General features: G+C 69.5%; 55 protein-coding genes and 3 pseudogenes (1 of these 58 cut by a window edge). 30 read left to right on the plus strand and 28 right to left on the minus strand.

Annotated elements, in window-relative coordinates; translation table 11 throughout:
* On the minus strand, positions 1-4,763 hold a 4,763-nt coding region (locus QMK34_RS23265; protein ID WP_326416357.1), incomplete at its 3' end, for a non-ribosomal peptide synthetase.
* Between the two features lie 28 nt (positions 4,764-4,791).
* Complete coding sequence (locus QMK34_RS23270; RefSeq protein ID WP_326416439.1) at positions 4,792-5,586, minus strand: DUF5829 family protein; 795 nt, start codon at positions 5,584-5,586, stop codon at positions 4,792-4,794.
* 480 nt (positions 5,587-6,066) lie between these two features.
* Here QMK34_RS23270 and QMK34_RS23275 point away from each other — a divergent pair, with 480 nt between their 5' ends.
* A complete protein-coding gene (locus tag QMK34_RS23275; RefSeq protein ID WP_326416358.1) occupies positions 6,067-6,882 on the plus strand; it encodes an AfsR/SARP family transcriptional regulator in 816 nt (271 codons plus the stop codon).
* Here QMK34_RS23275 and QMK34_RS23280 read toward each other — a convergent pair.
* Complete coding sequence (locus QMK34_RS23280; protein WP_326416359.1) at positions 6,841-7,353, minus strand: MaoC family dehydratase; 513 nt, start codon at positions 7,351-7,353, stop codon at positions 6,841-6,843. The two genes, QMK34_RS23275 and QMK34_RS23280, sit on opposite strands and share 42 nt — an antisense overlap.
* A 203-nt stretch (positions 7,354-7,556) precedes the next feature.
* Between QMK34_RS23280 and QMK34_RS23285 the strand changes: the two genes are divergently transcribed.
* Genes QMK34_RS23285 through QMK34_RS23305 form a run of 5 tightly spaced genes read left to right on the plus strand, consistent with a single transcriptional unit; the run spans position 7,557 to position 12,910 of the window.
* Complete coding sequence (locus QMK34_RS23285) at positions 7,557-8,582, plus strand: beta-ketoacyl-ACP synthase III (protein WP_326416360.1); 1,026 nt, start codon at positions 7,557-7,559, stop codon at positions 8,580-8,582.
* 55 nt (positions 8,583-8,637) lie between these two features.
* A complete protein-coding gene (locus tag QMK34_RS23290) occupies positions 8,638-8,889 on the plus strand; it encodes an acyl carrier protein (RefSeq protein ID WP_326416361.1) in 252 nt (83 codons plus the stop codon).
* On the plus strand, positions 8,886-10,106 hold the full coding sequence (locus QMK34_RS23295) for a beta-ketoacyl-[acyl-carrier-protein] synthase family protein (RefSeq protein WP_326416363.1): 1,221 nt from the start codon (positions 8,886-8,888) through the stop codon (positions 10,104-10,106). The genes QMK34_RS23290 and QMK34_RS23295 overlap by 4 nt, the downstream gene beginning before the upstream one ends.
* A gap of 30 nt (positions 10,107-10,136) precedes the next feature.
* Positions 10,137-11,660: a GMC family oxidoreductase gene (locus QMK34_RS23300; protein WP_326416364.1), complete on the plus strand. Its 1,524-nt coding sequence runs from the start codon at positions 10,137-10,139 to the stop codon at positions 11,658-11,660.
* Positions 11,657-12,910, plus strand: a complete 1,254-nt coding sequence (locus QMK34_RS23305; RefSeq protein WP_326416366.1) for an MFS transporter — start codon at positions 11,657-11,659, stop codon at positions 12,908-12,910. The genes QMK34_RS23300 and QMK34_RS23305 overlap by 4 nt, the downstream gene beginning before the upstream one ends.
* On the opposite strand, the gene QMK34_RS23310 is transcribed toward QMK34_RS23305, so the two are convergent.
* The gene (locus tag QMK34_RS23310) at positions 12,894-13,226 is read right to left on the minus strand and encodes a hypothetical protein (RefSeq protein WP_326416368.1); all 333 of its coding nucleotides are present in this window, start codon (positions 13,224-13,226) and stop codon (positions 12,894-12,896) included. The genes QMK34_RS23305 and QMK34_RS23310 overlap by 17 nt on opposite strands.
* Before the next feature lie 206 nt (positions 13,227-13,432).
* Positions 13,433-14,374: an alpha/beta fold hydrolase gene (locus QMK34_RS23315; RefSeq protein WP_326416369.1), complete on the minus strand. Its 942-nt coding sequence runs from the start codon at positions 14,372-14,374 to the stop codon at positions 13,433-13,435.
* 100 nt (positions 14,375-14,474) lie between these two features.
* Here QMK34_RS23315 and QMK34_RS23320 point away from each other — a divergent pair, with 100 nt between their 5' ends.
* Positions 14,475-15,077, plus strand: coding sequence for a TetR/AcrR family transcriptional regulator (locus QMK34_RS23320; protein WP_326416370.1), 603 nt, complete (start codon positions 14,475-14,477; stop codon positions 15,075-15,077).
* A gap of 72 nt (positions 15,078-15,149) precedes the next feature.
* Here the strand turns inward: QMK34_RS23320 and QMK34_RS23325 are convergent, their stop codons facing one another.
* From QMK34_RS23325 to QMK34_RS23335, 3 genes are all read right to left on the minus strand, one after another.
* Entirely contained in the window at positions 15,150-15,653 is a 504-nt protein-coding gene (locus tag QMK34_RS23325; protein ID WP_326416440.1) for a DinB family protein, read from the minus strand.
* A gap of 268 nt (positions 15,654-15,921) precedes the next feature.
* Entirely contained in the window at positions 15,922-17,034 is a 1,113-nt protein-coding gene (locus QMK34_RS23330; RefSeq protein ID WP_326416371.1) for an FAD-dependent oxidoreductase, read from the minus strand.
* 96 nt (positions 17,035-17,130) lie between these two features.
* Positions 17,131-18,111, minus strand: coding sequence for a Clp protease N-terminal domain-containing protein (locus QMK34_RS23335; protein ID WP_326416373.1), 981 nt, complete (start codon positions 18,109-18,111; stop codon positions 17,131-17,133).
* A 68-nt stretch (positions 18,112-18,179) separates the two neighbouring features.
* Here QMK34_RS23335 and QMK34_RS23340 point away from each other — a divergent pair, with 68 nt between their 5' ends.
* A complete protein-coding gene (locus QMK34_RS23340) occupies positions 18,180-18,539 on the plus strand; it encodes an excisionase (RefSeq protein WP_326416374.1) in 360 nt (119 codons plus the stop codon).
* Between the two features lie 197 nt (positions 18,540-18,736).
* Complete coding sequence (locus QMK34_RS23345; protein WP_326416375.1) at positions 18,737-19,288, plus strand: M15 family metallopeptidase; 552 nt, start codon at positions 18,737-18,739, stop codon at positions 19,286-19,288.
* Positions 19,289-19,348: 60 nt separating this feature from the next.
* On the opposite strand, the gene QMK34_RS23350 is transcribed toward QMK34_RS23345, so the two are convergent.
* The gene (locus QMK34_RS23350) at positions 19,349-21,523 is read right to left on the minus strand and encodes an RICIN domain-containing protein (RefSeq protein ID WP_326416376.1); all 2,175 of its coding nucleotides are present in this window, start codon (positions 21,521-21,523) and stop codon (positions 19,349-19,351) included.
* A 397-nt stretch (positions 21,524-21,920) separates the two neighbouring features.
* Positions 21,921-23,678: a ricin-type beta-trefoil lectin domain protein gene (locus tag QMK34_RS23355; RefSeq protein ID WP_326416377.1), complete on the minus strand. Its 1,758-nt coding sequence runs from the start codon at positions 23,676-23,678 to the stop codon at positions 21,921-21,923.
* A 292-nt stretch (positions 23,679-23,970) separates the two neighbouring features.
* Between QMK34_RS23355 and QMK34_RS23360 the strand changes: the two are divergent.
* A pseudogene (locus tag QMK34_RS23360) lies at positions 23,971-24,189 on the plus strand (alkaline phosphatase family protein); the annotation flags it as partial.
* Positions 24,190-24,196: 7 nt separating this feature from the next.
* On the opposite strand, the gene QMK34_RS23365 reads toward QMK34_RS23360, so the two are convergent.
* Positions 24,197-25,192 (minus strand): 4,5-dihydroxyphthalate decarboxylase, encoded by a 996-nt coding sequence (locus QMK34_RS23365; protein ID WP_326416379.1) that lies wholly within the window; start codon positions 25,190-25,192, stop codon positions 24,197-24,199.
* Between the two features lie 121 nt (positions 25,193-25,313).
* Between QMK34_RS23365 and QMK34_RS23370 the strand changes: the two genes are divergently transcribed.
* Positions 25,314-26,201 carry a LysR family transcriptional regulator gene (locus QMK34_RS23370; protein WP_326416381.1) on the plus strand — a complete coding sequence of 296 codons (888 nt, stop codon included), beginning with the start codon at positions 25,314-25,316 and terminating at the stop codon, positions 26,199-26,201.
* 42 nt (positions 26,202-26,243) lie between these two features.
* Here the strand turns inward: QMK34_RS23370 and QMK34_RS23375 are convergent, their stop codons facing one another.
* Both QMK34_RS23375 and QMK34_RS23380 read right to left on the minus strand, forming a co-directional pair.
* The gene (locus QMK34_RS23375; protein WP_326416382.1) at positions 26,244-27,170 is read right to left on the minus strand and encodes a class I SAM-dependent methyltransferase; all 927 of its coding nucleotides are present in this window, start codon (positions 27,168-27,170) and stop codon (positions 26,244-26,246) included.
* Positions 27,171-27,255: 85 nt separating this feature from the next.
* A complete protein-coding gene (locus tag QMK34_RS23380) occupies positions 27,256-27,675 on the minus strand; it encodes a MarR family winged helix-turn-helix transcriptional regulator (RefSeq protein WP_326416383.1) in 420 nt (139 codons plus the stop codon).
* A gap of 56 nt (positions 27,676-27,731) precedes the next feature.
* Between QMK34_RS23380 and QMK34_RS23385 the strand changes: the two genes are divergently transcribed.
* The 3 genes from QMK34_RS23385 to QMK34_RS23395 all read left to right on the plus strand — a co-directional run bounded on the left by QMK34_RS23385 (position 27,732) and on the right by QMK34_RS23395 (position 29,993).
* On the plus strand, positions 27,732-28,256 hold the full coding sequence (locus tag QMK34_RS23385) for a DUF6790 family protein (protein ID WP_326416384.1): 525 nt from the start codon (positions 27,732-27,734) through the stop codon (positions 28,254-28,256).
* A 206-nt stretch (positions 28,257-28,462) separates the two neighbouring features.
* Positions 28,463-28,771 (plus strand): hypothetical protein, encoded by a 309-nt coding sequence (locus tag QMK34_RS23390; protein ID WP_326416385.1) that lies wholly within the window; start codon positions 28,463-28,465, stop codon positions 28,769-28,771.
* 40 nt (positions 28,772-28,811) lie between these two features.
* Entirely contained in the window at positions 28,812-29,993 is a 1,182-nt protein-coding gene (locus QMK34_RS23395; protein WP_326416386.1) for an acyl-CoA dehydrogenase, read from the plus strand.
* Between the two features lie 100 nt (positions 29,994-30,093).
* Here QMK34_RS23395 and QMK34_RS23400 read toward each other — a convergent pair whose 3' ends face one another.
* Positions 30,094-30,555: a hypothetical protein gene (locus QMK34_RS23400; protein ID WP_326416387.1), complete on the minus strand. Its 462-nt coding sequence runs from the start codon at positions 30,553-30,555 to the stop codon at positions 30,094-30,096.
* Between the two features lie 817 nt (positions 30,556-31,372).
* On the opposite strand from QMK34_RS23400, the pseudogene QMK34_RS47900 reads away from it, so the two are divergent.
* Both QMK34_RS47900 and QMK34_RS23405 read left to right on the plus strand, forming a co-directional pair.
* Positions 31,373-31,789 (plus strand): annotated as a pseudogene (locus QMK34_RS47900) (cyclase family protein); the annotation flags it as partial.
* Positions 31,790-31,877: 88 nt separating this feature from the next.
* Positions 31,878-32,027, plus strand: a complete 150-nt coding sequence (locus QMK34_RS23405) for a hypothetical protein (protein WP_326416389.1) — start codon at positions 31,878-31,880, stop codon at positions 32,025-32,027.
* 31 nt (positions 32,028-32,058) lie between these two features.
* On the opposite strand, the gene QMK34_RS23410 is transcribed toward QMK34_RS23405, so the two are convergent.
* On the minus strand, positions 32,059-32,811 hold the full coding sequence (locus QMK34_RS23410; RefSeq protein WP_326416390.1) for an SDR family oxidoreductase: 753 nt from the start codon (positions 32,809-32,811) through the stop codon (positions 32,059-32,061).
* Positions 32,812-32,910: 99 nt separating this feature from the next.
* Between QMK34_RS23410 and QMK34_RS23415 the strand changes: the two genes are divergently transcribed.
* Positions 32,911-33,471: a TetR/AcrR family transcriptional regulator gene (locus tag QMK34_RS23415; protein ID WP_326416391.1), complete on the plus strand. Its 561-nt coding sequence runs from the start codon at positions 32,911-32,913 to the stop codon at positions 33,469-33,471.
* Positions 33,472-33,545: 74 nt separating this feature from the next.
* On the plus strand, positions 33,546-33,956 hold the full coding sequence (locus QMK34_RS23420; RefSeq protein ID WP_326416393.1) for a hypothetical protein: 411 nt from the start codon (positions 33,546-33,548) through the stop codon (positions 33,954-33,956).
* On the opposite strand, the gene QMK34_RS23425 is transcribed toward QMK34_RS23420, so the two are convergent.
* The 5 genes from QMK34_RS23425 to QMK34_RS23445 all read right to left on the minus strand — a co-directional run bounded on the left by QMK34_RS23425 (position 33,953) and on the right by QMK34_RS23445 (position 38,449).
* Positions 33,953-35,179, minus strand: coding sequence for a cytochrome P450 (locus QMK34_RS23425; RefSeq protein WP_326416395.1), 1,227 nt, complete (start codon positions 35,177-35,179; stop codon positions 33,953-33,955). The two genes, QMK34_RS23420 and QMK34_RS23425, sit on opposite strands and share 4 nt — an antisense overlap.
* A gap of 34 nt (positions 35,180-35,213) precedes the next feature.
* Positions 35,214-36,029 (minus strand): ABC transporter permease, encoded by an 816-nt coding sequence (locus QMK34_RS23430; RefSeq protein WP_326416396.1) that lies wholly within the window; start codon positions 36,027-36,029, stop codon positions 35,214-35,216.
* A complete protein-coding gene (locus tag QMK34_RS23435; RefSeq protein ID WP_326416398.1) occupies positions 36,026-36,985 on the minus strand; it encodes an ATP-binding cassette domain-containing protein in 960 nt (319 codons plus the stop codon). Before QMK34_RS23435 ends, QMK34_RS23430 begins: the two co-directional genes overlap by 4 nt.
* A 30-nt stretch (positions 36,986-37,015) precedes the next feature.
* On the minus strand, positions 37,016-37,861 hold the full coding sequence (locus tag QMK34_RS23440) for a DUF4097 family beta strand repeat-containing protein (protein ID WP_326416399.1): 846 nt from the start codon (positions 37,859-37,861) through the stop codon (positions 37,016-37,018).
* A gap of 72 nt (positions 37,862-37,933) precedes the next feature.
* The gene (locus QMK34_RS23445; protein ID WP_326416400.1) at positions 37,934-38,449 is read right to left on the minus strand and encodes a ribbon-helix-helix domain-containing protein; all 516 of its coding nucleotides are present in this window, start codon (positions 38,447-38,449) and stop codon (positions 37,934-37,936) included.
* Positions 38,450-38,665: 216 nt separating this feature from the next.
* On the opposite strand from QMK34_RS23445, the gene QMK34_RS23450 reads away from it, so the two are divergent.
* Positions 38,666-39,886: a GNAT family N-acetyltransferase gene (locus QMK34_RS23450; RefSeq protein WP_326416402.1), complete on the plus strand. Its 1,221-nt coding sequence runs from the start codon at positions 38,666-38,668 to the stop codon at positions 39,884-39,886.
* A 312-nt stretch (positions 39,887-40,198) separates the two neighbouring features.
* Here QMK34_RS23450 and QMK34_RS23455 read toward each other — a convergent pair whose 3' ends face one another.
* Positions 40,199-40,555 carry a VOC family protein gene (locus QMK34_RS23455; protein ID WP_326416404.1) on the minus strand — a complete coding sequence of 119 codons (357 nt, stop codon included), beginning with the start codon at positions 40,553-40,555 and terminating at the stop codon, positions 40,199-40,201.
* A 278-nt stretch (positions 40,556-40,833) separates the two neighbouring features.
* On the opposite strand from QMK34_RS23455, the pseudogene QMK34_RS23460 reads away from it, so the two are divergent.
* A pseudogene (locus QMK34_RS23460) lies at positions 40,834-41,007 on the plus strand (pyridoxamine 5'-phosphate oxidase family protein); the annotation flags it as partial.
* 122 nt (positions 41,008-41,129) lie between these two features.
* Positions 41,130-41,552 (plus strand): VOC family protein, encoded by a 423-nt coding sequence (locus tag QMK34_RS23465; protein ID WP_442785195.1) that lies wholly within the window; start codon positions 41,130-41,132, stop codon positions 41,550-41,552.
* A 98-nt stretch (positions 41,553-41,650) separates the two neighbouring features.
* On the opposite strand, the gene QMK34_RS23470 is transcribed toward QMK34_RS23465, so the two are convergent.
* Both QMK34_RS23470 and QMK34_RS23475 read right to left on the minus strand, forming a co-directional pair.
* Positions 41,651-42,310, minus strand: a complete 660-nt coding sequence (locus QMK34_RS23470; protein WP_326416407.1) for a DUF3159 domain-containing protein — start codon at positions 42,308-42,310, stop codon at positions 41,651-41,653.
* Positions 42,307-43,449: an FAD-dependent oxidoreductase gene (locus QMK34_RS23475; RefSeq protein ID WP_326416410.1), complete on the minus strand. Its 1,143-nt coding sequence runs from the start codon at positions 43,447-43,449 to the stop codon at positions 42,307-42,309. The genes QMK34_RS23470 and QMK34_RS23475 overlap by 4 nt, the downstream gene beginning before the upstream one ends.
* A gap of 103 nt (positions 43,450-43,552) precedes the next feature.
* Between QMK34_RS23475 and QMK34_RS23480 the strand changes: the two genes are divergently transcribed.
* The 3 genes from QMK34_RS23480 to QMK34_RS23490 all read left to right on the plus strand — a co-directional run bounded on the left by QMK34_RS23480 (position 43,553) and on the right by QMK34_RS23490 (position 45,797).
* Positions 43,553-44,161, plus strand: a complete 609-nt coding sequence (locus QMK34_RS23480) for a TetR/AcrR family transcriptional regulator (protein WP_326416411.1) — start codon at positions 43,553-43,555, stop codon at positions 44,159-44,161.
* A 96-nt stretch (positions 44,162-44,257) separates the two neighbouring features.
* Positions 44,258-44,704 carry a nitroreductase family deazaflavin-dependent oxidoreductase gene (locus QMK34_RS23485; protein WP_326416413.1) on the plus strand — a complete coding sequence of 149 codons (447 nt, stop codon included), beginning with the start codon at positions 44,258-44,260 and terminating at the stop codon, positions 44,702-44,704.
* A 103-nt stretch (positions 44,705-44,807) separates the two neighbouring features.
* Entirely contained in the window at positions 44,808-45,797 is a 990-nt protein-coding gene (locus tag QMK34_RS23490) for a hypothetical protein (RefSeq protein WP_326416414.1), read from the plus strand.
* 80 nt (positions 45,798-45,877) lie between these two features.
* Here the strand turns inward: QMK34_RS23490 and QMK34_RS23495 are convergent, their stop codons facing one another.
* The 4 genes from QMK34_RS23495 to QMK34_RS23510 all read right to left on the minus strand — a co-directional run bounded on the left by QMK34_RS23495 (position 45,878) and on the right by QMK34_RS23510 (position 48,260).
* A complete protein-coding gene (locus QMK34_RS23495; protein ID WP_326416415.1) occupies positions 45,878-46,459 on the minus strand; it encodes a dihydrofolate reductase family protein in 582 nt (193 codons plus the stop codon).
* Entirely contained in the window at positions 46,456-46,986 is a 531-nt protein-coding gene (locus tag QMK34_RS23500) for an SRPBCC family protein (protein WP_326416417.1), read from the minus strand. Before QMK34_RS23500 ends, QMK34_RS23495 begins: the two co-directional genes overlap by 4 nt.
* Complete coding sequence (locus QMK34_RS23505; RefSeq protein ID WP_326416418.1) at positions 46,983-47,324, minus strand: ArsR/SmtB family transcription factor; 342 nt, start codon at positions 47,322-47,324, stop codon at positions 46,983-46,985. Before QMK34_RS23505 ends, QMK34_RS23500 begins: the two co-directional genes overlap by 4 nt.
* Positions 47,325-47,612: 288 nt before the next feature.
* On the minus strand, positions 47,613-48,260 hold the full coding sequence (locus QMK34_RS23510) for a TetR/AcrR family transcriptional regulator (protein WP_326416419.1): 648 nt from the start codon (positions 48,258-48,260) through the stop codon (positions 47,613-47,615).
* Between the two features lie 129 nt (positions 48,261-48,389).
* On the opposite strand from QMK34_RS23510, the gene QMK34_RS23515 reads away from it, so the two are divergent.
* Positions 48,390-49,025 carry an SRPBCC family protein gene (locus QMK34_RS23515; RefSeq protein WP_326416421.1) on the plus strand — a complete coding sequence of 212 codons (636 nt, stop codon included), beginning with the start codon at positions 48,390-48,392 and terminating at the stop codon, positions 49,023-49,025.
* A gap of 29 nt (positions 49,026-49,054) precedes the next feature.
* The gene (locus tag QMK34_RS23520) at positions 49,055-49,399 is read left to right on the plus strand and encodes a hypothetical protein (RefSeq protein WP_326416422.1); all 345 of its coding nucleotides are present in this window, start codon (positions 49,055-49,057) and stop codon (positions 49,397-49,399) included.
* Between the two features lie 72 nt (positions 49,400-49,471).
* Here the strand turns inward: QMK34_RS23520 and QMK34_RS23525 are convergent, their stop codons facing one another.
* Positions 49,472-50,092: a glyoxalase gene (locus QMK34_RS23525; RefSeq protein ID WP_326416423.1), complete on the minus strand. Its 621-nt coding sequence runs from the start codon at positions 50,090-50,092 to the stop codon at positions 49,472-49,474.
* Between the two features lie 149 nt (positions 50,093-50,241).
* Between QMK34_RS23525 and QMK34_RS23530 the strand changes: the two genes are divergently transcribed.
* The 4 genes from QMK34_RS23530 to helR all read left to right on the plus strand — a co-directional run.
* A complete protein-coding gene (locus QMK34_RS23530; protein ID WP_326416424.1) occupies positions 50,242-50,538 on the plus strand; it encodes a putative quinol monooxygenase in 297 nt (98 codons plus the stop codon).
* 268 nt (positions 50,539-50,806) lie between these two features.
* Positions 50,807-52,105, plus strand: coding sequence for a glycosyltransferase (locus QMK34_RS23535; RefSeq protein WP_326416425.1), 1,299 nt, complete (start codon positions 50,807-50,809; stop codon positions 52,103-52,105).
* Positions 52,093-53,517: a rifampin monooxygenase gene (rox, locus tag QMK34_RS23540; protein WP_326416426.1), complete on the plus strand. Its 1,425-nt coding sequence runs from the start codon at positions 52,093-52,095 to the stop codon at positions 53,515-53,517. The genes QMK34_RS23535 and rox overlap by 13 nt, the downstream gene beginning before the upstream one ends.
* A gap of 128 nt (positions 53,518-53,645) precedes the next feature.
* Positions 53,646-55,429: the 5' portion of an RNA polymerase recycling motor ATPase HelR gene (helR, locus tag QMK34_RS23545; RefSeq protein WP_326416427.1), read on the plus strand. It continues 466 nt past the right edge of the window; 1,784 of the gene's 2,250 nt are visible here — the first part of the coding sequence; the start codon lies at positions 53,646-53,648; the stop codon falls past the right edge of the window.

Raw genomic sequence — 55,429 nt, forward strand, 5'->3', positions numbered from 1 at the left:
CGGTCCAGCCCGAGCGCGTCGGCGACCATGCCCGCGACGGCCTCCTCGATGCTCCCGCGCGGGGCCACGTACTCCCCCGCGTCGGGCCGGGCGTCGCCGACCGCGGGCAGTGCCCGGCGGTCGACCTTGCCGCTGGTGGTCAGCGGCATCTCGGTCAGCTCCACGAACACCGCGGGCACCAGGTGCGGCGGCAGGGTGGCGGCGAGGAACTCGCGCAACCCCGCCGGGTTCTCCTGGCCCGGCTTGGGAACCACGTATGCGACGAGCCGTTTCGCGGAACCCTCGCCTTCGGCCACCACGGACACCTGTGCCAGCGCCGGGTGTTCGGCGAGCGCGGCCTCCACCTCGCCGGGTTCGATCCGGAACCCGCGGATCTTCACCTGGTCGTCGAACCGGCCGAGGAACTCGATCGCGCCGCCCGGCAGGGTGCGGACCCGGTCGCCGGTGCGGTACATCCGTGACCCGTCGGCGGCGAACGGGTCGGGCAGGAACCGCTCCGCGGTCAGCGCGGGCCGGTTCACGTAGCCGCGGGCCACCCCGGGGCCGCCGAGGTACAGCTCGCCGGGCACCCCGTCGGGGGTCGGGCGCAGGTACGGGTCGAGCACGTACGCGGCCGTGTTCGCGATCGGCGTGCCGATGGGCACGGACGGCGCGTGCTCGGCGAGCTCGTCGATCCGGTGGCACACCGCGAAAGTGGTGACCTCCGTCGGCCCGTAGCCGTTGACCAGCCGCGCCGGGCGGCCCGTCGGCGGCTGGTCGAGCAGCTTGCGCACCCGGCCGACGTTGAGCGCGTCCCCGCCGACCATCAGCTCGGTGAGCCCGGCGAAGCTCGCCGGGTACTCGGCCATCACCTCGGTGAACAGCGCGGAGGTCAGGAACATGGTCGTCACGCCGTGCCGGGCCAGCCGCCTGCCGAGTTCTCCGGGCGTCAGCAAGGCATCCGGCGGGATGACGCAGACCGCGCCGCCGTTGAGCAGCGCGCCCCACAGCTCGAAGGTCAGCGCGTCGAACGACGCGTCGGCGACCTGGGCGAACCGGTTCTCCGGTCCGAAGTGGACATACCCGGTGCCCCGGACCAGCCGGACCACCGACCGGTGCTGGACAGCCACCCCCTTCGGCCGTCCGGTGGAGCCGGAGGTGAACATGACGTAGGCGAGGTTTTCCCCGGTGGTAACGGTTTCCTCGAACGGCACGGCGGCCGCGAGCTCGTCGGTGAGTTCGTCGAGCGCGAGCACCCGCGGCGACGCGCCGCCGACCAGGCCTCGCTGCGCCGAGCGGGTCACCACCACGCCGACCCCGGCGTCGGTCAGCATCCGGCCGATCCGGTCCGCGGGGTAGGCGGGATCCAGCGGGACGTAGGCGCCACCGGCCTTGAGCACCGCCAGCAGCACTGTGAGCAGTTCGGTGCCGCGTTCGACCAGCACCCCGACCGGCGACTCGGGGCCGACCCCCGCGTCGGCCAGCAGCCGCGCCAGCCGCCCGCTGCGGTCGGCGAGTTCGGCGTAGGTGAGGGTCTCGTCGTCGGAGACCAGTGCGACCGCGTCCGGCCGCGCGGCGACCTGTTCGGCGAACAGCCGCGGGATGCTCGCCTCGTCGGGGAACGCGGCGGCCGTCCCCGCCGTGGCCTCGACCCGCTGCTCGCTCTGGGCGTCGGTGAGCAACGGCAGCCTGGCGAAGCCGAGGCCCGGCTCGTCGAGCGCGGCCGAGAGCAGGGCCTTGAAGTGCTCGACCAGCGCGCGCACGGTGCGTTCGTCGAACAGGTCGGTGGCGTACTCCCAGATCATGGTGATCGGCGCGGCCGCGTCCCCGACACCGTGCCCGGCCTGCTGTTCGGCCCGCGGGATCACCACGACGTTGAGGTCGGTCTTCGCGGAATTGTTGTGCCGCTCGCGCACGGTCCCGCTCAGCCCGGCGAACCGCAGGTCCGGCACCGGCGAGTCGTGGAAGCTGAACATCGCCTGGAACACCGGGTTGCGGGACGGGTCGTGCGCGGCGGGCAGCGTGCCGACGAGCCGGTCGATCGGCACGTCCTGCCACTGGTGGGCCCGCCCGATCGTCTCGTGGACGCGGCCGAGCAGCTCGGCGAAGGACGGCTCGCCGTCGAGCCGGATCCGCAGCGGCAGGGTGTTGACGACCATGCCGATCATCGGCTCGATCTCGACCTGCCGCCGGTTCGCCACGCCGCTGCCGACCACGACGTCGTCCTGCCCGCTGTAGCGCGAGAGCAGGGCCGCGAAACCGGCGAGCATGGTGGTGTAGAGCGTCGTGCCGTGCGCGTGGCTGAAGGCCCTCAGCCGACGGCACAGCTCGGCGGGCAGGTCCAGGTTCAGTGCCGCGCCGGCGAAGCTCTGCGACACCGGGCGTGGGCGGTCGGTCGGCAGGTCCAGCGCCGCCGGGGCGCCCGCCAGTTCGCCGCGCCAGTGCGCCAGGCACGTCTCGAGCACGTCACCCTGGAGCCACTCGCGTTGCCACCGCGCGAAGTCCTTGTACTGCACGGGAATCGGCGGCAGGGGCGACGGTTCGCCCGCGACCAGCGCCGGGTACAGCGCCTGGAGCTCGTGCAGGAACAGCGCGTACGACCAGCCGTCGTGCACGAGGTGGTGCTCGACGTGCACCAGCAGGTGGTCCGTGGCGTCGAGCCGGATGAGCACCCAGCGCACGAGCGGCGGCGCGGACAGGTCGAACGGATCGGCGACGGTCTCCCGCACGACCTGCTCGGCCCGGTCCTCGCGCCGCTCCGCGGGCAGGTCGCCGAGGTCGACCACGGGCAGCTCGACCGGTTCCGGGGCACGGACCAGCTGCATGGCCTGCCCGTCCACCGGGACGAACGCGGTGCGGAACACCTCGTGCCTGCGGACGATCTCGGTGAGCGTGTCGCGCAGCGCGCCGACGTCGAGCGGGCCGGTCAGCCGGATGGTCGCCTGGGCGTTGTAGGCGAGGTTGCCCGGCGCGAGGCGTTCCAGGAACCAGATCCGTTCCTGGGGAAAGGACAGCGGCACCGGACCCGGCTCGCCCCCGCCCGCCGTGATCACCGGCAGCACCCCCGCGGGCACCGTGGCGTCGAGCAGCTCCGCGGTCGCGGCGATGGTCCGGCGTTCGTAGAACTCGGCCAGCGAAAGCTCGTGCCCCAGCAAGGTCCTGACCCGCGCGGCGAACCGCCCGGCCAGCAGGGAATGCCCGCCGAGGGCGAAGAAGTCGTCGGTGACGCCGATCTCCGGCACACCGAGCAGCCCGGCGAGGATGCCCGCCAGCGCCCGCTCGGTCGGGGTGGTGGCCGCCACCCGTTCGTGCTCCGTCCCCCCACGCGACGGCGCGGGCAAGGCCGCGCGATCGATCTTGCCGCTCGGGCTCAGCGGCATCTCGGCGACCACGGCGATCGCGGACGGCACCAGGTACGCGGGCAGCACGGCCGCCAGGTACACGGTCAGTTCCGCGGCGTCCGGGTCAGGCCCGGTGACATACGCGACGAGTTCGTCACCGGCGCCGTCGTCGCGGACCACGACGACCGCGTCGCTGACCCGCTCGTGCGCGCGCAGCCGGGCGGCGATCTCGCCGGGTTCGACGCGGAACCCGCGGATCTTCACCTGGTCGTCGATCCGGCCGAGGAACTCCAGCGAACCGTCCGCGCCCTCGACCACGCGGTCGCCGGTGCGGTAGAGCCGTTCCCCGGTCACCGGGTGCGGCACGAACCGCTCCGCGGTGAGCGCGGGTCGGCCGAGATAGCCCCTGGCCACCCCGGCGCCGCCGACGGCCAGTTCACCGGGGACGCCGGGGGCAACGGGACGGCGGCGTTCGTCGAGCACGACCGTGGTCGCGCCCGCGATCGCGGTGCCGATGGACGGCTTGCCCGGCCCGGACAGCTCGGCGATCGTGGCCCAGACCGTCGTCTCGGTCGGGCCGTAGGCGTTGAACATCCGCCGCCCCGGCTGCCAGAGCGCCACCAAGTGCTCGGGCAGCGCCTCGCCGGCGCACACCAGCACCGCCAGCTCGGGCAGGTCGCCCGGCGGCAGCGTCGCGAGCACCGACGGCGGCAGAGTCACGTGCGTGATGTGGTTGTCCCGCAGGAAATCCGCCAGCCCCGGCCCCGGCCCGATCTCCTCGCGCGGGGCGAGGACCAGCGTCGCGCCCGTGCCCAGCGCCATCGCGATCTCGAACACCGACGCGTCGAAGCTGATCGGCGCGAACTGGAGGACCCGCTTGGCCGGTCCGGCGCCGAACAGCCCGGTCTGGGCCGCGATCAGGTTCGCCAGGCCGCCGTGGGTGACCTCCACGCCCTTGGGCCGTCCGGTCGAACCGGAGGTGTAGATGACGTAGGCGAGATCCCCAGGCGAGACCGGCGCGGACGGCAGTGGCTCAGACAGCAGTGGCTCGGCGCGCGCGTCCGGGTGGATGAGCTCGACGGCGTCCCCGCCGATGGCCCGGCCGGTCTCGTCGTCCGCCACGAGCCGGGTGACGCCGGAATCGGCGAGCATGTAACGCAGGCGCTCCGGCGGGTAGCCGGGGTCGAGCGGCAGCCAAGCCGCTTGGGCCCCGACGATGCCGAGGATCCCGATCACGAGCTCGACCGACGGCCGGGCGGTGATCCCCACCAGCTCGCCGGGCCGCACGCCGCGACGGCGGAGTTCACCGGCCAGTCCTCTGGCGGCATCGGCCAGCTCGGCGTAGGTCGTCTTCCGGTCGCCGTAGTCCACCGCGACCGCGTCCGGCGTCTCGGCCACCCGGCGGGTGAACACGTCGGGGAACACTGCGGTTTGCTGCCTCATGTCGGTCGTTGCTCCGTTTCGGCGGGCGCTAGCTGAAGATCCACCGGGCGGTGGTGGCGGTGTCGAAGACGAGTTCGGAAGTGCCGAACCGGAACTCGCGGGTTTCGGGCGGCGGCGCGGCGGGGTTCAGCGCGAGACCGAGCTCGGCGACGCGTTCGACGTCGTCCGCGGTGCCGCGACGCAACCGCAGGGTGAAGCCCAGCCCGGCGACTTCGAGCACGTCGCCTGCTTCGCGCTCTTCGTAGCCGAACGGCGTGAGCGCGTCGGCGATGTGGCGGGCCCGGTCCGGGCTGGTGTGCAGGGTGACCGAGGTGATGTCTTCGAGCAGCCGCGGCTGCTCGGCGGGCCCGCCGAGCACGGCGTCGAGGTAGGCCCGACGCGGCAGCGTGCCGTCGGCCTCGGGGACGGCGCCGAGCGAGGTGAAGTACTCCTGGGTGACCTCGTTGAGCAGGAGCACGAACGGGCTGGCGTCGCCGAGCCCCACGCTGATCAGGTGGTACCACGGCTGCTGCTCGTCGGCGCCGGGCACGCTCCGGCGGACCAGGTCGTGGTGGTGGCCGACACCGCTCTCGTCGAGCAGGTCGTGCGCGGCCTTCGACGAGCCCGGTTCCTCGAAGGAGAAGACCAGCCCACCGGACAGCCCGCCCCCGGCCAGCTCTCCCCCGAACAGTTCGATCAGGGTGTTCTCGCCCGCGATGCCGAGCGTGCGGTAGCTGCCCGCCACCGAACTGTCGGCCTTCTTCTCCTTCAGCCTGGCGAACCTGCCGTCGACGAACCCCGACCCGGCGATCTCCGCGAGCGCGGCGGCGTCGGTCAGCACCATCACATGGTCGAGCCGAGCCGACGGGCGGGGACCAGCCGTTCTTTCGGAACGAGTCACGGACACTCCGATCACATCAGGAATTCGAAAATAATGAGAACAGATCGACGGCGACCGGAATCGGCACTGTTTACCCAGTAGTTACAGTTACCAGTGGTCACAGCAGGCACGAAATGTCGCACCGCGCTCCGAATTCTCACATCACCCGACCGCCGGGGAGGTACTAGGGGAATCCCTGTATCCACCCGGCCTTTCCCCTGGGTCGGCCCGGCTATACCGCCATGTTCCACTCTCCCTTGGGATATTCGGCGCAACGAAAACCGGCGATCGTCGCAGTGCGACCCGCCTGGACAAGGAAGATTGACGCAAAGGGCATTCTTCGATTCATCGAGCGACGCCCCGCTTGACAGAACGCAAATACGTACAGACGATAGGCACCGTGGGGTCATACTGGGGGACCCACTTTCACCCGCGAGGAGTGCCGTGCACATCGACGTCCTGGGCAGTGTCACCGTCATTACCTACGGTGAAGAACGCACGATCGGCTCCAACAAGACGCGAGCACTGCTGTCGGCGCTGACGGTGGAGGCCGGGCACGCGATTTCCCTCGACACTCTCGCCGACGAGCTGTGGTCTGGGCGGCCGCCACGCAACTCCCGCAACGCGCTGCAGGCGCACGCCACCCGGCTGCGGAAGGTCCTCGACGGACCGGGGTGCGCGCCAGGCGCGTCGCGGCTGCGGGCGATGCGCAACGGGTACCTGCTCGACGTCGCCAGGGAAAGCGTGGACGCCAACCGGTTCCTCGATCTCGCGGCCGACGGCGCCGCCGCACTGCACACCGACCCGGCCCGCGCGCTCGAACTCCTGCGCGCGGCGCTGCAGCTCTGGCGCGGCCCCGCCCTGCTCGACGCCGGGGACGGCCTGCGGTGCCGGGCCGCCGCCGCGTTGTTCGAAGAACGCAGGCTGACCGCGTGGGAGGATCTCGCCACCGCCCGTCTCGCGCTGAACGACGAAGGCAACGCGATCGCCGAGCTGACCAGGCTGGTCGCGCAGCATCCCCGCCGCGAGCGGTTCTGCGAACAGCTGATGCTCGCGCTCTACCGCACCGGACGCCAGTCGGAGGCGCTGGAGCTGTTCCAGCTCACGCGGCAGCGGCTGGACCGGGATCTCGGCATCGAACCCGGGCTGCCGCTCAAGCGTCGGCACGCGGAGATACTGGCGCAGGCGCCCGAGTTGACGCTGCAGTCCGCCGTGTGGTCACACCAGCGTGGCCGCGGACCGCTCACCGCCACCGGCTGAGCCCGGCCGGGTCCGGACCGGCCGGATCATGCTGTGCACCACCGCCGTGCACGCCGGCGCGTCCACGCCTTCCACCTCCACCTCCACCTCCACGGCGAGTTCCGCCACGCCCCGCCTGCTCACCCGCACGCTCGCCAGCCGCGCCGCCGCCCGGATCCGGCTGGCCACCGGCACCGGACGGTGGAACCGCAACGTGTCCACCCCGGTGTTGACCACCGACCCGGCCCGCTCGACCTCGAAGATGTCGCCGAGCAGCGCGGGCAGCACGGCGAGCAGGTAGTACCCGTGCGCGACGGTCCGGCCGAACGGGCCGGTGACGGCGCGTTCGGGGTCCACGTGGATCCATTGACGGTCCCCGGTCGCCTCGGCGAACGAGGTGATCGTCTGCTGGGACACCTCGCACCACGGGCTGCGGCCGAGGTGCTGCCCCTGCGCGGCGACCAGCTCCCCGACGTCCACGAAGACTCTCATCAGCTACTGGCCTTTCCTTGCTTCCCCACAGGAATCTTTGTGCCACTGGGACTTCACACTGTCCGTTGTAGATGGTGCTGGTCCTCGGCGACAGGATCAGTTTCGCGCGCCCGGATGACCGGCCGCTGACGGCGGGCTGATCCCCGGCAAGCCGTCAAGCCGGAGTCACGCCGCCGTCAGCGGCCGCGGTCAGGCTGGTCCGTGTGAGTACTCCTGACCCATGGAACCGGCCGCGTGCCGCCGTCCTGTGCGGGATCGGCAGCTGCCTTCCGCCGCGGCCGGTGCCCAACGACGTGCTCGCCGCGCGGCTGGACAGCTCCGACGAGTGGATCCGCAGCCGGACCGGTATCGGGCAGCGGTACTTCGCCACGGCCGGCACCACCACCTCCGACCTCGCCGTCGGGGCTGGTGCGCAGGCGATCAAATCCGCCGATTCGTCCGAAGTGGACACTGTGGTGGTGGCGACGACCACCCCGGACCGGCCGTGCCCGGCCACCGCGCCGGTGGTGGCCACCAAGCTCGGGCTCACCGGTGCCGCCGCCTTCGACGTGGCGGCCGTGTGCACCGGTTTCGTCTACGCGCTCGCCGTCGCGACCGGCCTCATCGCCTCGGGCTCGGCGAAGCGGGTGCTGGTGATCGGCGCGGAGACCTACTCCTCGATCCTCAACCCGGAGGACCGCACCACTTCGGTGATCTTCGGCGACGGGGCGGGCGCGGTCGTGCTCCGCGCCGGGGAGCCGGACGAGCCGGGCGCGCTCGGACCGTTCGACCTCGGCAGCGACGGCGAATGCGCCGACCTGATCACCGTGCGCGGCGGCGGCGCCGAAGAGCGACTGTCCGGAGTGGACCCCGCACCCGGGGACCGCTACTTCACCATGGCGGGCAAGGAAGTCTTCCGCCACGCGGTGCATCGGATGTCGGCGTCGGCGACCGCGGTGCTCGCCCGCGCCGGCTGGCAGCCGGGCGACGTCGACCACCTGGTCGGCCACCAGGCGAACATCCGCATCCTCAACCGGCTCGCCGACGACCTGCGCATCCCGCGCGAGCGCAACGTCACCAACATCGAGCAGGTCGGCAACACCTCGGCCGCGTCCATCCCGCTGGCTCTGGACCACGCGCACGCCGAGGGCAGGCTCAACGCCGGGGAACGCGTCCTGCTCACCGCCTTCGGCGGGGGCTTCACCTGGGGCTCGACCGTGCTGACCTGGCCGCAGATCTCCCGCCCGTGACCACCGACGGCCGGGTGTCCGAACAAGCGAACAACCGAACGACGAGGAGAACACCATGACCACGATGTACGACAGGGTCGCCGAACTGCTGGTCACCCGCTTCGACGTGGACGCCGAAGAGATCCGCCCGGACGTCACGTTCGAGGACCTGGAGATGGACTCCCTGTTCCTGGTCGAGCTGCTGGTCGTGGTGCAGACCGAGATCGGCGTGTCGATCAACGAGGACACCGCCTCCCCGCGCGACACCATCGGCCACGTCGCCGACCTGATCGACCAGCAGCTGGTCGCGGCAGGTGAGCCGGCATGAGCCCGGCGCCGGTCGCCGTCACCGGCATCGGCCTGGTCACCGCGGCCGGGATCGGGACGGCCGCGACCTGGTCGGGAGTGTGCGCGGGCGAATCCACCGCCGCGCACGACCCCCAGCTGGCCGGTCTGCCGGTCGACATCTCCTGCACCGTCCCGGATTTCTCCGCGGCCAAGCTGGTCGGCAGGCGCAGCAAGCTGGCGCACGACCGGTTCGTCCAGCTGGCGCTCGTCGCGGCCCGCGAGGCGGTGGCCGACGCCGGTCTTGACCCGCGGAGCTGGGACGGCACCCGGGTCGCGGTGGTGCTGGGCTGCGGTCTCGGCGGCGTCTCCACTTGGGAAGCGCAGCACCACAAGATGATCGAGACCGGCGCGACGTCGGTCTCCGCGCTGCTGATCCCCATGCTGGTGCCGAACATGGTGGCCGGGCACGTGGCGATGGACCTGAAGGCCACCGGCCCGAACTTCGTCACCGCCACGGCTTGCGCGTCCGGCGCCACGGCGATCGGCAGCGCGCTCGCGCTGCTTCGCGACGACCAGTGCGACATCGTCGTGACCGGCGGCAGTGAGGCGGGGGTCAGCCCGCTGATCGTCACCGGGTTCGCGCAGATGGGCGCGCTGTCACGGCGGCTGGACGATCCCGGCGCGGCCTCGCGCCCGTTCGACGTCGACCGGGACGGGTTCGTCATCGGGGAAGGCAGCGGCATCCTCGTGCTGGAGCGGGAAAACGACGCGCGGGCGCGCGGTGCCCGCGTCCGCGCGCGGCTCGCGGGTTACGGCGCCACCGCCGACGCCTATCACATGACCCAGCCCGATCCCGAGGGAATCTCGGTGCGCCGCGCCCTGCGCGGAGCCCTCGAACAGGCCGGGGTCGGCCCGGACGAGGTCGACCACGTCAACGCGCACGGCACCTCGACCCCGCTGAACGACGCGGCGGAAAGCAAGGTGCTGCACGACCTCGTCGGCGCGCGCGCCGCGGTGACCTCCACCAAGGGCGTGCTCGGCCACACCCTCGGCTCGGCGGGCGCGATCGAAGCGGCGCTGACGGTGCTCGCGATCGAGACCTCGACCGTGCCGCCGACGGCCAATCTCCGTGCGCAGGACCCGAAGGTCGAGCTCGACGTCGTCACCGGCCAGGCCCGGCGGCAGCGCACCGAGGTCGCCGTGTCCAACTCCTTCGGGTTCGGCGGGCAGAACGCCGTGCTCGTGTTCACCACCTGACCTCACTTCTACCTGACGGGGAGCGCATTCGTGACCGGAAAGATCAGCTACGACGTGATCGTCGTGGGCGCCGGTTCCACGGGCTGTGTGGTGGCCCGCCGGCTCGTCGACCGCGGCGCACGCGTGCTGCTGCTGGAAGCGGGCGGGCGGGACACCGACGAGGCCATCCACGACCCCCGTCGCTTCGGCGAACTGTGGTTCGGCGAGCGGGACTGGGCCTACCGGACAGCGCCGCAGGAACACGCGCTGGGACGGCGGCTGCACTGGCCGCGCGGGCGGGTGCTCGGCGGGTCCAGCTCGCTCAACGCGATGATCTACACCCGCGGCGCGGCGGCCGACTACGACCACTGGGCCTACCTCGGCAACGACGGCTGGTCGTGGGACGACGTGCTGCCGGTGTTCCGGGCCATCGAGGACTTCGACGCCGGGGCGAGCGAACTGCACGGCACCGGCGGTCCGCTGCCGGTGCTGAGCAAGTACGCCACCGACCCGATCCACGACTCGCTCATCGACGCGGCGGTCGAGATCGGCATCGGGTTCAACCCCGACTACAACTCCGGAGTGCCCGACGGGGTTTCCCGGGTCCAGTTCACGATCGCGGGCGGGCGCCGCGCCAGCGCCGCCGCCGCGTACCTGAGCCCGGTGCTCGACCAGCCCGAGCTGACCGTGGTCACCGGCGCCCGCGCACGGCGGCTCCTGCTCGGGGGCGGGCGGTGCACCGGGGTCGAATGGATCGCCGACGGGCGGGTCGAGCGCGCGTCCGCCGAGGAGATCGTGGTGAGCGCCGGCGCGATCGAGTCGCCGAAACTGCTGATGCTCTCGGGGATCGGCGACGCGGCACACCTGCGGTCGGCCGGGGTCGAGGTCACCACGCAGCTGCCGGGGGTCGGGCGCAACCTGCACGATCACGTGCTGGTGCCGGTGGTGTTCGGCACCGAACGTTCCCCAGGGCGTCCGTCGGCCGGGCTCGGCCCGGCCCAGACACACCTGTTCTGGCACAGCAGGCCGGGCTTGCCGGTGCCCGACATCCAGCCGCTGCACTTCCCGGTTCCCCTTTACCCGCCAGGGGAATCCGGCCCACCGGACGGCTTCACCCTGCAGGCCGGGCTGATCCGGCCGAGCAGCCGCGGCTCGATCCGGCTGAGCGGCCCCGACGTCGAGGACGAGCTGCACATCGACCCGAACACCCTGGGCACCGACGCGGACCTCGCCGCCCTGCTCGCCGGCGTCGAGCTGTGCCGTGAACTGGGAGCGGCGCGCGTGCTGCGCGAGGAGTGGGGCTCACGCGAGCTCCACCCCGGGCCAGCCAGCAGCGGCGAAGACCTGCTCCGCTACCTGCGAGCCACCGTGTCGACTTATCACCACCAGGCGGGCACCTGCAAGATGGGGATCGACGCCGACGCCGTGGTGGATCCCCGCCTCAGGGTCCACGGGATCGACGGGCTGCGGGTGGCCGACGCCTCCGTCTTCCCCAGCGTCACCTCGGGCAACACGCACGCCCCCGCCCTGCTCGTCGGCGAACAGGCCGCCTCGTTCCTGGGCAGCCCGGGATGACGACGAGCGCGGAGCCCTCGGCCGACCCGCGGCCGCGGGTCGGCGCGCGCTACATCGGCGGGCTGGCGGTGTCCAGCCTGGGAATGTGGATGGCGCTCTACACCCCGGTCCAGGTCCTGCTCGCCCAGCAGCTGGCCACGATCACCCCGACCGGCAAGGAATCCGCGCTCGGCTTGGTGACCGGTCTCGGCGCCTTGGTCGCGCTGGTCGTGAGCCCGCTGGCAGGTGCGCTGTCGGATCACACGCGGTCGCGCTTCGGGCCACGACGGCCCTGGGTCGCCGGTGGTGCCGTGGTGGGCGCGGCCGGGCTGCTGTTCCTGTTCGGCCAGTCGAGTGTGGCGGGAGTCGCGCTCGGCTGGGCCGTCGTCCAGGGCGGCCTGGCGGCGATGCTCGCCGGACTCGTCGCCGAGGTGCCCGACCGCGTGCCGGTCGGGCAGCGCGGGATCGTCAGCGCCTGGCTCGGCGCCACCCAGCCGATCGCCACCCTGGCCGGGACGGTGCTGGTCACCGTGCTGATCACCGGCGGCACGGGCTACGCGGCGCTCGCGGCACTCCTGCTGCTGGCCACCGTGCCGTTCCTGCTGACACCCCGCGACACCACCGCCGAGCGGCCCTCGAAACGCTTCCGGCCGGGCGGTTTCCTCCGGTCACTGCTGGTCGATCCCCGCCGGTATCCGGACTTCGGCTACGCCTGGCTGACCCGGCTCCTGTTCCAGCTCGGCAACGCGACCAGCACAGTGTTCCTGCTGTACTTCCTCCGCGACGAGATCCACTACGAGCGCCTCTTCCCCGGGCACCGCGCGGAACAGGGCCTGCTCCTGCTGATCCTGATCTACAGCGCCGGTATCGTCCTGTCCGCCTTCCTGTGCGGCTGGGTGTCCGACCGGCTCGGCAGGCGCAAGGTACTGGTGAGCGCCGCCGGGCTGACCATCGCGGCGGCCTCGGTCGTGCTGATCCTCTGGCCGACCTGGCAGCTCACCCTCGTCTCGGCCGCGCTGCTGGGCGTGGGCTACGGCGGCTACGTCTCGGTGGATCAGGCACTGATCACGCAGGTGCTCCCGGACGCCACCACACGCGGCAAGGACCTCGGCGTCATCAACATCGCCAACGCCCTGTCCCACGTGCTCGGCCCCACGGTGGCCGCCGTCATGGTCACCAGCCTCGGCGGCTATCCCGCCCTGTTCGCCTTCAGCGCTGTTGTGGCGCTGCTCGGCGCGGTTTTGGTGCACCGGATCAAGTCGGTCGCTTGACGGCCTGATCGAGCGGTTCCACGCGACTACCTGTCGCAGGCCAGGGCAGGCGACGGTTGGTGCCTCGGCCACCGCCGCAGGGCTGGGCACCGATGTCGTGGTCGGAGCCGTCCCAGCGCAACGTCGTGACACTGCCGTCGGCGGTTTTCCAGCCGGAGGTGTTGCCGTCGACGTCGTAGCTGAGCCCGGACAAGGCGGTAGCGGGCGCAGAGTTGACCGCTGCCCGCGGATGTCCAGCAGACGTCGATGTAGGCATTGTTTCCTGGGTGAACGGCATCGTATCGGTCGCCATGGCTACGGCGCCGAACACCGGCAACGCCGAAAACATCTGTCGCGGACGCGGTGCCGACGAAGGAGGATCAGCCGGAGACGCGTGACCTCGGGTTAATCACGACGCTCGTTGGTGTATTCCTGTTATTGGCGTCGGCATTGCGGGTGATGGAGGTGCAACCTCGACGACCACGAACTCGAAGTTCGCGAGCCCGGCACAGCAAAAAAATGGATCGGTCGGCAAGCTGGAATTTATGTCAGGTCCGGCAGACGGTCGATTTCGACAAGGCGTTCCGCATCGCCGTGGACAACCGAGTCCGCTATGTCCGCGTGGTTTTCCTGGGTGAGCTCGAGGATTCGGGCAGTGACGAGTTCGGGCCTCTCGAGGGACAGGCCGTGGCTGGTTGCGGGTACGATTTCGGCCCGGATGTGCGGGTTGAGCGGCTCGACGCGGGCGGCCACCTCGCGGGCGTTGTGGATGACGCTGCGTTCGGCGACGACGATCCGGGTGGGCACGTCGATCGAGCGCAGGTCGTCATCGGTGAACAGGCGTTGCTCGGGCAGGTGCTGCCGGTACTTCAGGCCGCCGAAGAGCAGGGGACGCATGGTGTGCCGCACCGTCGCGTCGCCCATGCTGATCAGGCGGAGGATCGGCAGGGGCATGAGCCAGCGCAGGATCTCGACGAGGCTCCAGCGGATGAAACTGTTGCCGATCACCCCGAATCCGGATGCTTCGAACGTGACGACACCGGCGAGCCGTCCGCGCGACCGGGCGGCGAGGTTCAGCGCGAGCCAGCCGCCACGGGACACACCGGCGAGATGAACCTTCTCGTGGCCGGAGTCGGCCAGGACGGCGTCCACGACTTCGCCGAGCCAGTCCGTGCAGTCTTCGGGCGTCAGGATGGGCCGGGTGTGCGTCGAGCGCCCCGGTTCGCCGATCGAGTCGACGGCGTAGATCCGGTGCCGCCCTGCCAGATCGGCGATGTGGGGGTACCACGACAGGGAGGTGCCCATCCCGCCGGACAGGAGCACGATCGGCGGGCCGGACCCGGCACCGCATCGCCGGACGCGGGTCGGCCCGAACCCAGTGCCGACGTCCAGCTCGTCGGCGGGGACCGGCCACTTCCGCAGTACGGCGTCGTAGGCGGCGAAGTAACGCTCCCTTGCTCTCAGATCAGTGAACTCCCCGAGCATCTGCCCCTCCTCAGTTTTTGTAGTGCGCTTGCACTATAACGGTTCGTGAGCATCCTGGCCAGGGTGTGGCGGTCCGGCACCGGGATGGCAGAGTGACCGCGTGCCGAAACGTGTTGACCACCAGGAACGAAGGCGCGAGATCACGGAAGCGCTGTTCCGGATCGCCGCCGCGCAGGGCCTGCAAGCGGTCACGTTGCGTGCGGTCGCCGCGGAAGCCGGCATCTCGATGAACCTGGTCCAGTACTACTTCCCGACCAAGGAGGAAATGCTGCGGTTCGCCTGGCAGCGGATCGTCGAGTTGACCGCCGAGCGCGCGGGGAAGGTCATCGCCCCGGCACTGGAGACCGGTGACGAACGAGCGGTGGTGCGGGCGTACCTGACCGGCGTCCTGCCGTCCGACGAACGCGGCCGAATGCTGGGCGCGGTCCAGATCGCCTACTTCGCCGTCGACGTCACCCGCGGCGCCCAGGCTCCCGACCAGGAAGCGCTTGTGCCCCATCTGGTGCTCGCCCTCACCGAACAACTCCGGCGTGCCCAGGTTGCGCGCCGGGTCCCGGCCCACCTGGACCCCCGCATGGAGGCGGACGGCCTCGCGACCATGTCCGCGGGGCTCCTCACCGGAATCCTGGTGCGCGCCTACGGCCCACAGCAGGCGGCCGATCTCATCGACTACCGGCTCGACCAGCTGTTCACCCGCACCTGAGCTGTATCGACTCCGGATCCGTTGACAGCTGGCGATTTCCGCCAGCCAGCGCCCATCTTGCCCAGCCAAATTTCACGGGTTTGGCCGTGGAGAGGGGATCCGATCGATCTGTTCACGAAGGATGTCGCCGTGTCCTGCGTGCCGGGCGAATTCTTCGATCATGGCGAGCAGGGTCCATCGCATGCTGACTGTTCCTTCACGGGGGTTGTCCTTGGTGTCGTCGAGGGTGAAGCGAGCGGCGATCACCCGTGATCGTTGGCTTGCCCGCTCGAACTCGGCGATCACCTCGGCCAGGGGTTCGTCGTCCGCGACCGTGAACGTGCCCTCGTCCCGGTTCGAGTATCCGTCGCATTCGGACTCGCCGAGACCGGCCCAGAATCGCTGGAACCAGATCCGCTCGGCGCCAGCGGCATGCTTGATCAAGGAAATCGGTGTCGTCAGTGACGGGACGAGTCGTCGGCGAGCGTCGGCGTCGGAGAGGCCGCGGGCGGTCTCGATCAGGGCTTCGCGGTTGCGATCGAGCATGTCCTCGATGATCGCCCGCTCGGCGCCAGTGGCAATTCTGTTGGTGCTCATAGGTTTCACTCCATTCTCCGGCGCGGCCAAGGGTCTGCGTGATCCTGCCTCGGTCGGCGTGGTCGGCTGCAACGAGCGGGGGAACGTGTCAACGCGCTCACCGCTTTGATGTACAGGGAGTGTGCCGATGCGGGCAGACAGAAACATCGCAGCCGAGGTCAGGATTCGAACGAGTCACTGACGCTGTATCGCAGATTATCATATGACCTTGCCGAGGCCAGTGCCCGCGGAAAGCTGGCCGGCCGGGCGACCGGTTGCTTGGCCGCGTTCAGCCCGGTTGGAAGAACTCGAGCATTCTCCGGCTGGCGTCCGGCGACATCAGCAATTCCTGCATGTCCGCGGACATCCGGGCGGCGGCGCTGGTGCGTTCGAACATCTCGTGTTCGTATTCTTTGACGGCGGCGGGAAAGTCGTCCGGGTGCGCGGCCAGCGCGAGACCGAGCAGGGCGCCGTCGAGCAGGGCCATGTTGGCCCCCTCCCCCACCGGCGGCATCAGGTGCGCGGCATCGCCGAGCAGCGTGACGCCTGGCGTCGACGGCCAGGTCAGGCCGACCGGGAGTGTAGTGATCGACCGTGGCGAGACCGTGTCGTCGCAGGCCGCGATCAGTGCGATGAACCGTGAGTCCCAGCCCGCCAGCTCCTCGATCAGCCGCGCCCGGACGGCCGCCGGGTCGTCGAACGGGATCCCGCTGGTGGCGAACCAGTCCTCGGCGGTGTTGTAGAAGCTGAGGCCGATGCGGACGCGGCCGTCGCCGTTGCGCTGCGCCCCCAGGGATTTTCCGTTGCCGAGCACCCAGTAGTTGCCGCGCCCCACCATCGCCGCGAGGTCGGGGTGGGTGTGGTCGATGTCGGGAATGCCGAGCTCGACGACGTTTTGGCCGATGTGCGCCGGGCGGGCGTCGGTGAGCAACGCGCGGACCCGGGATTGCGCGCCGTCGGCGCCGACCAGCAGGTCGTACGTCACACTGCTGCGTCCATCAAGAAAGTGCAGCAGGCCGTTGTCGGCGGATTCGAAGGCGTGCCCCCAACGCACCGTGTGTTCGGGGAGAGAGTCCAGCAGCAGGTTGCGCAGATCGGCGCGGTCGACCTCGGGTCGCTCAAGCGGGGCATCCTCGGGCGTGTCCTCCTGAAGCAGCAGGGTGCCGTCCGGCTCGAGAAGCCGCATGTCTTGGCCTGCGCCACGGGCAATCGCGGAGAACTGGTCGATCAGGCCTGCCTCGCGCAGCGCCCGCTGCCCGGAGTGGATGTCGAGCATGCCGCCCTGACCGCGCGCGCCGCGCGAAGGTTCACGTTCGTACACGACGGCGTCGATGCCGTTCACGTGCAGCAGCCGGGCAAGGGCCAGGCCGCCCAGGCCGGCTCCGACGATGGCGATGGTCATGGTTGCCTCCGATTCCTTGTGTTGTCCGCTCACGGGACATCGCGCCGCGGTGCGCGCCGGACTCACCGATCCCACGGGCGGTTTCCGGCACGCTGATCAGCCGGTTCGACGGCGGAGCCGGGGCGCGAGCACCGTGCGCACGACCTTGGCGACCCTGCTCGCGTCGGATCCGCCCTCTTCGTCGGGTTCCGGTTCCAGCACGCGCAGGATCTGCTGCAGCAGCTGGTTGGTCGACCGCCAGAGCGGGACGAACAGACCGGCGACCGGCCCGACACCCTGGATCGGGCCATCGGACAGCTCGATGACCTTCCTGGCGATCGTGACCGTGGTCGGGTCCCGCAGAATCAGCTGCACCTCGTCGTCGACCAGCCGGATTTCCATCTTGCGCGCGGCGGTTTCCTCCGGGTTCGCGTCCGTGGTCGTCTCCGGATCCAGTTCGTCGATCTTGGCGGCGACCGCGTCCGGGTCGACCCCGAGTTCACGCAGCACCCTGGCCGCCATGCTGTTCTCCGTCCGCAGCATCGCCTCGAGCAGGTGATGGCTGCCGACCGATGCGCCACCGGCCAGCGCGCTGGCGGTGGACACGGTGTCCTCGGTGGCGGGGGTGCCGACCGGCCATCGGCCGGCCGCGTCGTCCTGCGATCCCGCCAATGCCGCCAGCACCGCGGCACGGATCTTGCTGATCGGATTGATCCGCTCGGCCAGCACCATCGCGGCGACGCCCCCGCCTTCCCGGACCAGGGCGAGCAGGATGTGTTCGGTACCGATGTAGTTGTGGTTCAGCTGTGTCGCCTCGCGCAGGGCGAGTTCCAGTGTCTTCTTCGCGCGCGGCGAGAACGGGATATGGCCGCGCAGCTCGTCCGTGCCGGGCTTGACCACCGCGTTGACATCGATCCGCACGGTCTCTTTGTCGTACCCGAGCTGGTGCAGGACTTTCGCCGCCATCCCGTCCGGCGCGTCGAGCAGCCCCAACAGGATGTGCTCGGTGCCGATGTGGTTTTGCTTGAGCAGCCTCGCCTCCTCCTGAGCCGTGACGACCACCTGGCGTGCTTTCACCGTGAACTTTTCAAAAGGCATGGTTCCATGGTCGCAACCATGTCAATACACTGTTATTGATATGGTGACCCCACTGAAGGGAGGGTGTGATGGAGACACCGTCGGACTGGGAGGACCGGCTCGCGCGCTGGCAGAATGAGCTGGAACTGTTCGAGCAGCTGGACGAGACACCCTGGGTCACGCTGGGCAAGGCGGAGGCCGAGACCGGTGTGTCCCGCTCGGCCCTGCGGTCCTGGTACCGCAACGGCGAGATCCAGTCCCGGCTGGTGGACGGCCCGCACGGGCCGCAGCGCCTGGTGCGGCTGGACGCGGTGATCGAGCGCGCCGCCACGTCGCCGCGGATTCAGCGCAGGGCGGAACGGGAAGTCAGCCTGGAAGCCCAGGTCACCCTGCTACGGCACCGGGTCGACCAGCTTGAACTGCGGCTGGCCGCGCTGGAGCGGAAGTGACCGGCGCGAGCAGCACCGCGTCCTCGGTCCGGAACGGTGTCACCGTCGCCGGATCCGCCTGCGAACGACGCTCATGCGAAATAGTCCACGCATGAGCGAGATCGTCTTGATGTCCGACCCGACGGTCGCGGCCGTCCCGATCGCCGAATGCGGCGAACGGCTCGTGGACGTGCGACGGGACAGCCCGCTGCTGGTCGATGCGCGCAAACAGCCACGATTCCGCCGAGGCCTACACCTACCTGCGGGAAGGTGTGCTCGACCGGCTCCTCGCAGCGGAGGCCTCGCTGCCTGAGGGCAGGCGGCTGCTGTTCGTCGAGGGGTACCGACCGCCGTTCCTGCAGCGCCGGTACTTCGAGGAGTACGCGGCGAAACTTCGGGCCGAACACCCGGACTGGTCCCCCGGCCGCATCCGGTCGGCCGCCAGCCGCTACGTGTCCCCACCGGAGATCGCGCCGCACAGCGCGGGAGCCGCCGTCGACCTGACCCTCGCCGACGCCGACGGCCGCGAACTCGACCTCGGCACCCGCATGAACGCGACACCGGAGGACAGCGCCGGTGCTTGCTACACCCAGGCCGCCACCATCACCGAGGAAGCACGCGCGCTCCGGCACGTCCTGGGCACCGCGCTGACCGGTGCCGGACTGGTCAACTACCCCACCGAGTGGTGGCATTGGTCGTATGGAGACCGCTACTGGGCCCTTGCGACGAACGCCGCCGAAGCCCGCTACGGACCGAGAGAGCTCGGCTAACCGCCTATCCCGGAACAGGAATTCCCTCCGGAAGTAGCCGCGCCTCGCGTGCGCCCGCCGTCAGCTGACTGTCCATTGCCGCAGTGCGGAGCCGGTGTTCTCCTGTTGCGCGACGAGCGCCCCATCGGCGGTCGAGGCCGTGGTCAGCCGCAGTCCCGAATGGACATTGGTGATCGTGTACCGGCCCGCTGACGCCGCGACGGTCCAGTGTTGGTTGTCGCCGCCGGTGCAGGTCCACTGGATCACCGCGGTCCCGGGGGTGGTGAAGCCGCCGTCGTCGTCCATGCAGAGGCCGGAGTGCGCGCTGGCGATCGTGTATGAGCCGTCAGCCTGCCGGGTGAACACCCAGTTCTGGTTCGCTCCACCGTTCGGCGCCCAGGTGTCGAGCTGGGTCCCCGCGCTCGTGGAGAAGTCCGGCACGTCGAGCGCCTGACCGGAAGCCGAAACCGTGTGTGTGCCGTTGAGGTTGGCCGGGGAACCCGCGTCCGTGAGGGTCAGGGTCTGTTCGGCCGCGCTCCGCGATCCGCCGACCGGGTTACCGGAGGTGTCGGTCCAGGACCTGGTGGGCGTCGTCTCGGCGGACCGGTCCTGCGCCGAGGACAGCCCCAGCACCAGGCCGCTGTACCGGTTGACGAGCCGGTAGGTGCCCGACTGCGACGTGTTCGCCAGGACGAACCACTGCTGTCCGGGGGTGGGCCCGCCCGGTCCGGACGCGGTGACGGTCGGCTTGGTTCCCCAGGCCCGCTGCGAGATCGACGTGGAGTCGACGCCCAGGAGACGGCCGGTGGCGGCGTTGGTGATCCGGTAGGAACCGTCGCCGTTGCCGTCGAACGACCACGCCTCGAGTGCGGAACCGGTCGGCGCGGACAGGGACTGGGTCGCCGAACCGCCCTGCACCTGGGCGAACACCCGTCCGCCGCCGCTGCCGATGCGGTAGGTCTTCGCGGGATCGAGCGGGGAACCAGCGGGTGCGGTGGAGGTGATCGTTTCGGTGGCGTACTCGCCGTCGGAGGTCGCGCAGGAGAAGGCGCAGTAGGACCGGAAAGTCTTGCCGATGATCATGGAGTTCGTCTTGTTCGCCCCGTCCAGGAACCAGCGGTACCAGGACTCGGACTTGTAGGCGCCGGAGTCACCGATCAGGTGCCACTGCTGGGTGGCGAGGTTGTCGGTCACGTAGTACCGCTGCGGCGCGGCTCCGGAGACGGCCTCGGGTTCACCGAGGTATAGGCCGAGGTGGGCGTCATAGGCGATGTTCATGACGAACAGGTCCGACTTCACGGGTACCGTGCCCGCCGCGATCTGCTCGTCCACCGAGCCTTTGTCGGCGGGGTTGTAGTCCTTCGCCACGGGCGTGTAGCCCGACGGGGCGGACGAGGTCGCCGGGACCATGTTGCTCTCCCGGCCGCCCACCCCGGGTTGCGACCAGGAACCGTCGTACCACTTGGACCAGGAGCCGGTCGCCAGCTTCGACGACATCGGCGCGCGGGCGACATGCGCGAGGCCGGTGAACTTGCCCGGCGTGCCCGCCTTGGGAACGATCCGGGAGGCGTAGTAGACGTAGAAGTATCCCGACGCCTGGTCGACGAACAGCCGCGGGTCGCCGTCGCCGTAGTCGAACGTCTCGTTCGGGAACGCCGTGGTGTCACCGCGAGCCGTGCTGTGCGGGGAGGTGATGACGTGGTCCTTGATGGTCCACGTCTTTCCCTGGTTCGTCGACGTCGCGTAGTCGATCGCGTCGTAGTGCGAGAACGAGTTCGCGCCGAACGGCTCGGGGGTGAACTCGTTGTGCACCAGGCCGTACCAGTCGCCGGTGTCCGGATCGACCCAGACCCCGACCAGGTCGCAGAAGTTCTTCTGCGAGTAGCCAGAACCCGCGGGCGGGTCGGTGGCCTGGCGGCCGGTGGGGCTGTTGTTGCACCGCCAGGTCGTGTCGTTGTTCTTGTCCTGGGGATTGGCCGGATTCACCGCGTTGCTGATGCTGGCCGACTTGGTGGCGGAGTCGAAGTCCTTGCCGGTGTAGAAGTCCCACACCCGATTCGACTGGACACCGTAGTTGGCCTCGGACTGCTGGAAGTAGAACGTGCCGTCCTTGTCGAGGTAGGGCGCCGCCGGGGTGTCGGTGGGGTACGCGTACGCCTTCGTCGCGTCGACGGTGATCGTGTAGTCGGCGGCCGGTGGTGCCGCCCAAGCGGCCGGTGGAGCCAGCACACCGACCGCCACCAGTGCCGTGATCATGAGGGCCGCACCCCTCCGGCGTCGCGCGAAGGGCCTGGCTACCACAGACAGACGACACATCGCGAACTCCGTAACGTGAGGCAGGCACCGGCCGGGTGGGTTGAGCGCAGACTTTATGCACCAAAATGTCTGCAAGTCAATAATTTCAAACATTTTCAAGCATAAAGTCGGTCCGCTCCGCCGGTGTCCGTTTGGACAGTCATGGCCCGCCCTCCGATCTCCTCTCGCGACCTTCGCCAGCAGTGGCCGTCTGCCGCCGTCACTGTGCTGACCACTGGTCCTTCGAGGTCATGAGCCGACTATGGCCGGGCCTGGCATCTCATCGCGTCAGCAAGAGTTGCCTATTCGGCGGCGTAGCGGCGCGGGCGCTCACCGGTCAGCGCCCGCGCCGAGGACGCTAGGGGACAGGTGGGGTGCTGAAAGGCGCGCTCCAGGTCTGGTTGGGTTGGTCACTGCCGCAGGAGTAGGTGGCCACCGCCGCGTTCACGTCGCCGAGCGCGCCACCGTGGATGTCGGCGCACAGACCGTTCGCCTTGAGCTGGCCCGCCCGGTTGTAGGTCCAGAGCTGCTTGGCGTCGCCATTGGCGCAGGTGCGCAACCGGAGGCCGGAGGTTTCCCCTGACAGACAGAGCCCGACGTCCGCCAGCGAGGCGATCTGCCCGTTTGCCTGACGTCGCCACTGCTGGTTGGCGTTGCCCGTGCAACCGTAGAGTCCGACCGTGGCTCCGCTGGTCGCGCCGCGGTAGGCGTCGAGGCAGTACCCGGATACCTGGAAGGACGGCTGCGCGGCCTGGATCTGACCGACCGGCGCGGCCGCGCCGCAAGTGCCGGGATCGATGACGTACATCGCGCTGTCGTGGACACCGACAGTGGTGGTGATCGAGCCGGTCACCGAACTGGTGGCGTGCGTCCACAGGTTTTTCGCACCGTGGGTGCAGCCAGGGTCGGCGAACCCGGCGCGGGCCAGGTCCAGCGTGTAGGAGACGGCGGACGAATTCTTGTTGAGCACCACCACCGCGCGCGAGCCGTTGGCCAGTGGCTTGACGACGACCTCGATCCCGGAACCGGCGCTCATTCCCTGCTGGGAGGCGAGGTAGCCGCCGGCGGTGGTGTCCTGGTCGACGGCGATGATGTCGCTGTTCTTCAGGATGTTCAGCTGCGGGGCGTAGGTGACCGGGTCGGCGGCCATTTTGCGCACGTCGGTGCTGATCATCAGCGGCGATCCCATCGCCGACCACAGGGCGAACTGGCTGCGCTGCTCGGCCGGGGTGAGCTGCTTGTTGTCACCGATGAGCACCATGTCGGCGTCGTTGTGGTTGCCCGAGCCGTTGTAGCGGCCCAGCGCGACGGTGTCGGTGAGGTTCTGCAGCACACCGCCCTCGTAGTAGTCGCCGCCGTGCGGCCAGTCCCACGCGGAGGCGGCGGGGTCGTGCCACACGGCGATGTCGGGGCTGACCCGCCACATCTGCCCGAGCCCGCGCACCCAGTCCATCGTGCGGTACTTCTCGCTGTCACTGGGGCTGTAACCGGCCGGGGCGGATTCGTTGAACAGGATCTTGCGGGGGTTGTCGCGGGTCGCGTCGTTCAGCGCGTTCGCCGTGGTGGTGAACTCCTGCTGCCGGTTGGCCGACGTGGTGCCGCAGTTGTCGAGTTTGAGGGAATCGATTCCCCAGTAGGCCAGCGAAGTCGCGTCGCTCTGTTCGTGTCCCATCACTCCGCCCGGCACGCCCTGGCAGGTGTTGACCCCGGAGGTGCTGTAGAGGCCGGCCTGCATGCCCTGGTTGTGCACGTACTGGGCGTAGTCGGTGAGCTCCCAGTCGAAGCCGGGCTGATCGCCTCCGCCCCACTTGGCCGCACCGTGCAGGTAACCGGCGTCGGAGCGCTGCATCCAGCAGTCATCCACGGTGAGGTTGGTGTACCCGGCCGCCACCAGCCCGGTGTCCTTCATGGCCTTGGCCTGATCCTGCATGAACTGCTGGAACGAATAGCCGGTGCGGGTGCCGTCGAGCCGGGCCTGCTGCGCGCAGGTGAACCGGGCCCAGTTGTTGAAGCCCATCATCGGCTTGGCACCGATCGGGGTGCTGGTGTTCGCGGCGACGGTGTCCGCCACGGCGCCGAGCGGCTCCAGCACGGTCAGCCCGGCGGTGATGGTCACCGCCGTCAGTAGGAGGGCAACGCGACGATGCGGTCTCATCCAACACCTCACAGGGCGAGTAGTGAACAAATATGCTTGATATCTGCTTACTTCAATCAGTAGTGCGCAGACACTGCCAGGGGCAGCATCGGGAGTCAAGGGTCGACGTGTCCCTCGCACTCGAAACGTGCTGCTCCAGGTCCCGCGTCGACCTTCGACTCGCAGCCCACCATGACAGATCAAGAGTGCAAAATGATGCTACTAAAGGCCGTGTTTTGAACACTAACGTACAGATAGTGTTCCTGCCCTGGCCGACGTGCGGCACGTCGTGGTGCTCATGCAGGAGAACCGGTCTTTCGATCACTGCTACGGCACGATGAGCGGGGTACGCGGCTTCGGTGACAGCGAATCCTGGAACTTCGACTCGTTCGACGGCTGGTACGACCTGACCGCCACCACCACCGGCGACCCGGCCTTCCAACGCCGGTTCACCGGCCGCTACGAGAACGGCAAGCCCAGCAAGACCGGGTGATTGCCGCTCAGGTGTCGAGCAGGGCGGGGACGAAGATGTCGTCCGAGGTGAGCAGGCGCTTCGAAAGTCCCTGCTCGTGGTGGTAGCGCAGGAACGTGTCGACGGCTTTCCGGTTGGCGTCGACGCCGTAGGGCCACCAGTCCTCGCCCAGCAGCGCGCGGTTGTCGGAGAACAGGCCGCTGAACCAGGGGGTGATCACGGACATGTGCTGCTTCGCCGCGCCGGCCCGGTACTGCTGCTGCACAAGGTCCTTGGCCCGGGAGAACGCGCGGTAGACCGACCGCACCAGGCCGGGTTCGCCGACGAGTTCCCGGCGGATCGCGACGGCGTGCATCATCGGGAAGATGCCGGTGCGGCGGTAGTAGTCCTGCTCGGTCGATCGGTAGTCGGGGAACAGCCGACGGATCTTCGGCGAGCCGTCGATCAGGGCCTGCGGGACGTCGACCGAGAGCAGGGCGTCGATTTCCCCGTCCTCGAGCATCGCCCCGAGGGTCTCGCCGCCCTCGGTGTGGCGGACCTCGACGCCGCCGGGGACGGGCTGCGGGATCCAGTCGAACGCCGGGATCGGGTGGTCGGTGCCGCCGATGACCCAGCTGATCTGGTCCGGGGTGACCTGGTGGTCCTCGGCGAGCACACCCTTCATCCACACGCCGGGATCGCTGCCCCAGAGCGCGAACTCGCCGACGGTCTTGCCCGCGAGGTCCTCCGGCTTCTCGATTCCGCTGTCGACGTTCACGAACAGGGCCGAGTGGCGGAAGTTGCGGTTCGGGAAGATCGGCAGGGCCAGGAACGGCGAATCGTCGAGATCGAACGTGCGCAGGAAATAGGTCAGGCCGAACTCGGCGATGTCCAGCTCACGCTTGGCCATCTCGCAGAACACGTCGGAGATGAGTGGCGAGGTGACCAAGGTGGCGTCGACGCCGTCGATCGGGACGCGCCCGTCGAACATCGGCTCGGTGTGCTCGTAGCGGTAGACGCCTACCTTGAGGCTCAGGTCCGTCATGTCGATGTCTCCTTCCGGAGCTGGGTTGGTGCTTGAGGTTCACGGTCGATCCTCGCGACGACGCGCCTGAGCGGCCAACACCAGTGCGGTTCGCTCGATACCGGATCGGTATGATGAGGCGATGGACCTGCAGGGGCTGCGGTACTTCGTGGCCGTCGCCGAAGAACGGCACATCGGCCGGGCCGCCGCCCGGCTCCGCATGACGCAGCCGCCACTGAGCCGGGCCGTGCATCGGCTCGAGGCCGACCTCGGCGTGACCCTGTTCGACCGGATCCCCAGCGGGGTGGAGCTGACCGAGGCGGGCCGGACCCTCTACGACGACGCCCGCTCGCTGCTGGAGCAAGCCGATCGTCTCGAGACACGCGTACGCTCCGCCGCCGGTCGCGCCACCCTGACGGTCGGATCGCTGGCCGACACCGCCGAGCTCGTGGGTGGACGCATCGCCTCGGTTTTCCGGCAACGCCACCCACACGTGTCCGTGCGCATCCACGAGGCGGACCTGGCCGACCCCAGCGCCGGGCTGCGCGCCGGGCTGGTCGACGTCGCCTTGACCCGGTTGCCGTTCCAGGACACCGGCCTGCGCAGCCACGTCCTGCACGTCGAACCGGTCGGACTGGTCGTCCGCGACGACGACCCGCTCGCCGGGCAGCCGTCGGTACGGCTGGCCGACCTGCCCGACCGTAGCTGGGTGCGGCTACCGGCCGAAACCGACCAGGTGTGGCGCGAGTACTGGACCGGCGAGACGGCCGCCACCGACCAGGGCGCCCCGATGCGCACCATCCAGGAATGCCTGCAGGCCGTGCTGTGGAACGGCCTGTCCGCGCTCGCCCCACTCGACCAGGTGACACCCGCCGGACTGGTCACCGTACCCGTCGCCGACCGGCCCCCGAGCAGGCTGGTGCTCGCCTGGCCGTCAACCGGCACGTCCCCGCTGGTCCGATCGTTCGTGCGGATCGCGGCCGAACTCTACGATCGCGCCGCGGCTGATCACGGGCGCACCACGACCTGACTGCCCGGCCGACGGCCCGGCCGTCGAGGACAAACCGCCAACCTACTTCGCGGTCTTGCCGAGCACGCCGCTGACGTAGCGCACGTCGCCCATGCGCAGGCCGTCGTCCTCGAGGGACGGAAGGTTGTTGGCGGCGAACAGGTCCCGGATGCTGGTTCCCGTCAGCGCCCAGCCGAGGTCGGTCAGGTAGGGCGCCGCTTCGTTGCGCTCACCGAAATATCGCAGCCTCGCCATGTCGGTGTCGAAACCGTGCGCACGCCAGCTTTCGGAGCTGCGGTCCAGGCTGTCCTTCGTTTTGCCCTCCTCCCCCGGTCGCGGGTTGGGCCTGCTTTCGGTGGCCACCCGGCTTCCCGGCGCGCTGAGTTCGGTGATGGTGTCGAGCAGGCGGTCCTGCGCCTCGGGCGGCAGGTAGCCCAGCAGGCCCTCGGCGCTCCACGCGGACTGCCGGGCCGGGTCGAATCCGGCGGTACGCAGTGCGGTGGGCCACTCGTCGCGCAGATCGACCGCGGCCACTCGCCGGTCGGCGGTGGGCGCGGCACCCAACTCGGCCAGCGTGCGGGTCTTGAACGCGATGACCGGCGGCTGGTCGACCTCGTACACCACGGTCCCGGGCGGCCATGGCAGCCGGTACGCGCGGGAATCCAGGCCAGCGGCCAGTATCACGACCTGCGTGATACCCGCGCCCGTCGCGTCGAGGAAGAACTCGTCGTAGAACTTGGTCCGCACCTGGGCTCCGTCGATCCACACCTGCTCGGCCAAGCCCAGGTCGCCGGGGGTCACCTCGCCGGTCGCCAGCCGGGTGAGGAGGTCGACGCCGACCGCCCGGACGAGCGGTTCGGCGAACGGGTCGTCGATGAGCGAACGATCCGCGCGGGTCGCGATCGCTCGGCCCGCCGCGTCCATGGTGGCGGTCGCGCCGACGCTCCATGCCAGGTCCCAGGTGTCTCCGTCGTGCCTGTCGGAAGTCATGCTCTGCCCTGCCTGTGGTTGCGCGGGCCGGCGGCGGCTTGCAAAGTCCTTTGAGGACAGTGCGCTCGAGACCGCGGCCGCGGTGTCAAGAGGACTCGAGAAGCTGGGCCAGCAGGACGGTGTCGCGCAGATACCGCTCATAGGGGAAGCCTGCTTCGAGCAGGCCGTTGCGCAGCTCGTCGTGGAGAGGTTTCCCGCTCTCGTGGAAGGCTTTGCGGCCGGTCTCAGTGGTGCTGACCAGCCGTCGCCGTGCGTGCTCGGGATCGGTGCGGACCTGCACCAGCCCGGCCGCCTCCAGTGCGCGCAACGCCCGGCTGATCGCCGGGTCCGACACCAGCAGCGCCTGCGCCAGCCGGTGCTGGGTCACCGGCTCGATGTCCTCCAGCGTCCCCAACAGCCGCATCTGGCTGTAACTCAGCCCGCCGAGTTCGTCGCCGCGCCGCCGCGCCGCCTCCCCGAGCAGGAGCACTACGCGATGTAACAAGTCTGCGAGCCCGTCATCCATGGTTCGAGCATACCTGAGTCTTGACAAGTTAATATTAACTATGCAAGATTCAGGGCATGAACACGACCACTTACCTCGCCAAGTCCGCCTTCCCCCTGATCTTCGTGCTGGTGCCGATCGTCGGCGCACTGATCCGCACCCGGCACAGCCCGTCCCGGCAAGCGGCACTGGAAACCTGGCAGCGGTGGTGGGCCATCGGCGCCCTCGGCTGCGGAAGCCTGTGGCTGACGTTCGCGTTCGTCACGGTCCCGGACGCGATGGCCACCACGATCGGCTTCACCCAGACCCCGTTCGAGTTCGAGATCGCCTTCGCCAACCTCGGGCTCGCCATCATGGGCTTCCGCGCCGCCTCGGCCTCGGCCAGGGAACGCGTCACCATCGGCCTCGGCGCCGGCATGTTCCTCTGGGGCGCGATCATCGGCCACCTCTACCAGTGGATCGCCAACGGCGACCACGCTCCCGGCAACACCGGCGGAGTCCTGATCGCCGACCTGCTCTTCCCCGCGGTCATGATCATCCTCGCCCGCAGCTCACAGCGACTGGCGGCCGAGGAGCAGCCCGTCACCCCAGCCCTCGTCTGACGTCTTGCCGGGCGCTCACCACCCGCGAGCGCCCGAACGCCCGCGCCCTCGATCTCGCCCGACGCCGGGTTGTCCGCCTTCTGTCCGCCGTCGAAGGCGCAACCCCGGCCTGAGCGACATGATCAAGAGTACGGTGAAAAGCAGGCGCCGTCGCGTCTCGAAAGCGGCCGATCAGCGCCGGAAGATCCTTCTGTGAAAGGCAAGTCGTGCATCCTCCTTCCTCAGCAGCCGTGCCGCCGCTCGGCGCGCGCCGCGATCGGTTCGCTCCCGTCGCCTCGCTGCGGGCGGCGCGGGCGGCCGGGACGAGCTGCCCGATCACCACGGTGTCCGGCCACGTCGGCGCACTGGTGGCCGGACACGCCCAAGCCAGGACAGTCCACAGTGCCGAGACCCTCAGCCTGGGTGAATGCCACCACCAAGGGGTACCGCCATCGGCGCCGACCCCGAGCAGTGAAATCGCTTTCCGCCGGGACTCGTTCATCCACGGCATCGACTCTCTCCCCCTCACGTGGTGACCATCCTCGCCTGCACGGACGACAAAGGAGCGAACCCCGCATGACGACCCCGGCCCAGCTGCACATCAGCGACGAGTTTCCCGCACTGCTCGAACGGATCGACGCACTCGGCGAGTCCGTCGAAGCGAACGCGGACGAGGCCGAAAAGCTCGGCAGGCTCACCGAGGACACCGCGCAGGCGTTGCTGGGCGCCGGGATCGTCCGTGCCGGTCTGCCGGTGAACCTGGGCGGATACGAGTTCTCCCCGCGCCAGCTGATCGAGACGGTCGAGCGGCTCAGCCACCACGACGCCGCGGCGGGCTGGACGATGATGGCGCTGCAGATGATGACCGGGACCACCGCGGCCTACCTCGGCGCGGCCGCGGCGGCCGAACTGTTCCCCGACGTCGCGGGCGGCAACCACGCCCTGCTCTCCGGTCACGGCACCCGGCCCGGCCGGGCGGTTCCGGTGGACGACGGCTATCTGGTGAGCGGGAGCTGGCAGTTCGCCTCCGGCATGGCGCTGGCCACCCACATCCACAGCGCGATCCTGGTCGAGGGCACCGGGGAGCCACGGGTGCTGGCCATGCCCAAGTCTGAGGTCACTCTCGTCGACAACTGGGACGTGCTCGGGCTCCGCGCGACGAGCAGCATCGACTACCACTGCGCCGACGTGTACGTCCCGGAAACGCACACCTATCCCGCGACCACGATGGCCCCCGCCCACGGCGGCGCGATCTACCGCGTCGGACTGGTGAACATGTCCGCGATCGTGCACACCGGCTGGGCACTCGGTGTCGGACGGCGCCTGCTCGACGAGCTGAAGCTGTACGCGTCGCGAAAGTCCGGCACCTTCAACGCCGCCGTCGACACCTCGCAGTTCCACGCCGAGTACGCGGCCGCCGAAGCCAAGCTCCGCGCGGCACGAGCGTGGGTGATGCAGGTGTGGCAGGACAACGAAGACACCCTGGCCGCCGGAGAGCTGCTGCGCACCGAACAGGAGACGCTGATCCGGCTGGCGCTCAACCACGCGACCTGGACCGCCCACGACGTAGGCCAGACGGTGCACCGATGGGCGGCGACGAAGGCGATCCGACGCGGCCCGATCGACCGGTTCCTGCGTCACCTGGGCACCGGCACCCAGCACGTCACCTCGGGCCCGATGGTCCTGCAGAACTGCGGGAAGTGGCTCAGCGGCGCACAACCCGAAGCGCACTGGGAGTTCCTCGACCTGGTCCCGTGATCAACCGGCGTGTGCTCCGCGGACCGGCGAAACACTGATGGCCGTGGGGAACCGGGGTTCCTCGGCCACACCAGGGAGTCCCGTCACCGCAGGCACACCGTCACGCCTGAGCCCGTTCCCAGTCACGTCGGCGGCCGGGAACGGCGCGTCGGGTACCGACCGCGAAAACCGTCCGCACCAGCTCGTCACCATCGACAGTCCGCAGCCCCAGTATCGCGGCCAGGTCACGCTCGATCGCCGTCATCAGCACCTCGGGCTGGAGATGATCGGTGACGATCACGCACTGCGGCGGCGATTCTCCCCGAAACAGGGCGCGCACCTCGCGCAAGAACGCGCAAGCGCCGTGCCCCAGTGATTCCTCGACGACCACGACCACGTCGGCCCGCGCGAGGTCGTCCCCGGCGAGCACCGTCAGCCGCCCATCCGCCTCGAGAATGGCCGTCGCGCCGAGTTCGGTCATCGGATCCGGTGCGTGCAAGGCGACGGCAACGGCCGCCGTGTCGCGGGCCGGTGGATGTGCACAGCTGCGCTGAGAATCGTTGGCAGTGATGATTTTCGACACGATTGTGTAATCCTTCCGTTGTGCGGGATACTGCCGCATCGGACGAAAACACTGAGCCCTCGTCTGCGTATCCTGTGCGAAGAGTCAGCCACGACTGACTCTTCGGGCAGTCGGGAGACCTTTCCATTGACCCGCCGGGGAGCAATACCGGAAAGTGCGTGAATGGCACCGACTGCGCAATTTCCTGACGGGGACCGCGACAACACCATGCCTCAGAACGCGTCTGAGAACTGTCGCAGCAGCCGCCGCTCGAAGCCTCGGGCGCCTGTCCTTCGAAGCCGCCCACCCTCCACAAAGGACGAAAAGTCCGCCCATTCGCCCGTTTCGTACCGCCATGACCGTTTCATGCGTGCCCCTGAAGGCCACCATGACGGCGTTAGACGCCGTGAAGGCTCCCATCAGGGCACACGGCAAACCTGGTGTAGCGACCGAAGGGGGCTTTCCTCTCGACTCAACCTTGCAAAGGTCCCCTTCGCCAGAACAGGCCGTGTGAAAGTCCCCCGTCAGTCAACGCGGCCCTGGGCGCCAAACTGGACGACATGACATCAGTTTCCGGACGCCCTCTCAGTGAAGTGGATCGTGACGAGAAGGGCCCCACCACATGGCCGACCCTGACCTGCCGGACAACTGGGGCCGATGGGGTGCCGACGACGAGCTCGGCACGCTCAACCTCATCACCGACGAGGTGCGCGCGAAGGCCGCCGCCCAGGTGCGGACCGGCCGGTGGGCGTCGCTGGCACAGCCGATCACTCCCAACCCGATGATCAGCGGTCCGTTCGCTCCCGCGACGGTGACTGTCTCTCCGGTGCAGCAGATGATGTCCCATACCGGGATGGGGGTGGCGGCCGATCTGCTGCTGGTCACGAACCACCACGCGAAATCGACGCACATCGACGCGCTGGCGCACTGGTCACGCGACGGAGAGGTCTATCCGGGCCACCCGAGGGCCCGGGTCGTGACCCCCGAAGGTGTCACGCACACGTCGACCGCGGCCTTCGCCGCCGGGATCGTGACACGTGGCGTCCTGCTGGATCTGGCCGTCGAGGAGCCCCTTCCCCCTTCGTACGCCGTGACGTCGCACGACTTCGAGCAAGCCGAGGAGCGCCAAGGGGTCGAGGTGCGGTCGGGCGACGCGCTGGTGCTACGACTCGGCTGGACGAGCGCGCTGATCCCCGGCAAGCCGTCGCCGGGAATCAGCCTCGACGCGGTGCGCTGGATGCACCGCCGCGGGGTCGCCCTCTGCGGCCGCCGACCGGGGCGACGCGCATCCCCCGCTGGACCCGGACGGACCCTCCCCGCTGCACGGGGTCGCACTGGGCAGGATGGCGATGCCCCTGATCGACGCGGCGGAGCTCGACGATCTCGCGGCGCTGTGCGCGGAGCTCAAGCGCTACAGCTTCCTGCTCACCGTCGCCCCGCCGCGCATCCACGGGCTGACCGGCGTCCCGGTCAACCCCATCGCCCTGTTCTGACCGGACCAGGGCCCGCCGAGCTTCGCCGCGGTCAGTTTTGGCGAGTGGGCCGGACGGTGATGTCGCCGATCTCGACGTCGTCGGGCTGCTCGATGGCGAAGGCCACGGCACGCGCCACGGCGCCGGGCGCGATGCCGAGCGTCCGCATCCGGCTCTGCGCCTCGTGCCTGACCTCCGGTTCGTCGAGGTAGTCGACGAGTTCGGTGGTCACGAAGCCGGGCGAGATCGAGGTCGTGCGCAGGACACCGTCGGTGGACTCCTGGCGCAGCGCCTCCAGCAGCGTGCGGACCGCGTTCTTGGAGGCGGCGTAGACCGCCTGGTCAGGGACGATCTTCAGGCCCGAGGTCGACACGATGGTCACCAGGTGTCCGCTACCCTGGCCGCGGAACACCGGCAGCGCGGCCGCGATCCCGTGCAGCACACCGCGCACGTTGACGTCGATCATCGCGTCCCAGTCGTCGACGTCGAGCTCCGTCATCGAAGCGATCCTGGCGATCCCGGCGTTGCCCACGAGGACGTCGAGGCGGCCGAACCGCTCGACCGCCGCGGCGACCAGCCGCTCGAGGTCCGCGCGCCGGGTGACATCCGTGGGCACCACCTCCGCCCGGCCGCCCGAGGCCCGGATTCGGTCGGCCAGCTCGGTGAGCCGGTCGGTGCGCCGCGCGCCGAGCACCACCGCCGCTCCCCGCGCGGCGAGTTCCAGCGCGGTCGCCTCGCCGATGCCGCTGCTCGCTCCCGTGATGGCGACGACTTTGCCGACGACTTTGCCGCTGATTCCACTCATGACGTTCCTCCTGCTCTAAGCTGACAACTGTCCGGTTGCCGCTTCAGCATACCGGACAGTTGTCCACTTAGCTGCCGAGGCCTGATTTGAGGTGTGGAAGTGCCCGCTCGCGCACCCCGCTCGGACGCGGTCGCCAACCGCGAGCGCATCGTCGCCGCGGCGCGCGCGGCGCTGAGCGGCTCCCCCGGGCCGGTCGACGAACTCAAACTGCACCTCGTCGCCAAGGCCGCGGGCGTCGGGCAGGGCACGCTCTACCGGCACTTCCCGACCCGTGAGCACCTGCTGGCCGAGGTGTACCGGCACGAAATGGGCGAGTTGGTCGACGCCGTCCCGGCGCTGCTCGCCGAACACCCACCGCTGGACGCGCTGGCCCGGTGGCTGGACCGGCTGGTCGAGTACGCGCGGGTCAAACGCGGGGTCATGGCGGCGATCGAGGCGTCGGCCTGGCAGGACCTCTACGCCGACCACCACGGGCGGCTCGACGACGCCCTCACGACGCTGCTCGACCGGGGCACCGCGGCGGACGAGATGCGCGACGACGTCGACGCCACCGACGTCATCCTGCTGCTCGGCGCGTTGTCGCGGGTCCCCGAGAAGGAATGGGACACCAGGGCCCGGAAACTGGTCACCGTCATCCTCGACGGCCTACGCCGCCGCTGAGGGCCCCACCTGTCCTGGTCGCGGCCAGGTGCCGTCGATCAGTCCTGATCGCTCCGTTCGACGCCGAGGTGAAGATGCCCTTCGTGACCGCCGAGGACATCGGCCACGCCGCGGGCGAGGTGCTCCTCGGTCCCGCACCGGCCTCCGGCCATCCCCGGATCCAGGAGATCCAGGGTGAACGCGACCTCAGCATGAACGACGTCGCGCGGGTCCTCGGCGAACTCACCGGGAACCGGAATCCGCGCTACGCCCGGCAGTCCCTTGAGGAGTTCGCCGCCGACCAGCGCGCCGCCGGGGTCTCCGGCAACGTCGCCGCAGTGATGATCGAGGTCGCCGAGGCGATCAACTCCGGGCACACCCGCACCCCGCAGGCACGCGACTTCCGTACCACCACGCCGACTAGTGTCGAGCACTTCGGCAAGGCAGTGCTGCTGCCCGCCCTGGAGGAGCACCGACCCGGCGCGCACCTCCAAAAATCCTTCTAACGGGCCGTTTCCGTCCAGGTGACCGGCAGTTCGTGGACGCCGTAGATGTTCATGTCGGTCCTGAGTTTCACCTCGGCGGCGGGGATGGCGAGTTCGAGAGCCGGGAAGCGGCGCAGCAGCCCCTCGAAACCGGCACGCATCTCGATGCGGGCCAGTTGCTGGCCGAGGCATTGGTGGATGCCGTGGCCGAAGGACAGGTGACCACGGGCCTTGCGGTGCAGGTCGAGGGTGTCGGGATTGTCGAAGCGCCGGGGGTCGCGGTTGGCGGCCAGCAGCGAGACCAGGACGGTCGATCCCTCGCCGATCGTTTCGCCACCGAGTTCGAGGTCCTCCGTGGCGTAGCGGAAGAAGACGTCGGCGATGGACAGGTAGCGCAGGAGTTCCTCGACGGCGTCGGGCAGCAGGTCCGGGTCGGCGCGCAGTTCGGCCAGCTGCTCGGGGTGCTCCAGCAGCGCGAAAGTGCCCAGTGCCAGCATGTTGGCGGTGGTCTCGTGGCCAGCGAGCAGCAGCAGGAAGGCGGCGCCGGTCAGCTCCTCGATGGTCAGGTCCTCCTGGCCGGCCAGATCGGACAGGATGTCTTCGCCGGGGGCGGCGCGTTTGCTCGTGACCAGTTCGGCGAGGTACGTGGTCAATGCGCCGTACGCGGCCATCTTCTCGTCGAGCGACTGGTCCTTGACCATGAACTGGGCGGCGTTGTCCTGAAAGGACTCCCGGTCCGCGTACGGGACACCGAGCAGTTCGCAGATCACCAGCGAGGGCACCGGCAGCGCGAACTCCTTGACCAGGTCGACCGGCGGGGTCAGGCGCGCCAGCTCGTCCAGTTGCCGCTCGACGACGTCGATGATGTGCGCTTCGAGCTGCTTCATCCGTTTGACGGTGAAGGCGCCGGTGAGCCTGCGCCGCAGCCGGGTGTGGTCCGGCGGGTCCATGGCGATGAACAGGCCGGGGATCTGCGGGGACGGTTCGGTGGGAACGGGCATGCCGGGTGTCTCGTACGGCAGGTGGAGAACGCCGATGTCCTGGCGGGAGCTGAACCGGGTGTCGGCCAGCAGCTGGCGGACGGCGTCGTAGCCGGTGACGATCCAGCCCTCGTGACCGTCGGGGAAGACGAGGGGACTGACGGGGCGGGTCTCGCGCAGCCGGGTGAGGTGGCGGGGCGGGTCGAACGGGCCCGCGTCGCGCTCCATCGGGAGGCCTTGCGGAACGGGAACCGGCTGACTCATCGGATTTCCTTTCGTGGCGAGTGTTGCGAGGCGGTCAGCGGGAGTACTCACGGTTGAACAGCTTTTTGGACCAGAGGTAGCCGCCGAGGGCGAGGACGGCACACCAGGCGAGCGCGATCCACGCGTTGTTCCCGAGCGGTTTGTCCATCAGCAGGCCGCGCAGGGTTTCGATGATCGAGGTGAACGGCTGGTACTCGGCGAACCAGCGCAGCCCGGCGGGCATGGAGTCGGTCGGGACGAACCCGCTGCCGAGGAAAGGCAGCAGCACCAACGGCATCAGCACGTTGCTCGCGGACTCGACGGTCTTGCTCACCTGGCCGAGCGCGACCGCGAGCCAGACGAGCGCGAACGTCACCGCCAGCAGGAAACCGGCCGTGGCCAGCCACGCGCCCAGCCCGGCCGCGGGCCGGAAGCCAACCAGCAACGCCACGCCGGTCACGACAGTCAGGCTGAACGCCGTCTGGATCACGCTGCCGAGGACGTGCCCGGTCAGCACCGAGACGCGGGCGATGTGCATGGTGCGGAACCGGGCGATGATGCCTTCGGTCATGTCCATGGCGATCGAGATCGCGGTCCCCTGGACCGTGGCCGTCACCGTCATCAGGATGATCGCGGGCGCCACGTAGTTGACGTACTCGGCGCGCCCGCCCGACACCCCGCCGAGCCCCGCGCCCAGCGTGCCGCCGAACACGTAGACGAACAGCAGCAGGAAGACGACGGGCATCCCGACGAGCGTCAAGGTCATCGACGGGTACCGCAGCATGCGTTTGAGGTTGCGGCGCAGCATCGTCGCCGAATCGCGCACCGGGTGGAAACGAAGGTTCGCCGGGGCCTGGACTTGAGTGCTCATCGGGAGGTCACCTTCTCGTTCTTGGGGTTGCCGGTGAGGGCGAGGAAGACGTCGTCGAGATCGGGGGTGTGCACGGACAGCTCGGCGACCTCGATGGCCCGGTCTTCGAGCCGGTCGATCAGGGTCTTCAGCGAGCGCAGGCTGCCGTCGCTGGGCACCCGCAGGGCGAGCGCGTCGCTGTCGCGCGCGGCCTCACCCAGCGCGCGCAGGGCCGTGTCGACGACCTGCGGGTCGGCGAACCGCAGGCGCACGTGCCCACCGGGGATGCGGCGCGTCAGCTCGTCCGCGGTTCCCTCGGCGACCACCCGGCCGTGGTCGAGGACCGCGATCCGGTCGGCCAGCTCGTCGGCCTCCTCCAGGTACTGGGTGGTCAGGAAGATGGTGACGCCGTCGGCCACCAGGTCCCGGACGATCTGCCACATCTCCCGGCGGCTGCGCGGATCGAGTCCGGTGGTCGGCTCGTCGAGGAAGATCACCCGCGGGCTGCCGACCAGGGTCAGCGCGAGGTCGAGCCGCCGCCGCATGCCCCCGGAGTACGTCGAGACCGGCTTCCCGGCCGCCTCGACCAGGTCGAACCGTTCGAGCAGCGCAGTGGCGCGCGCCCGGCCGTCGCCCCGGGCGAGGTGGTGCAGATCCGCCATCAGGTGCAGGTTTTCCCGGCCGGTGAGCAGGTTGTCCACCGCCGAGAACTGCCCGGTGACACCGATCGCGGCGCGCACCGCGTCGGGTTCGCCCGCGACGTCGTGGCCCGCGACCCTGGCGTCACCGGCGTCGGCACTGATCAACGTGGACAGGATCTTGACCATGGTGGTCTTCCCCGCGCCGTTCGCGCCGAGCAGTGAGAAGACCGTGCCCTGCGGGACGGTCAGGTCAATGCCGTCGAGCACGACGTGGTCGCCGAACGACTTGCGCAGCCCGGTCACCGCGATCGCGGGCTGGAAATGCCTGGTGGTCATGGGTTTCCCTTTCGAGGGGTCGTCGGCGGATCAGGAACGGCGGATCGTGATGCCGCCGAACGAGGTGTGGGCGCGCACCTCGACGGTTTCGTCGGCCTCGTCCGGCTGGGTGGCGTTGTCCAGCAGGTTGCGCACCTGCCCGAACCCGGTGTTCACCTCGAGCCACGCGGCGGTGCCCTCGGCGATGCCGATCTCCAGATCGCCCATCGCGGTCCCGAGCTCGATCGAGCCACGGACCACCTCGCCGAGGCGGATGCTGCCGTTGGACGTCTTCGCCTCGACCCCCGCGCCCGCCCGGTGGACGGCGATGTCACCGTTGGCCGAGCGCACCCGCGCGTCGCCGGTGACCGCGTCGATCGTGGTGTCGCCGTTGGAGTTCTTGACGACCACGGAGCCGTCGACCTCGCCGAGGCGGACCTTGCCGGAGCCGGTGTGGATCTCGGCGTGGCCCGTGACGCCGTCCGCGGTGACGTGCCCGGCCGCGGTGTCCACCCGGAGCGAGCCGGTCCGCTCGAGCCGGACGTTCCCGGTGGAGGTCTTGAACCGGCACTCCCCGAGCCTGCCCGTGCCGCTGAGGTCCCCCACCTGCACCTCGCCTGCCACCCGCGAGCCAGTGGGCAGGTCGATGGACACGTCCACCGACCTGGTCTTGCGGGAGAAGTCGAAAGCGCGCGCCTTCGGCCCCACGACCTGGAGCACGCCGTTCGCGTAGTCGACGCGGATCAGCTGGGCGGCCTGCACGTCCGAGTCGTCGGACTGGTCGCTCGGACGCACGTCGACGCTGGTGTCGGCGCGGTCGCTCGCGGTGATCCGCACAGTGCCGACGCCGAGCTCGAACGTGACGGAAATGGGCTCGGGTGTCTCGAAAATGGGCATGGTTGTCCCCTCATCTTGGATAGGTTCGCGTCCCCGCAGGTCAGGGACGTGTGGCGGAAAGAGCGGGTGGGGCTAGCGCACCCAGCCGGTGAGGCGCTGCTTGGACCGCTTGCCGCTGTCACGCGGCTCAGGGCGCTGGTCGGAGCGCTGCAGGGCGGTCGAGGCCGCCCGGATCAGCCAGGCGTTGACCGAGCGTCCCTCCTTGGCGGCGGCCTCCTCGACCGCGGCCTTGAGCTGCTCCGGGAGGCGCACGTTGATCCGCGAGCTCGGGCCGTCCTCGGCGATCAGGGTGCCGGCGTCGGCCGTCGCCGGATCGTCCTCGGCCGCGTCCTCGACCGGCCCGGCGGGCGGCGCTGTCACGACGAAGCTCGGATCACGTCCGCGCAGCCGCAGCTCCACCGAACCCGGGGCCAGGTCCCGGGTGATCTCGTCCGCGGCGGCGGACAGCGTGTCCAGCAGCGTCATCCGGATCGCCGACTCGAGCGACCCGGTCAGGCGCTCGACCAGAGCACGGGACTCGTCACCGCCGGCTTCGGCGAGGGTGGCGAATTCGCGGCCGAGGTTGCTCACATACGAGGTCAAGTCCATGACGCCATCATGGCACAGGCGTGGCACCACCGCAAGACATTGTGGCTCAGCATGGCTCAGGCTGGCACCTCACGCGGGAAAACCACTGGTCGGAAGGGTGTACTGGCTCAGGTTCGAGGACGGTCGCAATTCGCTTGACCGGCCGCGGGTCGACGCGGCACTGTGGCGCGGCACCGCGAGTCGTGGTGCCGGCATCACGGGGAGGCAGCGGCAGCAATGGAGATCCGTTCCACGACCGACCAGGACCTCGACGTCTTCCTCGACACGCTCCACGCCGCGTTCGGGCGTTTCCGGGACACGCCTGGCGAGGGCGACGCGGTCTGGTGGGCGGCGCTCGAAATGGATCGCAACCTGCTCGCCGTGACGGCGGACGGGCGGCCCGTCGGCACCGCCGCCACGTACTCCTTCGAGCTCACCCTGCCCGGCGGGATCCCCGTCCCGGCCGCCGGGATGACCAACGTCGGCGTCCTGCCCTCGCACCGGCGCCAGGGCGTGCTCACCGCGATGATGCGGCACCAGTTCGCCGCGCTGCGGGCCCGAGGGGAGGTCCTCTCCGTACTGCTGGCCTCCGAGGCTCTGATCTACGGCAGGTTCGGCTACGGACCGGCGACCTACACGTCCCGGCTGACGGTGCCGCGCCACCACGCCACCCTCGCCCTTCCCCGCACGCGCGGCACGGCCGACGCCACAGAGACCGGCTCGGTCGAACTGCTGCGGCGTGCCGAGTGCGGCGAGATCCTGGAAGAGGTCTACGACCGCTACCGCCGCGCACAGCCGGGTGCGCTGTCCCGGCCGCGCCGCTGGTGGGCCTTGGGCGCGGGGCAGTCCCCGATCTCTCCGGCGCCGCGCTACATCGCCGTCCACCGTGACGCCGACGGCGTCCCGGACGGGTACGCCTGCTACTCGATCGGCGAGTCCGAGACCTTGACGGTCGACGAGACCGTCGCCACCACCGACGCCGCCTCCACCGCCCTTGCCCGGTTCGTGCTCGGCCACGACCTGATCACCCAGGTCGTGTTCAAGCACTTCCCGCCCGATCACCCGCTGCGCTGGCAGCTCGCGGACTTCAGCGCCAGCCAGGTGAGCAACGACATCGACTGGCTCTGGGTGCGGCTGCTGGACGTCCCCCGCGCGCTGAGCGCGCGCGGCTGGTTCACCGACGGCGAGCTCGTCCTCGACGTCGACGACCCGTTCCTCGGCGAGCACGACCGCTACCTGCTGACCGTCCGCGACGGCAAGGGCGACTGCGTCCCGACGGACCGGGAGCCCGGCCTGTCCCTGGACGTGCGCGACCTGGGCTCGGTCTACCTCGGCGGCACCGCCCCGAGCACGCTCGTGCGCGCCGGGCACATCCGGGCCCACCACCCCGGCGCGGCCACCCTCGCCGACGCCCTCTTCCGCGCGGAGCGCTCCCCGCACTGCCTGCACTGGTTCTGACCGCGCGCTCGCCGACCACCGCCGCAGCTCTGGTCGGCAGCAGCTCGACGCGTTGTCAGCCCGGACGCCGTGGAACTCTCCGCACCGTCCGGCACGACTTCAACGGGACGGCGTGACCAGAGACCACACACCGAACCACTGCTCGGCGCCGTACTCCTCGAACCGCTCCACCTCGGTGAACCCCAGCTTCACCGCGACCCGCATCGCGTCAACAGCCGGGCATTCGCAGCCTTACGAACATCCGCTTCTGCCGCTTTGAGTGCCCGTATCTGCCGATGAGCGCGAACGCTACGCCGAGGGCTCCCGTCCGGATCAGTTCAGACAGAGACAGAAGGGGTGACCTGCCGGGTCCAGGAAGACCCGGAAGGACGTACCGGGCTGGTCCGGATGTTTGGTCGCACCGAGATCGACCGATGCCGCCTCGGCGGCATCGAGGTCGTCGACGATCACATCGAGGTGCATCTGCTGGGGCCGCTCCTGGGTCGGCCACATCGGCGGCGTGTAACCAGCCACCCGATGGAAGGAGATGCACTGGCCGTCCTCGGCGCAAACCGAAGCCCGGTCGGCGGAGACGTCGACCTTCCAATCCAGCATCGCGCCGTAGAACCTCGCGAGCGCACCAGGATCGGGACAGTCGACAACGATGAGGGGCAAGCGAGCGATGGCCATGCCAGCCATGCTATCGACGATTGCGGTCGGCACACGCCCGGATTCCGCAGTAACGTGCCGTCGCTGTTGACCGTCGTACATCCGCTCGTGCCGCGAACAGGTCATTTCCGCTGCGGTGCACGCCTCTGCCGATGACAGCGCGTTCGTGGCCAATCACGCCTCGGCTGTGGACTTCACGCGTCGGCTCGACGATGACCTCGTTCCGATCACGTTCGAACGGTGATACGCCGACTGCCCGAACCGGCGATCGTGCTGATCTCCGAGCAAGCCTGCCGGGCGAGATGACGCCCGAACAACGGGCCGAGTGGGAGGAAGGCGTGAAGTCGCTCTACGACGGCATGGTCCGGGTCGTGGTAAAACCGACCTGGGCCAAGCTGATCGACTTCGAGACCACCCTGCCCACCGCCATCGAAGAGCTTATGCAGCGACAGCAGGAACGCCAGCGCACCTGAACACGCACAGCCATACCTGAGAGGACATCATCATGGACGACAGCACGGAAAACAGTATGGAAGACGGTATGGAAGACACTGACCAGCAGAGCCCCCACCCCCGGCGCGGGACGATCCAGCGGATGGACAACGTCGCCATCGTCGTCGACGACCTCGAGGCCACTGTCGCGTTCTTCGCCGAACTCGGTCTGGAGCTGGAGGGCAAGGCGACAGTCGAGGGCAGCGCGGTGGATCGCGTCGTCGGACTCGAGGGAGTCCGGTCGGATATCGCGATGATGCGCACCCCGGACGGCCACGGACGGCTCGAGCTGACCAAGTACCACACGCCGTCGAGCCGAGACGGTGACCAGCGCGCTCCGGCGAACACGCTGGGCATGCATCGCGTCATGTTCGCCGTCGAAGACATCGACGACATCCTCGACCGCCTGCGGCCACACGGAGCCGAACTCCTCGGCGAGCTGGTGCAGTACGAGAACAGCTACCGGCTCTGCTATCTCCGCGGCCCCGCGGGCATCCTCGTCGCGCTGGCCGAGCAGATCAAGTGACCGGTCGGTGAACGACCCAGCGCGGTCGGTACCGGGAAGGCACGTTTCTATACCACCACGACCGTTTCACACGTCCCCTGAAGGCCACCATGACAGCGTTAGACGCCGTGAAGGCTCCCATCAGGGCACACGGCAAGCTTCAGGCGGCTCTCCGGGGCTTTGCGGAGGATCCGCCAGCACAGGTAGATGCAGGCGCCCGCCGAGGGTGCGCCTCCCAGCAGCGTGGCCGCGATGCCGAGGGCGGTGAGCTGCCCGTGCAGGTAGAGCGGCAGCTGCACCGCCGTCGCGATGCCGCACTTCACCACGAATACCGCCGTGCACAGCTGGTAGCGCCGCCGCCAGGCCGGATCGCGCCGCCAGCCGAACCGTTCACCGCGCACTGCCCCGAGCACCAACCCGAGCACCGGCCACCCCACCAGCATGGACAGCAGGAACACCGCGCCCTGGCCCGCCTGGATGAGCACGGCGGGCAGATAGAAGTTGATCGCCTGCCCGGTACTCCCGGCCAGCAAGGCAGACCCCCCGACGATGGCCAGTCCGATCGCCGCCGACCAGTAACGCCGATCAGTCCACACCCGCACGCCCGCGAGCACCACCACGCCGCCGACCGCGATCAGGGCGGAGGTCCACACCTGGCCGGTCAGCAGATAGGCGACCAGGAACACCACCCGGGACGCGACGCCTTCGGCGACCGTGCGCCAACCGCCCACCACGCTGAACAACGACAGAGACTTCTGGGTCAGCACATTGAGGCTCATCTGCCTGCCTTCGCCGCGACAGAGGGGAAACTGGTGCGGCGCATGGTGTCCTCGTAGGCGCCGATCGCGTCGAGCAGGTCGAACCGACCGCGGGACGCTCCGGCCAGCGCCTCGCACAGCCACTGCGCATCCCGCATCGCCATGTTGCCACCGAAACCCGGGGCCAGGTGGATGGCGTCGCCGATGACCGTCACCGGACTGGCGGGCCAGGCAGGCATCGGCGGGATCATCCCGATCCGCAGCGCGGCCGTGACGTCCGGCCACGCCTCGGCGACGACCAACCGCAACGACGGGTGCAGGTCCGCGGCCAGCTCCTGGGCCCGGTGCCACACCGTGGCCGGTGAGCCGGTCGAACCGAGCCGCTCTTGCGTGCTGGGCAGGGCCCACATCACGTAGTCCTCGGCATCGGCGACGACCTGGGAGCCCAAGGCGGGCAACCACTCCTCCCGCGCGCTCACCGGCCGCTGGGTGAACCGCAGCACGCCCAGCGCCATCATCGTGCCGCCCACTCGCGCGCCGGCCGGACTGTCGCCGATCAGCCCCGGCAGCCCGGTACCGGCCACTGCTCGCAGCGGAGTCGCACCCATGACCATGCGTCGTCCCTTGTCGATCACCTGGACGTCCGGCAAGTACCGGCGGCGAACCGCCGAACCGATCCCGTCCGCGCCGACCAGTACGTCGGCCGTGTCCGTGCCGCCGTCGGCGAACCACACCCGGACCGTGCCGTCGGCACGCTGCTCGAACCGCGTGAACTCGGCACCGAATCGGACCACGTCGTCCAGTTCCGTCAGCAACGCCGCTCGGAGCAACGGCCGGTGGACCTGCCTGCCGGGTCGCGCCCGGCCCGCCATGCCGTCGGACGGCTGAGTGCCCGCGACAGTGAGCTCTCCCCCCACTTCGGTCAGCGTCAGGGTCTGCTCGCGCGGTCCTCCCATGGTGGCCTCCGCCATCGCGGCGTGCGCCGGGGGCAGGCACGCCCGCAGCGCCGCCGAGCCACGGTCGTCGACGTGCAGGCTCACGCCCTGCGGACGTCCCAGCGCGCCGTCCCGCTCGTACACCGCGACGTCCACCCCCGCCCGGCGGAGCCCATGGGCCAGCGTCAACCCACCAAGACCGGCGCCGATCACGATCACCCTCATTCCATCTCTCCCTTTTCTTCACCACCCGATGAAGAACACCCTACGGCGAGTCCGAGCAAAACTCCACCGAACGATGAAGAAAGGGTGTTAGGCTCCCTTGGTCATGACGAAACACGGCACCCACGCTCGCCCCGGACGCTGGCGGTCCGGCGCGGAGAGCAAGCAGCGGATCCTCCAGACGGCCCGCGAACTGTTCGGTCAGCGCGGCTACGGCGGCACGACCGTGCGCGCGATCGCCACCGCGGCGGGGGTCGACCCGGCGATGGTGTTCTACTTCTTCGGCACCAAACAGGGCCTGTTCGGCGCCGTCATGGACCTGTCCGGCGACGTCCCGCCCGCCATAGAGTCGATCTTCACCGGCAGCCCCGACGCCCTCGGCGAGCGCCTTGTCCGGACACTCGTGGAGAACCTCGACAACTCCGGCCGCACCCCGCTCATGATGCTGACCAGGTCGGCCCCGGCCGATGCGCAGTCCGAAGCGCTGATGCGCGAGTTCATCGACCGGGAGATCACCGACCGGGTCGAGGCGATGCTCGCCGTGCCGGACGCCGCACTGCGGGCGGCCATGGTCAACGCCCAGCTCCTCGGTCTCACGGTGGCGCGCTACATCCTGCGGATCGAACCGATCGCGTCATTGCCCGTCGACGACCTGGTCGGCAGGTTCGGTCCACTCGTGCAGCACTGCTTGACCGGACAGGCCGCACCATCGTGAGAGCCACGTGTCGAGAACGTGGCGCTGGCTCCGTCCCAGTGACACGAGCGGCCATGAGGGCCGCGAACACCATCCGTACGAGAAAGGACCGCCGCCATGGCCGTTGCCGATGATCTCGACCGCGCCACCGACTCGAAATGGGACTGGGTCGCCGAGCACACCCGTAAGTACCTGGCCTCGGGCGGCACCGAGGGGCACGAGTCGGACGGCGTGTACACCCTCGTGCTCGCTACGACCGGACGCAGGACCGGCGAGGCACGGCGCACCTGCCTGATCTACGGCACCTCGGGCGCCGACTTCGTCGTCGTCGCCTCCAAGGGCGGCGCCGACGAGGATCCGGCGTGGTTCAAGAACCTCCAGGCGGACCCGGGTGTCGGGGCACAGGTCGGCACCCGCCGGTTCACCGCCCGCGCGCGGGTCGCGTCCCCGGAGGAGCGCGAGACCCTCTGGCCCCGGATGGTGCGCATCTTCCCGTTGTACGACGAGTACGCGCAGAAGACCGACCGCGTGATCCCGATCGTCCTGCTCACCCCGCAGGACTGACCCCCGCCACCAAGACCCACGTGGGGACCGGTCCCGGCAGGGGGTCCTACTGTGCGGCGGAAGCACCTCGGCGATCAACGGCTTTCGGGACGAAGGAGTGTTCATGTTCGGACGTTCGGCCATAGCGGCGGCCGCGGGCGCGCTCGTGGTGCTCACCGGCACCGCTGAGGGCTCGGCCGCGGCTGACCGGCCATGTACGTCCGCGCAGGCCTGCCTTGGCAGTTTCACCCTCGCCGAGGGCGCCTCGATGCCCTACTACCGCAGCTTCCCCTTGGCCGGTTCGAGCGCGGCGACCCAGGCGGTGATCGTGGTGCACGGCACCGAGCGCAACGCCGCGAACTACTTCGATCGGATGGTCCAGGCCGCCCGCGACGCCGGTGCGGACTCGACCACCGAGATCATCGCGCCGCATTTCCAGATCGCCGAGGACAAGCCCGCCGCCCGGGAGGTGTCGTGGACCAACGGCGATGACACGTCGTGGAAGGACGGGGGCGACTCGGTGTCCCCGGCGGGCATCAGCTCGTTCACCGTGATCGACGAGATTCTGACCAAGCTCGCGGACAAGCAGCGCTTCCCGGCCTTGACCCGGATCACCCTGGCCGGGCATTCCGCGGGCGGCCAGTTCGTCCAGCGCTACGCCGTCGGCGGGGTGGCTCCCGCGCAGCTGCCGGGGGTGTCGTTCCGTTACGTCACCGCCAACCCGTCGTCGTATCTGTACTTCACGCCCGACCGGCCGGTCGGGACCGGCCTGCCCGGTTCGTGTCCGGCGTACGACGACTACAAATACGGCCTGAACCATCTCAACGCGTACCTGGGCGAGTTCACCGGCGACCAGTTGATCAAGCAGTACGTCACTCGTAAGGTGACGTACCTGCTCGGCGGCGGCGACGTTCATCAGGACCACGGGATCGACCAGTCCTGCGCCGCGGAAACCCAGGGCCACTACCGGCTGGTGCGCGGGCAGAACTACTTCTCCTCCATCGCGAAGAACTATCCGGCCGCGCCGCACGAGAAGGTCATCGTGCCCGGCGTCGGCCACGACAGCGGCGCGATGTTCGATTCGTCCCAGGGCCGGGCCGCGATCTTCGGCTGACCATCGGCCGCAGGCGGTGCTACGCCTGCGGCCTCGGCGAGCTACTTCGCCTTACTACCCGGTCGAACCACACGGTCGAACTATCCGGTCTTCAACGGCCCGGCGCTCCGGTAAGTGCTGACGACGATGCCGGACGGCAGTGCCGTGGTACCGGCCAACTCGAACGACCGGGCCGGGGTTCCTTCCGCGAAGAAGCGCTTTCCCGTGCCCAGCAGGACCGGATAGACGATCAGCAGGACTTCGTCCGCGAGCCCGTGTTCGAGCAGCGTCGAGGTCAGCGTGGAGCTGCCCGAAAGGACAAGGTCCGGGCCGTCCTCGGCTTTGACGCGGCGAACGCCCTCGGCGATGTCCGGTCCGAGGCCCTCGAACGGGCCCCATTCAAGACTTTCCGGACGGTGGGTCACGACGAATTTCTTTGCCGTGTTGAGGCGATCCGCCAGCGGGCCGCTCGGCGCCTTTGGCCAGGAGCCCGACCAGAGATCGTAGGTGCGGCGGCCCAGCAGCAGATCGAAGCTCTCGCCGTACGCGGCGAGGACCGTGTCCCGGCCCGTGGGAGTCCGATAGGGCACAGTCCAGTCGCCGTAAGGGAAATCGCCGTCTTCGGCGGTATGCTGGATCACCCCGTCCAGCGAGATGTGTTCCATGATTTTGAGTTTTCTCATGTGAGCCTCCGGGGTTGGGTCCTGTTCTGGGCGTGCGCGGTGGACGCGCCTCGTTCAGCCAGCACCGCGTCGAGTTGGGGCATCGCCGCGCGCAGCCCTTCTTCCATTCCCGGTGTCGTCCGCTCCATGGCTTCGACGCTGGAAAACCGGGTCACAATGGTCACGCGCGAGCCCGCCGGCGTGGCGTCGAAGGTGAACCTCATCGACGACGGCATGTCCTCGTCCTCGGCGTTGTCTTCGCCGTCGTGCGCCTCGAACGAGCTGATGGGATCCACCGCGGTGAACTTCCAGGAGCCGCTCCACTTCTCCCCGTTCCGATCGCCCATGAAGTACTCGGCGCGACCGCCCACTTTCAGGTCATGACGGGTGAACGTGGCGGGACAGGTGGGTGGTCCCCAAAAGCGCTCGAGTTGGCGCGGGTCGGCGAAAGCGTCCCACAGGCGTTGCCGCGGAACGGGATAGTCGCCCACGACGGTGAAGGTGAGCGTGGCGACGTCCCTGGTGACAGAGGTCAGCGGCACCGTCATTTTCCTTCCGGTAGAAGAATTTCGTCGAGCCGCGCCATGCGCTGGCGCCAAAGGGATTCATAGTGGTCGAAGAGCTCGCCGGCGCGCCGGAGCCGCGCTCGGTCGGTGGAGACCAGTTGCTCGCGACCGCGGGGCCGCTTCTGAACGAGACCCACGCGCTCGAGCACGGCGACGTGCTTTTGCACAGCGGCGAAGCTCATCTCGTAGCGCGCGGCAAGATCGGACACCGACGGCGTTTCCGTGAGCGACCGCGCCAGGATGTCGCGGCGCGTGCCATCGGCCAAGGCACGGAAGAGCCGGTTGAGCGACTCTTCGCTCTCTTCTCGAAGTACAACCATTAGGTTGTACGTTAGCCCGGTCCGATCACTTTCACAACCCTCGCCCGCCCCTCGAAGCCGCTCACCCTCCACAAAGGACGAAAAGTCTGCCCATTCGCCCGTTTCATACCGCCACGACCGTTTCGCGCGTGCCCCTGAAGGCCACCATGACAGCGTTAAACGCCGTGAAGGCTCCCATCAGGGCACACGGCAAACCTGGGGTGGCGGCTGAAGGGACGCGGCCCCAGGCGCCAAACTGGACGACACGACATCGGTTTCCGGACGCCTTCTTACGGCGTCGCGGACCGCTCAGGACTTCAGGAGGTCGTCCAGCTCGGCGGCGAACAGCAGGGCGGGGTCGAATCCCATTCCGGCGAAGTGCCCGGCGAGTTCGAGGGAAAGGGTGCCGTGGACCCTGGCCCAGAAAGACAGGGCCCGATGGAGGGTCGCGGCCGGGGCCGGGTGGCCATCGGCCCAGTCGCGGTGGTTTTCGAGGTGGGCGTCGAACGAGGTGGCCGGCCTGTCCAGTGACAGCGCGACGTGGGCGTCGATCAGGACCGCCATGATCTCGGTCGAGATCGTCGCGGTGTCTTCGGGGGCGTGGTAGCCGGGCACGGGCGTGCCGTAGAGGAGGAAGTACCGATGGGGGTCGGCCAGCGCCCAGTCCCGGATGGCGTGGGCCAGTCCGGCCGCGTCCGCCCCGGACTCGAAAGCCGCCCGGACCAGGTCGGCCAGGCTTCGGTAGGCGTCGCGGATGAGTTCGGTGAGCAACTCGTCACGGCTGGCGTAGTACCGGTACAGCGCGGGGCCGCTCATGCCCAGGCGTTTGGCGATCGCGTTGAGGGACAGCGCGGACACCCCCGTCGTGGCCAGTTGCTCCCACGCGTGTTGCTTGATCTCCGCACACACCTGGGCCCGATAGCGCTCCCGCGGGCTCTTTCCGTCCGTCTCGGTCATCAGCCACCCGTTCCCGGCCCCGCCGTCGAGGCCTGGTTAGACCCTATCACTTTCCCTATTGACACTCACGAAGGGTTAGCTATAGCTTCTAACTCTAGATATTAGCTCTAACAACGAAGGAGAGGGACCATGCGAAGCCCCCGTCACCGGTTCGGTGCCCGCGCCGCCCTGCTCGCGATCCCGCTGGCCGTCGCCGGTGTCCTCGGCGCCGCCGCACCAGCACAGGCAGCCACGGCAAGCCACCCCGCTTCGCTGACCTGCCAGGGAAAAAGCGTCGACCCCGCCGCCAGGATCCGGTACCGGACCGAGGCCGTGATCAAGGCGCCGCTGAGCACCGTCTGGAACCTGCAGACCACGGTGGAACGCTGGCCTTCGTGGCAGCCGCCCGTCACCGGCATGAAGCGCCTGGACCCCGGCCCGCTCCGGAAACACTCCCGGTTCCGGTGGACCACTCCGGCGCCCCCCACCGCCACGACCCCCGCGTCCACCCTGGTCATCACCTCGACCGTCCAGCAGGTTCAGCGCGACAAGTGCCTCCGCTGGACCGGGCCCGCGATCGGCGAAGGACTGCGCATCGACGAGGGCGTCCACGTCTGGAACTTCACCGCGGTCACCGGCGGTGTCCTCGTCCGCACTGAGGAGACCTGGACCGGCGCCCAGGTCGAAGGGGACGTGCCCACCTCCGTCTACTACCTGGGAACTGGTCTCGAAGCCTGGCTGAAAGACCTCAAGACCACCGCCGAAGCCCACCCCTGCGGCCGCTGACCCGAAGCCTCGACCTCCTGGAGGAGAACATGTCCACCCCCACACTCCGTCGTGACAGCCGATCGGCGACCATCATCGTCTCGGCCTGGGCCGTACCGGTCCTCGTCATCGGCCAGTTCGCCATGATGGCCGTCATTCCCGTCGTACTCGTGCTGGTCGGCACCCTGCGGACCACCCGCGGCCGAGCACTTCACTGGTGGGCGGGCGCCCTCACGCTGGCCTACGCCACCCCGCTGGCCGTCTGGGCGATCGGCCCCGACCGCGCACCCAGTCTCTCCAAGGACATGAGCCCGGTCCTCGCCGCGCTCATCGTCGCCGTGGCCATCGGGGTCGCGATCGCCCATCATCGCCTTGACAAGAAATCCGCAGCGTGAATCCTTCGTCGACGGCGCGATTTACCTTACCCGGCCACTTTTTCCACTGTCCGGAAAGGACTGTCGCGCGGCTCACCGTGAATCGCTCGCGGCCTCCCAGCCGAACCCGTCCGGGTCGGTGAACGGCCCGGCGGCACCGCCGAACGAGAGCCGGTGTGAGCCGGTGCCCTCTGGCGGGACCCCGACGTCCTTGGCCAGGGCGCGGCGGCCGTAGAGCGCCAGCTTGACGGGACTCTCGCCGGTGGCGAACTCGACGTACTTGCGCCCGAAACTCTTCGCCACGGGGAGGCCGCGGTCGACGTAGAACCGCTTGCTCGCGGCCACATCCGCGACTCCCAGCAGCAGTACGAGCTCGTCGATCTGCCGGGTGGCCGGGCCGCTGTCCTTCTTCGCCGAGGTCGCGATCTTGCAGATCGTCCCGTCCGGGGCCTGGACAACACCGCCGTAGCCCCAGAACGACTTCGCGGCGGGCTTCAGCGGCGTGGCACCGGCGTCGACGGCGGCGCCGATGAGGCCGCTGACGGTCGCGGGCTGGGCCACCGTGAGCGACAGGCTGAACCCGCGGAAGCCGGTCGTCGGTGCTTCCGAGGGCCGCAGGCGCAGCTGAGTGTCCAAACCGAACGCGGCGGTGTAGAACTGCCGGGCGGCCGTGGGATCGGCCACGTCGAGGGTGACGGATTCGATGAATGCCATGGCAGTCACCCTAGGTTCGGCTCGAGGGCCGGCGCTTCTCGATTCCTGATCGGTCTCGTCGCTCCCCCGGCTCACTCGCCGCGCGTGCGCCGCCCGCGTGACCTACTGTCGCGGTGCCGAGCACCGCCCGCCGAACTGTTGGAGGATCCATGACAGACCTGCAAGTGGTCGCCGTGATCACCGCGAAGCCCGGATCGGAGGAGATCGTGCGCGACGCCTTGACCACACTCGCCGGGCACACCCTCGGCGAGGCGGGCTGCCAGGCCTACGCCCTGTTCGAATCCGAAGCCGCGCCCGGCACCTTCGTGACCACCGAGACCTGGCTGGCGCAGGCCGACCTCGACGCCCATCTCCGGACCGACCACCTCCAGGCGGCGCTCGCGACCACCGACGGGCACCTCGCCGCCCCGCCCGCCATCCACCCGCTCCGCCCGATCAGCGGCTGAGCGGCACCACGCGCACTGACGAACCCCACTCGCGGGAAAGGGACTACCGACGTCCTCGCGACTGGGGTTCTTTAGTGCGTTTGAAAAAGCTCGGTGTTTGAAAAAGCCTGGCTTCGATCGCCGCGACAGAGGAAGGAGGAGCTACCACTCCCTTCCCCCTTCAACTTATAGCGCACTGGGGGGCTTGCCGCAAGACCCGGGTTGTGCCGCAGAATCACCGGCCTGAGCCAGGAACTGCGGCTGAACTCGAGAAACGGGGAGTGACCAAGTGCGTGTGGTGTTGTCGACGTATGGGTCGCGTGGGGACGTCGAACCGGTGGTGGGACTCGCGGTGCGGTTGCGGGAACTCGGTGCCGAGGCGCGGGTGTGCGCGCCGCCCGACTTCGCGGAGCGGCTGGCCGGGGCCGGCGTGCCGATGGTGCCGGTCGGCCGGTCGGCGCGCGCGCTGACGGCCGCGCCGCCGCGGCCGTCGTCCCTGCCCGAGCGCGCGGCCGAGGTGATCGCCGACCAGTTCGCCGCGGTCACCGCGGCGGCGCGGGGCTGTGACGTGCTGGTGGCGACCGGCATGCTGCCCGCCGCGGCCGGTGCGCTGTCGGTGGCCGAGAAACTGGGCATCCGGTCGGTGTCGGTGACGTTCCAGCAGCTCACCCTGCCGTCGCCGGGCCACTCGCCGCTGGCGTACCCGGGCCGTCCGCTGCCGCCGGGGGTGACGGACAACCGGCTGCGGTGGGAGCTGGACGCCGAGAACGTCAACGCGCTGTTCGGCGAGGCGCTCAACACGAACCGGGTGGCGAACGGCCTGCCCCCGGTCGACGACGTCCGGGGATACGTCGTCGGCGATCGGCCGTGGCTGGCTTCGGACCCGATCCTGGACCCGTGGCACCGGACGCCGGACCTCGACGTCGTGCAGACCGGCGCGTGGATCCTGCCGCACGAACAGCCGCTCCCGGACGAGCTGGAAGCGTTCCTGGACGCCGGCCCACCACCGGTGTACGTGGGCTTCGGCAGCATGGCCATGCACGCCCAGAAGGAGACCGCCCAGCCGGACGTCGCCAAGGTGGCCATCGAGGCGATCCGGGCGCAGGGCCGCCGCGCGGTCGTGCTCCGCGGCTGGGCCGGACTGGCCCTGATCGACGAGCGGGACGACTGCTTCGCCGTCGGCGAGGTCAACCAGCAGGCACTGTTCGCGCGGGTGGCCGCCGTCGTGCACCACGGCGGCGCGGGTACCACGACGACGGCCGCCAGGGCAGGCGCGCCTCAGCTGGTGGTGCCGCAGCTGGCGGACCAGCCCTACTGGGCGGGCCGGGTGGCCGCGCTGGGCATCGGGGCGGCACACGACGGTCCGGCTCCGACCTTCGAGTCCCTCTCGGCCGCGCTCAGCGCGGCACTGAGCCCCGAGACCCGCGCACGCGCGACCGCGGTGGCCGGGACGATCCGCACCGATGGGGCGACGGTGGCCGCGCAGCTGCTGCTGGACGCGGTCAGCCGGGAAAAGCCACCGGTGTCCGGTTGCTCGTCGAACAGTCAATCCAGTACAGGCAAAGGGGAATCTCCATGGTTGACGTGATCGTGGCAGGCGGCGGACCGACCGGCGTCATGCTGGCCAGTGAGCTGCGGCTGCAAGGCTTGCGGGCGCTCGTGCTGGACAAGGACCTGGAGCCGACGCCGGTGGTCCGCGCGCTCGGCATCCACGCGCGCACTGTCGAGGTGATGGACCAGCGCGGCCTGGTGGAGCAGTTCCTCGAACTCGGCAAGCAGCATCCGGTCGGTGGCTTCTTCGCCGGAATCACCCAGCCCGCGCCCGAGCTGGACACCAGCTATCCCTTCGTCCTCGGCATCCCGCAGCCCGTCACCGAGCGGCTGCTGACCGAGCACGCCCTCGAACTCGGCGTCGAGATCCGGCGCGGCCGCGAACTGGTCGGGCTCAGCCAGGACGACGACGGGGTGACCGCCGAGCTGGCCGACGGCACGCGGCTGCGCGCGGGGTACCTCGTCGGCTGCGACGGTGGCCGCAGCACGGTGCGCAAGCTGCTCGGCATCGACTTCCCCGGCGAGCCCAGCACGGTCGAAACGCTGCTGGGCGAGGTGGAGCTGACCGCGTCACCGGAGACGATCAACGCCGTGAACGCCGAGGTCCGCAAGACGCAGTTGCGGTTCGGCGCCGGGCACCTCGGGAACGGGGTGTACCGCGTCGTCGCGCCCGCCGAAGGGGTGGCCGACGACCGCTCGGTCCCGCCGACTCTCGAGGAGCTGAAGCGGCAACTGCTGGCGACCGCGGGCACCGACTTCGGCGTGCACTCGCCGCGCTGGCTCTCCCGGTTCGGCGACGCCACCCGGCTGGCCGAGCGCTACCGGGCCGGGCGGGTGTTGCTGGCGGGCGACGCGGCGCACATCCACCCGCCGATGGGCGCGCAGGGCCTCAACCTCGGTGTGCAGGACGCGTTCAACCTCGGCTGGAAACTGGCGGCCACGATCAAGGGCTGGGCGCCGGCGGGACTGCTGGACACCTACGAGACCGAGCGGCGCCCGGTGGCCGCCGACGTGCTGGAGAACACCCGCGCGCAGACGGTGCTGATGGCCACCGAGGCGGGTCCGCGGGCGGTGCGGCGGCTGATGGCGGAGCTGATGGACTTCCCGGAGGTGAACCGGTACCTGCTCGAGAAGATCATCGCGGTCGGGATCCGCTACGACTTCGGCGAGGGCCACGAACTGCTCGGCAAGCGGCTGCGCGACGTCGTTTTGAAGCAGGGACGGCTCTACGAGCTGATGCGGACCGGTCGCGGGCTGCTGCTCGACCAGACCGGCGGGCTCTCGGTGGCGGGGTGGGCAGACCGGGTCGACCATGTCGTCGACGTCAGCGAGGAACTGGCCGTGCCCGCGGTGCTGCTGCGACCGGACGGCCACGTCGTCTGGGCCGGGGAAAACCAGGCCGAACTGCTGGGTGAAATGCCGAAATGGTTCGGCGAACCCGTCAGCTGAAAGCGCGTGGCGCCAGGGGCTTGACAAGGGGTGGACAATAAAAAATCGACGTGTAATCCCTGGAACAAAAAGTGAAACAAAGGAATACCCGTCGAACCTAATTTCAGTTTAAACGCTGTGAGGGGCCTGTGTCAACTCAGGGGTACGAAGAGGAATTACGGTCCGAGCGGAGTTACGTGGCCGGGCTCTACGCGCGGCTCGACGCCGAGCGCGCGCGGGTGAAAGGTGAGTACGACGCGGCGTTGGGGGGAACCGGCGGGACGCCGATGGAACGGGACGTCCGGGTGCGTGCGTCGGCGAAGGAGGCGAGGCGGCTGGACGTCGCGGACAACGGGCTGTGTTTCGGCCGGTTGGACACCCTTTCGGGCGAACATTCGTACGTCGGCCGGATCGGCCTGTTCGACGACGAGAACGAGTACGAACCGGTGTTGCTGGATTGGCGGGCACCGGCGGCTCGCGCTTTCTACGTCGCCACCGGCGCGACCCCGGAGAACATGCGGCGGCGGCGCCAGTTCCACACCCGCGGGCGTCAGGTGTCCGGGTTCACCGACGAGGTGCTCGGCCGCCCCGGTGACGAGCGGTCCGGGGGGTCGACCCCCCAGGAATATCGCGGCGAGCAGGCGGACGCGGCGCTGCTCGCGGCGGTCAACGCGCCGCGGGGTGAGGGGATGCGCGACATCGTCGCGACGATCCAGGCCGAGCAGGACGCGATCATCCGGCTCGATCATCCGGGCGTGCTGGTGATCGAGGGCGGCCCCGGCACCGGGAAGACCGTGGTGGCGCTGCACCGCGTCGCGTACCTGCTCTACACCCAGCGGGAGCGGATGGAGCGCCACGGGGTGCTCGTGGTCGGGCCCAACCCGGCGTTCCTGAACCACATCGGCCGCGTGCTGCCCTCGCTGGGCGAGTCCGAGGTGGTGTTCATGACCCCCGGCGATCTCGTGCCCGGGTTGAGTGTCACCGCCGAGGACGCGCCGGAAACCGTACGGCTCAAGGGTTCGCTGAAGGTCCTGGACGTGCTCGCGGCGGCGATCGCCGATCGGCAGCGGCTGCCGGAGCAGCCGCTGCCGATCGTCCTGTCCGACGTCACGGTGCGGATCGACGCCGGGATCGCGGAGTGGGCCATCCAGGAGGCCCGCTCGAGCGGGCTGCCGCACAACGAGGCCCGCGCGGTGTTCACCGAGATCATCACCTGGGCGCTCACCGAACGGGCGATACCCCGGATCGGCAAGGGCTGGCTGACCCGGGACGACCGCCAGGCCTGGGAGGAGCTGCGGGCGGAGCTGCTCAAGGAGCTCGCCGAGGACGAGACGTTCACCGCCGCGCTCACCGAACTCTGGCCGATCCTGACGCCGGAAACGCTGTTGGCACCGCTGTTCTCCTCCCCAGAGCGGCTCCGCGCGGCAGGCGCCGACCAGGCGCTGCTGCGCACCGACGGCGACGCCTGGACGGTGTCGGACATACCGCTGCTGGACGAACTGGCCGACCTGCTGGGCCGCGACACGGTGGCCGACCAGGCCGCCAAGCAGGCCGCCGAGCGGGAGAAGCGGGCCGAGGCCGAGTACGCCGCCGGTGTGCTGGACAGCCTCAAGCTGGACCGCGAGGAGATGGACGAGGACATCCTGCTGTCCGCCGAAAACCTGCTCTACAGCGAGGACCTGGCGGATCGCTTCGAGGAGCACGACACCCGTGAACTCGTCGAGCGCGCCGCCGCGGACCGGGACTGGACCTACCGGCACGTCGTGGTCGATGAGGCCCAGGAACTGTCCGAAATGGACTGGCGGGTGCTGATGCGGCGGTGCCCCGGCCGGTCCTTCACGGTGGTCGGCGACCTCGCCCAGCGCCGGTCGGCGGCCGGGGCGACCTCGTGGGCCACGATGCTGGAGGCGTACGTGCCCGGCCGCTGGGTCTA

The sequence above is a fragment of the Amycolatopsis sp. H20-H5 genome, from assembly GCF_035828755.1.
GTDB lineage: Bacteria > Actinomycetota > Actinomycetes > Mycobacteriales > Pseudonocardiaceae > Amycolatopsis.

Coding starts and splice junctions, on each gene's coding strand:
- QMK34_RS23270 (WP_326416439.1), bottom strand. CDS start 5,586: ATGGTGCTGACCGACGCCGCCGCGCTCGCGGAGATCGCCGGGTCGGGG.
- QMK34_RS23280 (WP_326416359.1), bottom strand. CDS start 7,353: ATGAGAGTCTTCGTGGACGTCGGGGAGCTGGTCGCCGCGCAGGGGCAG.
- QMK34_RS23290 (WP_326416361.1), top strand. CDS start 8,638: ATGACCACGATGTACGACAGGGTCGCCGAACTGCTGGTCACCCGCTTC.
- QMK34_RS23295 (WP_326416363.1), top strand. CDS start 8,886: ATGAGCCCGGCGCCGGTCGCCGTCACCGGCATCGGCCTGGTCACCGCG.
- QMK34_RS23305 (WP_326416366.1), top strand. CDS start 11,657: ATGACGACGAGCGCGGAGCCCTCGGCCGACCCGCGGCCGCGGGTCGGC.
- QMK34_RS23315 (WP_326416369.1), bottom strand. CDS start 14,374: ATGCTCGGGGAGTTCACTGATCTGAGAGCAAGGGAGCGTTACTTCGCC.
- QMK34_RS23325 (WP_326416440.1), bottom strand. CDS start 15,653: ATGAGCACCAACAGAATTGCCACTGGCGCCGAGCGGGCGATCATCGAG.
- QMK34_RS23330 (WP_326416371.1), bottom strand. CDS start 17,034: ATGACCATCGCCATCGTCGGAGCCGGCCTGGGCGGCCTGGCCCTTGCC.
- QMK34_RS23335 (WP_326416373.1), bottom strand. CDS start 18,111: ATGCCTTTTGAAAAGTTCACGGTGAAAGCACGCCAGGTGGTCGTCACG.
- QMK34_RS23340 (WP_326416374.1), top strand. CDS start 18,180: ATGGAGACACCGTCGGACTGGGAGGACCGGCTCGCGCGCTGGCAGAAT.
- QMK34_RS23345 (WP_326416375.1), top strand. CDS start 18,737: ATGCGCGCAAACAGCCACGATTCCGCCGAGGCCTACACCTACCTGCGG.
- QMK34_RS23350 (WP_326416376.1), bottom strand. CDS start 21,523: ATGATCACGGCACTGGTGGCGGTCGGTGTGCTGGCTCCACCGGCCGCT.
- QMK34_RS23365 (WP_326416379.1), bottom strand. CDS start 25,192: ATGACGGACCTGAGCCTCAAGGTAGGCGTCTACCGCTACGAGCACACC.
- QMK34_RS23370 (WP_326416381.1), top strand. CDS start 25,314: ATGGACCTGCAGGGGCTGCGGTACTTCGTGGCCGTCGCCGAAGAACGG.
- QMK34_RS23375 (WP_326416382.1), bottom strand. CDS start 27,170: ATGACTTCCGACAGGCACGACGGAGACACCTGGGACCTGGCATGGAGC.
- QMK34_RS23380 (WP_326416383.1), bottom strand. CDS start 27,675: ATGGATGACGGGCTCGCAGACTTGTTACATCGCGTAGTGCTCCTGCTC.
- QMK34_RS23385 (WP_326416384.1), top strand. CDS start 27,732: ATGAACACGACCACTTACCTCGCCAAGTCCGCCTTCCCCCTGATCTTC.
- QMK34_RS23395 (WP_326416386.1), top strand. CDS start 28,812: ATGACGACCCCGGCCCAGCTGCACATCAGCGACGAGTTTCCCGCACTG.
- QMK34_RS23405 (WP_326416389.1), top strand. CDS start 31,878: ATGGCGATGCCCCTGATCGACGCGGCGGAGCTCGACGATCTCGCGGCG.
- QMK34_RS23410 (WP_326416390.1), bottom strand. CDS start 32,811: ATGAGTGGAATCAGCGGCAAAGTCGTCGGCAAAGTCGTCGCCATCACG.
- QMK34_RS23420 (WP_326416393.1), top strand. CDS start 33,546: ATGCCCTTCGTGACCGCCGAGGACATCGGCCACGCCGCGGGCGAGGTG.
- QMK34_RS23425 (WP_326416395.1), bottom strand. CDS start 35,179: ATGAGTCAGCCGGTTCCCGTTCCGCAAGGCCTCCCGATGGAGCGCGAC.
- QMK34_RS23430 (WP_326416396.1), bottom strand. CDS start 36,029: ATGAGCACTCAAGTCCAGGCCCCGGCGAACCTTCGTTTCCACCCGGTG.
- QMK34_RS23435 (WP_326416398.1), bottom strand. CDS start 36,985: ATGACCACCAGGCATTTCCAGCCCGCGATCGCGGTGACCGGGCTGCGC.
- QMK34_RS23440 (WP_326416399.1), bottom strand. CDS start 37,861: ATGCCCATTTTCGAGACACCCGAGCCCATTTCCGTCACGTTCGAGCTC.
- QMK34_RS23445 (WP_326416400.1), bottom strand. CDS start 38,449: ATGGACTTGACCTCGTATGTGAGCAACCTCGGCCGCGAATTCGCCACC.
- QMK34_RS23450 (WP_326416402.1), top strand. CDS start 38,666: ATGGAGATCCGTTCCACGACCGACCAGGACCTCGACGTCTTCCTCGAC.
- QMK34_RS23455 (WP_326416404.1), bottom strand. CDS start 40,555: ATGGCCATCGCTCGCTTGCCCCTCATCGTTGTCGACTGTCCCGATCCT.
- QMK34_RS23465 (WP_442785195.1), top strand. CDS start 41,130: ATGGACAACGTCGCCATCGTCGTCGACGACCTCGAGGCCACTGTCGCG.
- QMK34_RS23470 (WP_326416407.1), bottom strand. CDS start 42,310: ATGAGCCTCAATGTGCTGACCCAGAAGTCTCTGTCGTTGTTCAGCGTG.
- QMK34_RS23475 (WP_326416410.1), bottom strand. CDS start 43,449: ATGAGGGTGATCGTGATCGGCGCCGGTCTTGGTGGGTTGACGCTGGCC.
- QMK34_RS23480 (WP_326416411.1), top strand. CDS start 43,553: ATGACGAAACACGGCACCCACGCTCGCCCCGGACGCTGGCGGTCCGGC.
- QMK34_RS23485 (WP_326416413.1), top strand. CDS start 44,258: ATGGCCGTTGCCGATGATCTCGACCGCGCCACCGACTCGAAATGGGAC.
- QMK34_RS23490 (WP_326416414.1), top strand. CDS start 44,808: ATGTTCGGACGTTCGGCCATAGCGGCGGCCGCGGGCGCGCTCGTGGTG.
- QMK34_RS23495 (WP_326416415.1), bottom strand. CDS start 46,459: ATGAGAAAACTCAAAATCATGGAACACATCTCGCTGGACGGGGTGATC.
- QMK34_RS23500 (WP_326416417.1), bottom strand. CDS start 46,986: ATGACGGTGCCGCTGACCTCTGTCACCAGGGACGTCGCCACGCTCACC.
- QMK34_RS23505 (WP_326416418.1), bottom strand. CDS start 47,324: ATGGTTGTACTTCGAGAAGAGAGCGAAGAGTCGCTCAACCGGCTCTTC.
- QMK34_RS23510 (WP_326416419.1), bottom strand. CDS start 48,260: ATGACCGAGACGGACGGAAAGAGCCCGCGGGAGCGCTATCGGGCCCAG.
- QMK34_RS23515 (WP_326416421.1), top strand. CDS start 48,390: ATGCGAAGCCCCCGTCACCGGTTCGGTGCCCGCGCCGCCCTGCTCGCG.
- QMK34_RS23520 (WP_326416422.1), top strand. CDS start 49,055: ATGTCCACCCCCACACTCCGTCGTGACAGCCGATCGGCGACCATCATC.
- QMK34_RS23525 (WP_326416423.1), bottom strand. CDS start 50,092: ATGGCATTCATCGAATCCGTCACCCTCGACGTGGCCGATCCCACGGCC.
- QMK34_RS23530 (WP_326416424.1), top strand. CDS start 50,242: ATGACAGACCTGCAAGTGGTCGCCGTGATCACCGCGAAGCCCGGATCG.
- rox (WP_326416426.1), top strand. CDS start 52,093: ATGGTTGACGTGATCGTGGCAGGCGGCGGACCGACCGGCGTCATGCTG.